The 57,671-nt window shown below is 70.8% G+C and carries 41 protein-coding genes, 2 pseudogenes and 6 CRISPR repeat arrays (2 of these 49 cut by a window edge); of the genes and pseudogenes, 11 read left to right on the top strand and 32 right to left on the bottom strand.

Annotated elements, in window-relative coordinates:
* From ACMXN5_RS50620 to ACMXN5_RS50580, 9 genes are all read right to left on the bottom strand, one after another.
* On the bottom strand, nt 1-573 hold the 5' portion of the coding sequence (locus tag ACMXN5_RS50620) for a type IV secretory system conjugative DNA transfer family protein (RefSeq protein ID WP_439681747.1). 1,263 nt of this gene lie to the left of the window's left edge; 573 of the gene's 1,836 nt are visible here — the first part of the coding sequence; its start codon is at nt 571-573; its stop codon lies off the left edge, out of view.
* Nucleotides 570-2,159 (bottom strand): hypothetical protein, encoded by a 1,590-nt coding sequence (locus ACMXN5_RS50615; protein WP_439681745.1) that lies wholly within the window; start codon nt 2,157-2,159, stop codon nt 570-572. The genes ACMXN5_RS50620 and ACMXN5_RS50615 overlap by 4 nt, the downstream gene beginning before the upstream one ends.
* Nucleotides 2,160-3,641, bottom strand: coding sequence for an SCO6880 family protein (locus ACMXN5_RS50610; protein ID WP_439681744.1), 1,482 nt, complete (start codon nt 3,639-3,641; stop codon nt 2,160-2,162). It abuts the gene before it with no gap.
* Nucleotides 3,638-6,130 (bottom strand): hypothetical protein, encoded by a 2,493-nt coding sequence (locus tag ACMXN5_RS50605; RefSeq protein WP_439681743.1) that lies wholly within the window; start codon nt 6,128-6,130, stop codon nt 3,638-3,640. The genes ACMXN5_RS50610 and ACMXN5_RS50605 overlap by 4 nt, the downstream gene beginning before the upstream one ends.
* A complete protein-coding gene (locus ACMXN5_RS50600) occupies nt 6,120-6,869 on the bottom strand; it encodes a hypothetical protein (RefSeq protein ID WP_439681742.1) in 750 nt (249 codons plus the stop codon). The genes ACMXN5_RS50605 and ACMXN5_RS50600 overlap by 11 nt, the downstream gene beginning before the upstream one ends.
* Nucleotides 6,866-7,249, bottom strand: a complete 384-nt coding sequence (locus ACMXN5_RS50595) for a hypothetical protein (RefSeq protein ID WP_439681740.1) — start codon at nt 7,247-7,249, stop codon at nt 6,866-6,868. Before ACMXN5_RS50595 ends, ACMXN5_RS50600 begins: the two co-directional genes overlap by 4 nt.
* On the bottom strand, nt 7,246-8,277 hold the full coding sequence (locus tag ACMXN5_RS50590) for a MinD/ParA family ATP-binding protein (RefSeq protein WP_439681739.1): 1,032 nt from the start codon (nt 8,275-8,277) through the stop codon (nt 7,246-7,248). The genes ACMXN5_RS50595 and ACMXN5_RS50590 overlap by 4 nt, the downstream gene beginning before the upstream one ends.
* On the bottom strand, nt 8,274-8,642 hold the full coding sequence (locus tag ACMXN5_RS50585) for a hypothetical protein (RefSeq protein WP_439681738.1): 369 nt from the start codon (nt 8,640-8,642) through the stop codon (nt 8,274-8,276). The genes ACMXN5_RS50590 and ACMXN5_RS50585 overlap by 4 nt, the downstream gene beginning before the upstream one ends.
* Before the next feature lie 82 nt (nt 8,643-8,724).
* Nucleotides 8,725-9,690: a hypothetical protein gene (locus ACMXN5_RS50580; protein ID WP_439681737.1), complete on the bottom strand. Its 966-nt coding sequence runs from the start codon at nt 9,688-9,690 to the stop codon at nt 8,725-8,727.
* A gap of 495 nt (nt 9,691-10,185) precedes the next feature.
* Here ACMXN5_RS50580 and ACMXN5_RS50575 point away from each other — a divergent pair, with 495 nt between their 5' ends.
* Nucleotides 10,186-10,437 (top strand): hypothetical protein, encoded by a 252-nt coding sequence (locus ACMXN5_RS50575; protein WP_439681880.1) that lies wholly within the window; start codon nt 10,186-10,188, stop codon nt 10,435-10,437.
* Between the two features lie 10 nt (nt 10,438-10,447).
* Nucleotides 10,448-11,515 carry a response regulator gene (locus tag ACMXN5_RS50570; protein WP_439681879.1) on the top strand — a complete coding sequence of 356 codons (1,068 nt, stop codon included), beginning with the start codon at nt 10,448-10,450 and terminating at the stop codon, nt 11,513-11,515.
* A gap of 470 nt (nt 11,516-11,985) precedes the next feature.
* Here the strand turns inward: ACMXN5_RS50570 and ACMXN5_RS50565 are convergent, their stop codons facing one another.
* Both ACMXN5_RS50565 and ACMXN5_RS50560 read right to left on the bottom strand, forming a co-directional pair.
* Nucleotides 11,986-12,522 (bottom strand): NUDIX hydrolase, encoded by a 537-nt coding sequence (locus tag ACMXN5_RS50565; protein WP_439681878.1) that lies wholly within the window; start codon nt 12,520-12,522, stop codon nt 11,986-11,988.
* A gap of 32 nt (nt 12,523-12,554) precedes the next feature.
* The gene (locus ACMXN5_RS50560) at nt 12,555-13,898 is read right to left on the bottom strand and encodes a transcriptional regulator (RefSeq protein WP_439681877.1); all 1,344 of its coding nucleotides are present in this window, start codon (nt 13,896-13,898) and stop codon (nt 12,555-12,557) included.
* A 573-nt stretch (nt 13,899-14,471) separates the two neighbouring features.
* Here ACMXN5_RS50560 and ACMXN5_RS50555 point away from each other — a divergent pair.
* A complete protein-coding gene (locus ACMXN5_RS50555; protein WP_439681876.1) occupies nt 14,472-15,068 on the top strand; it encodes a hypothetical protein in 597 nt (198 codons plus the stop codon).
* 775 nt (nt 15,069-15,843) lie between these two features.
* Nucleotides 15,844-17,275: a CRISPR direct-repeat array (repeat unit 29 nt; unit sequence CGGCTCACCCCCACCTGCGTGGGGACTTC).
* A 742-nt stretch (nt 17,276-18,017) separates the two neighbouring features.
* Nucleotides 18,018-19,916, top strand: a complete 1,899-nt coding sequence (locus tag ACMXN5_RS50550; protein WP_439681875.1) for a DNA/RNA helicase domain-containing protein — start codon at nt 18,018-18,020, stop codon at nt 19,914-19,916.
* Nucleotides 19,917-20,319: 403 nt separating this feature from the next.
* On the opposite strand, the gene ACMXN5_RS50545 is transcribed toward ACMXN5_RS50550, so the two are convergent.
* Nucleotides 20,320-20,820, bottom strand: a complete 501-nt coding sequence (locus ACMXN5_RS50545; RefSeq protein ID WP_439681874.1) for a hypothetical protein — start codon at nt 20,818-20,820, stop codon at nt 20,320-20,322.
* 1,643 nt (nt 20,821-22,463) lie between these two features.
* Nucleotides 22,464-23,287: direct repeats of the CRISPR family, unit length 29 nt; unit sequence CGGCTCACCCCCACTCGCGTGGGGACTTC.
* Nucleotides 23,288-23,886: 599 nt separating this feature from the next.
* Between ACMXN5_RS50545 and ACMXN5_RS50540 the strand changes: the two are divergent.
* From ACMXN5_RS50540 to ACMXN5_RS50520, 5 genes and pseudogenes are all read left to right on the top strand, one after another.
* Nucleotides 23,887-23,988: pseudogene (locus tag ACMXN5_RS50540) on the top strand (transposase); the annotation flags it as partial.
* A gap of 155 nt (nt 23,989-24,143) precedes the next feature.
* Nucleotides 24,144-25,307 (top strand): hypothetical protein, encoded by a 1,164-nt coding sequence (locus ACMXN5_RS50535; RefSeq protein WP_439681873.1) that lies wholly within the window; start codon nt 24,144-24,146, stop codon nt 25,305-25,307.
* Between the two features lie 31 nt (nt 25,308-25,338).
* Nucleotides 25,339-25,593, top strand: coding sequence for a hypothetical protein (locus tag ACMXN5_RS50530; protein WP_439681872.1), 255 nt, complete (start codon nt 25,339-25,341; stop codon nt 25,591-25,593).
* A 605-nt stretch (nt 25,594-26,198) separates the two neighbouring features.
* Complete coding sequence (locus ACMXN5_RS50525) at nt 26,199-27,401, top strand: methyltransferase domain-containing protein (protein WP_439681871.1); 1,203 nt, start codon at nt 26,199-26,201, stop codon at nt 27,399-27,401.
* A gap of 382 nt (nt 27,402-27,783) precedes the next feature.
* The gene (locus ACMXN5_RS50520; protein WP_439681870.1) at nt 27,784-28,251 is read left to right on the top strand and encodes a hypothetical protein; all 468 of its coding nucleotides are present in this window, start codon (nt 27,784-27,786) and stop codon (nt 28,249-28,251) included.
* A gap of 37 nt (nt 28,252-28,288) precedes the next feature.
* Here the strand turns inward: ACMXN5_RS50520 and ACMXN5_RS50515 are convergent, their stop codons facing one another.
* From ACMXN5_RS50515 to ACMXN5_RS50425, 19 genes and pseudogenes are all read right to left on the bottom strand, one after another.
* Nucleotides 28,289-28,423 carry a hypothetical protein gene (locus ACMXN5_RS50515; protein ID WP_439681869.1) on the bottom strand — a complete coding sequence of 45 codons (135 nt, stop codon included), beginning with the start codon at nt 28,421-28,423 and terminating at the stop codon, nt 28,289-28,291.
* A gap of 329 nt (nt 28,424-28,752) precedes the next feature.
* Nucleotides 28,753-29,999: a CRISPR direct-repeat array (repeat unit 29 nt; unit sequence GGGACCATCCCCGCGTGCGCGGGGAGCAG).
* Between the two features lie 367 nt (nt 30,000-30,366).
* Entirely contained in the window at nt 30,367-31,185 is an 819-nt protein-coding gene (locus ACMXN5_RS50510) for an ATP/GTP-binding protein (protein ID WP_439681868.1), read from the bottom strand.
* Entirely contained in the window at nt 31,179-31,751 is a 573-nt protein-coding gene (locus ACMXN5_RS50505; RefSeq protein WP_439681867.1) for a hypothetical protein, read from the bottom strand. Before ACMXN5_RS50505 ends, ACMXN5_RS50510 begins: the two co-directional genes overlap by 7 nt.
* Before the next feature lie 216 nt (nt 31,752-31,967).
* Complete coding sequence (locus tag ACMXN5_RS50500) at nt 31,968-36,179, bottom strand: LysM peptidoglycan-binding domain-containing protein (protein ID WP_439681866.1); 4,212 nt, start codon at nt 36,177-36,179, stop codon at nt 31,968-31,970.
* Nucleotides 36,176-36,580, bottom strand: a complete 405-nt coding sequence (locus tag ACMXN5_RS50495; RefSeq protein WP_439681865.1) for a hypothetical protein — start codon at nt 36,578-36,580, stop codon at nt 36,176-36,178. The genes ACMXN5_RS50500 and ACMXN5_RS50495 overlap by 4 nt, the downstream gene beginning before the upstream one ends.
* A gap of 404 nt (nt 36,581-36,984) precedes the next feature.
* The gene (locus ACMXN5_RS50490; protein WP_439681864.1) at nt 36,985-37,536 is read right to left on the bottom strand and encodes a TadE/TadG family type IV pilus assembly protein; all 552 of its coding nucleotides are present in this window, start codon (nt 37,534-37,536) and stop codon (nt 36,985-36,987) included.
* A 56-nt stretch (nt 37,537-37,592) separates the two neighbouring features.
* Nucleotides 37,593-38,012 carry a TadE/TadG family type IV pilus assembly protein gene (locus ACMXN5_RS50485; protein ID WP_439681863.1) on the bottom strand — a complete coding sequence of 140 codons (420 nt, stop codon included), beginning with the start codon at nt 38,010-38,012 and terminating at the stop codon, nt 37,593-37,595.
* A 1-nt stretch (nt 38,013) separates the two neighbouring features.
* Entirely contained in the window at nt 38,014-38,226 is a 213-nt protein-coding gene (locus ACMXN5_RS50480; RefSeq protein ID WP_380030869.1) for a hypothetical protein, read from the bottom strand.
* A gap of 60 nt (nt 38,227-38,286) precedes the next feature.
* Nucleotides 38,287-39,177 carry a type II secretion system F family protein gene (locus ACMXN5_RS50475; protein ID WP_439681862.1) on the bottom strand — a complete coding sequence of 297 codons (891 nt, stop codon included), beginning with the start codon at nt 39,175-39,177 and terminating at the stop codon, nt 38,287-38,289.
* Nucleotides 39,174-40,100: a type II secretion system F family protein gene (locus tag ACMXN5_RS50470; RefSeq protein WP_439681861.1), complete on the bottom strand. Its 927-nt coding sequence runs from the start codon at nt 40,098-40,100 to the stop codon at nt 39,174-39,176. Before ACMXN5_RS50470 ends, ACMXN5_RS50475 begins: the two co-directional genes overlap by 4 nt.
* Nucleotides 40,097-41,659, bottom strand: coding sequence for a CpaF family protein (locus tag ACMXN5_RS50465; protein ID WP_439681860.1), 1,563 nt, complete (start codon nt 41,657-41,659; stop codon nt 40,097-40,099). Before ACMXN5_RS50465 ends, ACMXN5_RS50470 begins: the two co-directional genes overlap by 4 nt.
* The gene (locus tag ACMXN5_RS50460) at nt 41,649-42,512 is read right to left on the bottom strand and encodes a hypothetical protein (protein WP_439681859.1); all 864 of its coding nucleotides are present in this window, start codon (nt 42,510-42,512) and stop codon (nt 41,649-41,651) included. The genes ACMXN5_RS50465 and ACMXN5_RS50460 overlap by 11 nt, the downstream gene beginning before the upstream one ends.
* Nucleotides 42,509-43,210 carry an SAF domain-containing protein gene (locus ACMXN5_RS50455; RefSeq protein ID WP_439681858.1) on the bottom strand — a complete coding sequence of 234 codons (702 nt, stop codon included), beginning with the start codon at nt 43,208-43,210 and terminating at the stop codon, nt 42,509-42,511. Before ACMXN5_RS50455 ends, ACMXN5_RS50460 begins: the two co-directional genes overlap by 4 nt.
* Before the next feature lie 849 nt (nt 43,211-44,059).
* Nucleotides 44,060-44,860: a hypothetical protein gene (locus tag ACMXN5_RS50450; RefSeq protein ID WP_439681857.1), complete on the bottom strand. Its 801-nt coding sequence runs from the start codon at nt 44,858-44,860 to the stop codon at nt 44,060-44,062.
* 173 nt (nt 44,861-45,033) lie between these two features.
* Nucleotides 45,034-45,733: a CRISPR direct-repeat array (repeat unit 29 nt; unit sequence CGGCTCACCCCCACCTGCGTGGGGACTTC).
* A gap of 94 nt (nt 45,734-45,827) precedes the next feature.
* Nucleotides 45,828-47,263: a CRISPR direct-repeat array (repeat unit 29 nt; unit sequence CGGCTCACCCCCACCTGCGTGGGGACTTC).
* A gap of 994 nt (nt 47,264-48,257) precedes the next feature.
* The gene (locus tag ACMXN5_RS50445) at nt 48,258-49,016 is read right to left on the bottom strand and encodes an AAA family ATPase (RefSeq protein ID WP_439681856.1); all 759 of its coding nucleotides are present in this window, start codon (nt 49,014-49,016) and stop codon (nt 48,258-48,260) included.
* Between the two features lie 3 nt (nt 49,017-49,019).
* Nucleotides 49,020-49,859 carry an aminoglycoside phosphotransferase gene (locus ACMXN5_RS50440; RefSeq protein ID WP_439681855.1) on the bottom strand — a complete coding sequence of 280 codons (840 nt, stop codon included), beginning with the start codon at nt 49,857-49,859 and terminating at the stop codon, nt 49,020-49,022.
* Between the two features lie 29 nt (nt 49,860-49,888).
* Nucleotides 49,889-50,971 (bottom strand): radical SAM protein, encoded by a 1,083-nt coding sequence (locus tag ACMXN5_RS50435; RefSeq protein ID WP_439681854.1) that lies wholly within the window; start codon nt 50,969-50,971, stop codon nt 49,889-49,891.
* Nucleotides 50,964-52,108: pseudogene (locus ACMXN5_RS50430) on the bottom strand (ABC transporter ATP-binding protein). The gene ACMXN5_RS50435 and the pseudogene ACMXN5_RS50430 overlap by 8 nt, the downstream one beginning before the upstream one ends.
* A gap of 842 nt (nt 52,109-52,950) precedes the next feature.
* A complete protein-coding gene (locus tag ACMXN5_RS50425) occupies nt 52,951-53,634 on the bottom strand; it encodes a TauD/TfdA family dioxygenase (RefSeq protein ID WP_439681853.1) in 684 nt (227 codons plus the stop codon).
* 179 nt (nt 53,635-53,813) lie between these two features.
* Between ACMXN5_RS50425 and ACMXN5_RS50420 the strand changes: the two genes are divergently transcribed.
* Together ACMXN5_RS50420 and ACMXN5_RS50415 are read left to right on the top strand one after the other, a co-directional pair.
* Entirely contained in the window at nt 53,814-54,230 is a 417-nt protein-coding gene (locus ACMXN5_RS50420; protein ID WP_439681852.1) for an NUDIX hydrolase, read from the top strand.
* Nucleotides 54,231-54,476: 246 nt separating this feature from the next.
* Nucleotides 54,477-55,382: a hypothetical protein gene (locus ACMXN5_RS50415; RefSeq protein WP_439681851.1), complete on the top strand. Its 906-nt coding sequence runs from the start codon at nt 54,477-54,479 to the stop codon at nt 55,380-55,382.
* A 112-nt stretch (nt 55,383-55,494) separates the two neighbouring features.
* Nucleotides 55,495-56,561: direct repeats of the CRISPR family, unit length 29 nt; unit sequence CGGCTCACCCCCACCTGCGTGGGGACTTC.
* 360 nt (nt 56,562-56,921) lie between these two features.
* On the opposite strand, the gene ACMXN5_RS50410 is transcribed toward ACMXN5_RS50415, so the two are convergent.
* Nucleotides 56,922-57,671: the 3' portion of an SAM-dependent methyltransferase gene (locus ACMXN5_RS50410; RefSeq protein WP_439681850.1), read on the bottom strand. 54 nt of this gene lie beyond the right edge of the window; the window shows 750 of its 804 coding nt (coding positions 55-804); its start codon lies off the right edge, out of view; its stop codon occupies nt 56,922-56,924.

Raw genomic sequence — 57,671 nt, 5'->3', positions numbered from 1 at the left:
CGACCACTCGTACAGCCCCCACAGCGGACGCCGGGTACCGGCCTCGCGGCCCAGCGAATACGCCACCTCCCCCGGCTCCACACCCTTGCGGCCCGCGAGCGAGGGCCGTACCACGGAGGCCTTGGCGAGCACGGCCTCGGTCGAGAGCAGGCCGTCGATGTCGGCGGGGGCGGCGAATCCCGGACGTCGCTTGCCGATTCGAGCCCGCAGCCGCCACACGGCCCAGCCGAGTACGCCGGCGATAGCGCCCAGCAGCACCGCCAGGACCGCGTACACCGCGACCGGCCCGCCGACGTCGGCGCGGGCGCCGGCGGGCCAGGCCGCGCGGGGATCACCCACGTGGGCGACCCAGCGGATCGCCACCGACGGCGCGCTCCCCGGGCCCGCGCCCGGCCACGCCCCGTGGGTGAACACACCCGCGAGTTGCCCGGCCAGCCACGCCGTCCACACCACCGTCGCGCCCAGCGCCAACGTGCACAGGCCCAACAAGACCCGGGCCCGGATCTCCTCGGGCTCACCGGACGTGATCTTGCCTTTGTTCCGGCCCTTCATCCCGCCCTCGGCCCGGTTCACACGCCCACCCCCGAGGCCGTCGACACCGCGTCGGTCCCACACGCGGTCGGCTCGGGGGCGGCGGTCGTACCGTCGGCGGTGTCCCCCACGTGGGTCATCCGGCTGTCCGTCTGGACCATCTCCTTCTCGATCCGGCTCAACCGATGCTTGACCACGTGATATTGGGTACCGATGTTCCACACCGCGACCCCCTGCTTGAGCCGCTTGAGCAGGTCGGTCACCACATCCGAGGTGCCCAGGAACTCCCGTGCCTGGGCCAGGCTCCCCTCCGACTGCCGATAGGAGATCCGCACGCCGGTGTCCTCGATCAGCCCCCGCGCCATCCGCACGATCTCGCTGTCCCCGTCGCCGACGGCCGCCAGATCGGAGAAGCGGTGGAACCCGATCACGTTCGACATCCCGTACGCCCGCGCGATCTTGAACTGCTCCCGCAACCGCCGCACCAGCGGCAGATAGCGCGCGATCAACGCGAACTCGTCGTAGACGACGATGCGCTGCTCTCCGTCCGGCCGGGACAACTCCGCCTCCAGCCACGACTGGGCGCACGTCATCGCCATCGCCGTCATCTCGTCGGAGGAACGCATCGCGGACAGATCGAGCACGGTGCCGTCGGCCGAGAAGTCGAGATTCGACGTCGACACGCCGTCGAAGATCCCCGACAGCGGCCCGTGCACGATCCGGTACAGCGCCATCCGCGCGTTGGACGCGTTCTCCAGCAACCGCTGCGGATCGACGCTGATCCGCGCCGCGTCCGTGCGCCACCGGTGCGGATCGCTCATGCCCTCCAGCAACTGCCCGAGCGTCGGATCCGCGCGACGCCCCGCGCTCGTACCGTCGTGTTCGCGGGTCAGCGCGTCCATCCCGAAGGTAACCGCGGTGCGCTCCGCGTCGGTCAGCCGCTGCCCCTTCTCGATCTCCAACAGGCCCTCAACCAAGAGCAGTCGGCGGGTGCGCTGGTGGGCCAGCCACGCCTCCTCGGTCTGGCCGGGCGCGCGCCGCACCCCCTGGAGCGGGTTCATCCGGGCGGACAGCCCCGGGCCCACCCGCAGCGGGGTCACCCCGGTCGCCGCGGCCAGCGGCCCGTACTCGCCCTTGATGTCCGCGCTGATCGAGAACTTCACCCCGAACGGCACGTTGCGGAACACCAGGCACTTCAGCAGCGACGACTTGCCGGACCCGATCTCGCCGATGACCACCACGTTGGGGGCGGTCAACAGCCCGGCCCGGTACAGCTCGTGCACGGAGAACGTGAACGCGGTCCGGGAGAACACGTCGAACCCGATCAGCGGCCCGTCCACCGCCAGACCGGCGTCGTTGGTGAACGGGAACCACGAGCGCAGGTGCGCGGTGGTCGTGGTGTGCGGCTGCACCCGCATGCGCCGCGCCACCCGGCCCGCCGCCCGGCCGAACGTTCCCCGCCCGTCGGCCGGCGGCGGCCCGGTCAGCTTCTCCCAGGCCGACTCGGCGCGCGAGCGCCGCCGTTCCAGCCGCCTGCTCGCCCGCTCCGCGTCGCGGGACTCGGCCAGGCGGCGCAGTTCGTCGGCCCGATTGCCCTCGCGGACCAGGCCCCGGTCGCGACGTGCCACTCAGATCACCCCCCGCATCGGGGCGAGCCCGTACGCCAGTGGCAACGCGCCCGCCAGGAACGCCTGGTCCTGCTCGCCGTAGAGCACCACCGACTCGCAGCCCGCCTGGGACAACTTGCGTCGCACCACCCGCATCTCCTTCTCCAGCGCGGCGACGTCCGCCGCGGTGACCGTCACGAACATCGAGTAGCGGACCCGGGTGAACCCGGCGGCGACCTCCTCGTCCTCGCGCGAGGCGGCCCGCGCCTCCTGACGTTGTCGGGCGCCCTCGACCAACTTGAGCTTCTGCCGGGTACGCCGGTCGCCCTCGTGCGCGACCATCTGGCGCCGCGACATCGCCTCGGCCTTGGCCGTCGACAGGGGCTGGGCGACCAGGGTCACCGACCGCCGGCACGAGGTCTGGTTGAGCACCGGTGTCAGCCAGTTGCGGCCCACCTCGCGCACCGGCAACTGGTGCACCCACACCGTCTGGGACCAGCCCGAGTCGTGCCGGAAGTACGCCCAGTGCGACTCGGTCGCGGCGGGTCCGGCCAGTCGCGGGTCCACCCCCTCGGCGGCGCCCTCCCCGTCCACCCCGCGTGCCTCGAGGGTGGTCAGGTCGCCGGGGTCGAACTGGGTGCGCAGCACGGCGGCCAGGCCGCGCGGGGACAACCAGCCCTCCGTACCCACACCCGCGTCCAGCACGCCCTGTTCGAGCGCGCCCAACGCGTCCACCACCACCGCCGCAATCGCCGCGTCGGTCCCACCGGCCTCCTTGACCTGCGCGGACAACCGCGCCAGATCGAACCGCACGGCCAGGTACACCTCATGCCGCAGCGTGGACGGCGCCGAGGCCGCGACGAGTTGCTTCAGCGACGTCGCGGCGAGCGTGTCCGGACGCACCATCCGGGTCCGGATGAAGCGTTGCGCCCGGTTCGCGCCGTCGGGGACGGTGCGCTCCATCACCGACCACGACGCCAGCGACTCGTCGTCGCCGAACGAGCGCATCACCGAACCCCAGTCCACCACCCGGCGCTCCTGCAACGAGGAGTCCTCCAGGATCGTGTTGGTGCCCTGGCAGCGCAGCACCGCCACCACGTGGCGCGCGTGCCGGTCGTGGATCAACCCCACCTCGCGCTGCCCGTCCGGCGCCCGCGCCGGCAACCACACGCAACCGGCCAACGCCCCTGGCAACTCCATGTGCTCCTGGACGCCGTTGCGCGCGAACGGGCCGCCCCGGTACACGTTCTGGCGCATGCCGCGCTGGGCCAGGTAGGCCCAGATCACCGGTGCCCAGGCGGTGAGGGAACGACCGCTCCAGCGAGCCATCGCGATTACCAGGAAGACACCGGTGACGGCGATCCAGATGATCCTCAGCGGCCAGTTATCGGATCTGATGATGGCCACACCACCGAGCAGCGCCGCCACCAGCGCGCCCAACCGGCCGAGGGTGAACCCCATCAGCACACCGCGCGACTCCAGCGGCGAGAACTTGAACCTCATCGCACCCCCCACGGCTCATCGCCGCTGTGACTGTTGTGTCCGTTGCCCGGGACCGGGTCCGACGCGGGGTCGGGAGTCGGGGAGGACCCGACGGAGATGCCGCCGCCCGAACTGCCCACGCCTGCCGAGCCGTTCCCGCCGCGGTAGCCGCCGGCGGCACCGGCACCGGCGAGGGCGACGTCGGCGGCCATCTGCTCGTTCTCCGAGGAGGATCCGGAGCCCGGACCCGAGCCGCCGGTCAGCGGGCCCATCGCCTCGTCCGCCATGTCCCCGCCCGGATTCAGGGAATCGGGATCGTTCCCGTCCTCGGGCACGTCCGGTGATTCGTCGGGGCCGGAGCCCGCGTCGTCCCCGGGCGTCGCGCCCAGCGGATCGGTCGACTCGTCCGTGCCGTTCCCGGCGGATCCGCCGCTCGACGCGGAACCCTCATCGTCCATGTCCGTGTCGTCGTCGCCGGAATCGCCGCCCATCCCCGACTCCACGTCCGCCAGGTTGGCGTCCATCTGCGACGCGGGCGAGACTCCCGGAGCGTTCTCCCCGCCGCCCGGCGCCGCGGGGGTGGCATCCTCCTCCTCGCCGCCTCCGCCGAACGCCGCCTTCTTGGCGGCGTTCGCCATCTTGCCGCCGACGTCCGAGCCGATGCCGGTGGCCTGCGCGTCGATGAAGGAGAACATCTTCATCAGCGCGAACGGCGAGTAGACCATGATCCAGATCATTCCGAGGCCGCTGAGGACCGCCACCAACGAGTCGCCCTGGCCGATGAGTTGCCCCGCCAGCAGCCACAGCGCCGCGATCACGAACTTGCTCCACGCCAACGCCGTGAAGTTCCAGAACCACTTGCGCGCCCAGGTACGGGTGTGCGGATGCGCCTGACCCAACATCGCGATCGCCCCGAACAGGGCGGCCGCGTACAGCTCGATGCCCCGGACGAACATGATCACCATCAGCGCGATCAACCCGATGATCGCGAAGATCGCGGCCAAGAGCACCACGATGGCCATCCCGCCGGTGCCCATCATGTCGCCCAACTGGTCGGCGAACTGCTGTGAGCTCCACTCGACCTTCGCGGCGTTCGAGTTCCGGAGCGATTCGGTGCATTGATCGGAGAGCTGGACCATCAGGTCGGCGGCCTTGGCCGCGAGACAGATCCCCAACACCGCCCGGATCAGACCGCCCACCGACGCGGGCACGTGACCGAACTTGTCCGAGGCGATGTTCAAGAGCACCGCCGCGACGAAGAAGACGAACACCAGCGCCAACAGCACCGCGGACACCGCGTTGTACACCGACATGAAGGCGGCGCCGTGCAGATCCGGGGCAGTCGCCGTGAACACGAATCCGGCCGCCTTCGCGAACAGCGTCACGGCGCTCTCCGCCGCTGCCCTGACCAGCTGGTCGAGGCCCTTTTTCATCAGCCAGTCCGCGAAGGCCCCGGGCAGCTTGAGGAGTTTGCCCGGCGCCGCGACGATCGTCTTCACCGTGTCCTTGACCACGTCCGGAACGATGTCCCCGAAACTGACCTTGAACGACTCGCCGCTCTTGTCCAGCAGGGACGCTTTGACCTTCTCCGGATCACACGTGCGCGACATGGGATCCCCCTTGGGGATCACGTCGCAGTGGATGTTTCCGTCGGTACCCAGCAGGCCGGGGAACGTCCCGAAGTAGGTGCAGGTGGACCAGTCCGTCGTCGGCTTCGGCATGCGCTCGCCGCACGGCATGACGGAGTCGTTCTGGATCCAGGGGACGGTCGGCCAGGCCTTGCTCAACCCCTCGATGACCTTCCCCAACCAAGGCTGCGTACTCGGCGGCACCACGTTGAGGTCGTTGGTGCGGCCACCCGTGATCCGGGCACGGATCCCCGCCGGATCACAGTTGCCCGCCAACGCGTGGCCATCGGGCAGCCGTTCGCAGTGGACCTTGCCGTCCCAGCCCAGGAACCCGGCGGGCGTGAGCAGCCCATACGTGCGACAAAGGTCGTAGACCTCGGGCGAGGACCCCGCGCAGTCGATCGTGTTGGCCTTGATCCAGGGTACGTCCGGCCAGGCCATGTTGAGCTGCCCCGCGACGACCGGGAGTTTCGGGTCCGGCGGGGGCTTGGGCGGGGCGGGCGGCGGCGGGTCGGTGGTGCGACCGCCGGTAATCTCCTTACGGATCTTGATCGGATCGCACTTCTTGGCGAGTTTGTGATCGGGCGGGAGAACCTCACAGTGGATCCGGCCATCCAGACCCAGGAACCCGGGCAGTGCCCCCGGACCGTACGTCTCGCACTGATTCCGCATTTCCTTCTGCGACAACATGCGGCAGTCCATGCTGGGCAACGACAGCCAACCCACGTCCGGCCACGCGGATTTCAGATCCGGATGGATGGGGGGATTGGGATTCTGCGGCGGCGGATCAGCCGCCCGCGCGCTCCCCGCCCCGAGCAGCCCCGCGACCAGGACGAACACCAGCAGCAAACCCACCCGGCGCCACACACCGTCACGGACCATCGCCCGCCACCCCCGACGCGGCCAGCACGACCGTGAACCGATCCGCGGTGTCCGGCTGTCCCAGCGTCGCCGGCACCGGCCCGGGCTGCGGCTCGTTCAGGAGCACGATCCGCCACCCGTCGTCCACCCACCGCACGCGGGCACCCATCGTCACCCACGACGACATCGGCGTCATCTCCGGCGTGCGGCCGTCGGTCTTCAACCCGACCAGGTTCAACCCCCACACCAATGCCCTGACCTGCCCGTCCGGCTCGCTCTGCGTGATCACCCGCAGCGGCACGAACTGGTTGACCGCGCCCGGGCGATCGCTGGAGAACGTCGACGCGGCAAGCCGGTCGATCTGCTCCTGCGGGGTGCCCGCCAGGACGATCCGGCGCGCGTACTCCACCCCGGCCTCCCGTGGACCCGTGCTGAGCGCGAAGACGTTGCGCAGATACGCGGCCAGCGCCTGCCCCGCACCCTCGGTCGTGTTCGGGTACGAGGGCGCCTGACTCGTCCGCACCGGCGTCCACGGCGCGCCGGCGGGAGTTCCGGCGGTCCCGGGCTTGCCGGCGTCGGTGCCCGCCGGTCCGGCCACATCGGACGCGGGGGCTTCGGCCGGCGCCGAACTGCGCCCCCAGTACCAGGCCCCGCCCGCCAGACCTGCGACGAGTACCAGGATCATCAACACCACGAGCGGACGCGGCCGACCCGCCTGCGCGGACGTGTACCCCACGCCCGCCCGACGCCCGCCCCTCACTTGGTCACCGTGTCCACGACGAACCCGCAGATCGCCCCGGACGCACCCAGGATGGCGACGCCACCCAGGGCCTTCCACATGAACGTCTTGCCCTGCGCGGACACGTGGTGGCTGCCGAAGATCGGCCCGACCATCCACATGATCGCGCCGCCGGCCAGGGCGGCGATGGCCATCGAGAACCCGATCCACAACATGCCGTTGGCGATGGTGTCCAGAACGCCGCTCTTCGGGACCGCGGTCGGGTCGGGCTTGAACTTGGTGTAGTCGAAGTTCGAACCCGTGCCGGTGCCGCCACTGGGCGCCGGATTGGGCTTGGGGTCGTCCGCCGGATACGCCAACGCGGCGTGCACCCGCAGGAAGGCGTGCGTCAGAGAGTTCATGTCGTTTCCTTAGAAGTCGTGGGGCCCGCCTGCGCGGACGCGGTCGATTCCCAACCCGCCACCACGGCGGCGGCGATCTCCAACAGGGCGCCGCGGGCGGCCTTGCCCAACGCCGTCGGACGCACCGGCTCCGGCTTGGCCAACTCGCGGTCGTAGGGCAGCCGCACCACCGCGCGCACCTGCCGCGCCAGCACCCGCTCTCCGGCCCGCACCTCGCGCGGCGGACCCGGCGCGACCTCGTTGACCACCACCACCGCGCCGTCCACCAGCCGGTCGTGGCCCAGCGAGCGCAACCAGGCCAGGAACGCCAACGCGTGCTCGGTTCCGTCGCTGCTCGCCCGCGCCACCAGCACGGCCGTCGTCGAACGCCGCAACGCCTGCTCGCACACCGCGTCGCCGGCGGCCGGTGCGTCCACCAGGACCAGCGGATACGCGCCGCGCAGGCGGGTCAGCACCCGATACAGCGCCCCTGCGGTCATCGGCGGCCGCGCCCCGTCGCCTCCCGGCCGGGACTCGCCCGCGAGCATCTCCAGCCCCGTCGGGCCCTGGTGCGTGAACGCCCGCGCCTCGTGGTGGGGCATCGCCTCCGACCCCTCCCGCGCGAGCAGGTCGTTGAACGTCGCCTCCCCCGGCGGCCCCACCCGCGCCGGCAACCCGCTCCACGCCCGGGTACCGGCGTCGATCGCCAACGGCGGAGCCGCCTCCGGCGCCGCCAGCGCCAACAACGCCCCGAGCGCGGCGGTCACCGTCGACACCCCCACGCCGCCGGCGGGCGCGGTCAACGCCACCACCGGCGCCCGCGCGGGCAATCCCGCCATCGCCGTCCACACCGCGTGGGTGTACGCGGACATCGGCAGGCCCTTGGGAACCGGACGCGTGCCGCCGGCGGCCGGGGCGGTCGGCGACACCGACGCCCCGTTCGGCGGAGCGGGCGGCGTCGCGGCGACCGCCCGCTCCGCCGAACCGGCGGAATCCCTCTCCGATACCGGTACCGTCCGCCGCCCCGCCAGGGACACCGTCTCGCTCACGACCCCTCCCCCTGCCGCCGCGCCCGCCGCACCGAGGTCAGGTCGTCCAGCCGACTGCGCAACTCGCGCTCGTCCCGGCCCGCGACGGCCAGGTAGGACGCCTGGACTTCGCCCGCGTCGTCGAGGAAGTCCTCCATCACGTTCAACGTCTCCGGCGCGAACGGGTCGGTGACCAGCCGATACGCGATCCGGTACGCCTGGCGCCGCGCCCGCGCGAGGCACAACTCGTCCGGGTCCAGACCTTCGGCGCCGTCCTCGGTGAGCCCGAAGTCCGGCTCGAAACCGTCCGGGTCGAACGGGCCCGGCTCGAAGCCGCCCCGTTCGAACCCTTCGGGCACCGACCACATCGGTGTCGGCTCGGTCATCACCACTCCCCCGCTGCGCCGGACGGACACCGACGAAGGTGCGCCCACCGACCCGGCTGTGACCGACTCGCGCCCACCAACCTCAGGCGGCGCGCAGCGCGGCATGCCCGGCCTCCCGCAACCGCCGCACCGCGCGACTGTGCCGCTGCCGCAACGACGCGTACGAAATCCCCCGCGACGCCGCGATCTCCGCCGCGGGCGGCGCGCACTCGCGATAGTCCTGCGCCAACATCCGCGCCTGCTCCACGGTGAGAACCCCCTTCTCCACCGCGCCCACGAGCACCACGAGCAGATCCCCGCGTGCGGTATCGGCCGCGTGCGGCCCCACCACCCGGCAGTCCGCCAACGCGGTGTCCGCAGCGTCGATCACCCCGAGCCGCACCGCGCGCATCAGCGCCGCCCCGACGTCCAGGCGCGCCTCCACCGCCGGAAACGGCGCCGACGCACCGGTGTCGGCGGCCGGTTCCGGCGTCAACACGAGGGCAACCCGCGCCCGCCGCCCCGACCCGGTCCCGTAGACCACCCGGTGCAGGGTGTCGCAGGCCAGATTCGCCGCGACCCGCCCGGTCCGCCGCCGATACGGATAGGCGCGGATCACCTCGTACAGACACCCCAGGACATGCCCGGCCGCGTCGTCGAAGCTCTGCCCCCGCACCCGCCGCGCGGACGCCAACCGCACCGCGTGCGGCAACATCTGCTGCACCAACACCCGCCCCGCCAACGCGTCCCCGGAGTCCGCGAGCGTCAACAACGCGATGAGCAACGCATCCTGCGTGGCCGGCGCCGCCGAGCTGATCCCCCGCTGAAGGCCGGCCAGATCCGCGTACGCCCCCAACACCGCGAACTCCCGCGCCCATCCGGCCAACGCGTCACCGCCGCGCACCCCGTACGCCAACTCGTCCCACTCGTCGTTCAACCGCCCGATCAGCCCCGACCGCAACCGCGCACCGGACTCCGGTGAATCGGTGTGCGCGTGGCGGCCGGCCCGCGACTCGCCGTCCACATCGACAAAACCGTGGACGGTACGAGCGTCGAACCGCTCGTCCATCTCCGAACCGGTCCCCGAACGACCGGTCCGCGTCCGGTTCCCCGTCGTGCTCCGCGTGGCGGCCCGCGCCCCACCCCATGCCTCGATCACCGCTGCTCCTCCCGTAGCCGATGCCGAGGACACTCGCCGCCCCACCTAGCCCGTTGTCTGGCCCGATCAGGCATCAACGCAGGTCAGGACCGGGCTAGAAGGAGGAACAACCCCACGGCAACGGCCGGGCAAGCCACCGGCGAGGGCGCCCTGAGGGCACCCCGTCGCCCATCCGGATCCGAGCACCGGGAACCAGCCACCACGGGCACAGAACCGCGCCGTGAAAAAAGCTTGGGCGTCGCGGTCACCACGTCCCGCGCGGGGTGTTGCTGGTTCGTTGCCGAACGTGGGCCGATTTCCGTTGCGGGGCCTGCAACACGCGACGGCCGAGCCAGAATCGGATGCCCAGGCGCGACATCCGGCGTAGTCCGGCCGCCGCGCACATCGACGGACCGAGAAGAGACCATGAACCGTCCCTTGTTATCCCTCCGCGCAGCCCTCGTCTTCCTCCTCGCGGGGTCGACCGGTGCCGGGGGCGGCGTACTGACCGCCGTCTCCGGCTCGGGCAACGCGCAGTCATTGCTCTACGGCGCGACCGTATTCGGGTTGGCGGTGGGGTTCTTCGACCGAATCATCGGTCCGGGCCACGAGTGCCCGACCCCCGTCGCGGGGAGCCCGACCGGCGAACCGGCTCGCGTTCCCGCGATCCGCGACTGACGAGGGACGCATGGGATCACTCCGACCCTTGGACGCGGGCATCACCAAGGAATGCCGCGACTTCGCCGAGGCACTCCGGCGCCTGTTCGCCGTACTCGACGTCTCCGTCCGCGGCTACGGCGCACGACGCTTCCGCGACGCCGGGAGCATCTCCCGCTTCCTCGGCGGCGCGCGCGTTCCGCCCTGGAAGTTCGTCGCCGAGCTCGTGGAGGACGTCGCCGAACACCGGGGACATCCGGTCCCCCCGGACGAGACGGCGCGCCTGCGGCGTCTGCACCGGGCGGCGCTGCGACACAGCGCGGCCGCGGCAGGCCCGGTCAAGGCCGCGCTCGAACTGCAGCTCGCGGAGGCCGAACTGGACGCCCAGCGTTCGACCGTGGAGGAGGGGGTTATCGGCGACGCCCTCCTCGACCGCAGTCACCGCATAGTCGAACTCGAGACACGACTGACGCGCCTCGAGGCGACCTGGGTCGGACCGGAGCCGCCCCCACACCACACCGTCCTGGAGTCGGAGCACGACACACTCGCGCTCCAGGTGCGCAGGCTCTCGGCCGAGCTCGAGACGGCCCGACGCAGGGGAATGGACGCCGAGGCACGCTGCGACATGCTGGAGCGTCAACTCGCCGCGCTGGAACGCAACTGGCCGCGCACCGCCGATCCGGGCGGCGGAGCACAACCGAAGATCCTGCTGGTCGACGACCAGCCGAACAACCTTCTGGCGCTGGAGGAGGTCGTAGCCGCGCCGGGCCACGACATCGTCTCCGTCAGGTCGGGGCAGGAGGCGCTCAAAGCCCTCCTCGACCACGACGACTTCGCGGTGATCATCCTCGACGTCCAGATGCCGGGCATGGACGGCTACGAGACGGCGGCCCACATCAAACGACGATCCCGAACCCGCAACATCCCGATCGTCTTCCTGACCGCGATGGGCCTGGACGCCGAACACTCGATCCGCGGCTACTCGGCGGGGGCCGTCGACTACATCGTCAAACCCTTCGACCCGTGGGCACTCCGAGCCAAGGTCGCCGTCTTCATCGACCTCCACCTCGAACGCCGCGAACGCGGCACGGGCCCGTGACCCGGGGCGTTTGAAGCGGGATTCGACGTCGCCTGGTAAACCCCGACCGCCCGAACGCTGGTACGGGAGGCCGCGGCAACGTCACCCGACCCCGCCGTCGCGGGAGGCGCCGATCACGACGACGGCACAGCACGACACCGTGCGGATCCCGGACTTGCGAGGCACCGACGGAGCGACAGAGGACACACGTCCTCGCCGGTCCGGGACCACGGCGACACGTCGCACGCGCACGGCGTACAAAACACCGGTCACGGTCGCGGGCACGCGACCTACCCATCCGGCCGAACAGCAACGGCGGCGCGTATGGCAACGCCCGCATGTACGCCTGATTCCTCGGCGGCGCACGGACTTCCACTCAGCCGATCTCGCTGACCGGAGGAAACGCCGGAACCGCAGTCACAGGATCGTCCCTGAGCGTGTTCGAGTCCCGCTCAGGGACCGGGTGATCATGGCTCTGAGCTGCAAGAACCTTAGAGCCCCCTAAGTCGGTGCAGCATGAGCAGCGCCGAGACGGCATTCGATGAGCGGATCTCGCCTCGCGCAATCATGTCCGGCACTTCCTTCAAGGAGACCCATTCGATCCGGTCCGACTCGAACGCGTCCGCGGGTTCACCGACATGCTCGCCGGAGTCGGACCAGTAGACATGGTGGACCGCGTCGGACAGGCCGTTGGACGGCTCGACGCTGAGCAGGTGCCGTAGCGGCCCCGGGCGCCAACCTGTTTCCTCGAGCATTTCGCGAGACGCGGCATCCTCGATGCTTTCGCCGGCCTCGGTCTCGACCACTCCGGCAGCGAGTTCCCACCCCCAGGTGTCGGTGATGAAGCGGTGGCGCCAGAGCAGGAGCACACGGTCCTGGTCGTCCACAATCGTCGCGAGCGCGACGGGTCGCTGCCGAATCAGGTAGTGGTCGAGGTGGCGTCCATCCGGGAGTTCGACGTCGGCGAGACGGATCGTGAACCAGCGGTTCGCGTACACGTCCGTCTCGCTGTGCTTGATCCACTGCATGTGTATCCCCCGGGCGGAATGGCGCCGTCTCGTCAGAAAGGCATCGACAACACAGTCTCGACCTTCTCGGCCACCACCCGCACCGCCGGCACGTCGGTATGGCGGGCGAGTTCGTGATGCATGCCGCGCAAGCGGTCGGCGAGGCGTCTGGACTCCATCCCCTGCGCGGCGTCCAGCGTGGCGTCGGCGGCGACCACGGCTTGATCCAGGTCTCGGCATGCGATCGCGAGCGAGGTCATGGTGGCGAACCGGTGGACCTTGCCGCGGGCATGGGTCGATGTCCCGACCGCCTCCTGGGCGTACCGCATCGCCGGCCGATGGTCGCCGAGGCTCAGCAGCGCCTCGGCGGCTTGCGCTTCGACGCGACCGGGCTGAACGTAACCGGTCTCCGGAGGTTCCTCGGCGCGCCGGATACGCCCGTTGGCGTCCTCGGCGCGGCTCAGGCTCGCTCGTGCGGCGTTGGGCTGCTTCATTCGCGCAAAAGCCTTTGCCTGCATGGCGTGCAGGTCGGTGGCGAGCGCGGGAGACAGGTGCGGGCCGGCTGTGCGGATGCCCGCCTCGGCGAAGGCGATGACCTGCTGGTAGTCGCGCAGGTGCATGGCTTGGGTGACCAGCAGGGCGATGACGTACCCGCCGAAAGCGTGGTCGCCGGACGCCTTGGCCATGCGCAGTGCTTGGTGGTAGTACCGCTGTGCGAGTCCCTGTTGGTCGGAGTCGTAGGAGCAGATGCCGGCGATGGCAACGAGGCCGCCTGCCGCGCGGAACAACTCTCGTCCGATGCGATCGGGATAGGTGCCGCGCACGGCCGGGGCCACGGTCTCGGCGAGGAACCGGGTCACGCGCGATTTGGCGGCGAGGCCGCCCACCTGCTGGTACATCCGCTCGTAGTGAGTGCGGGCGCCTCTCAGCATCTCCAGATCTTCGGTGCCCACACGGACGATGCCGAAGTGGGACGTATCGAGGTCGTGGGGTGGGTTCTCCCACTCCCAGACGGGGGCAATGGCGGCCATGCCGGTAACCGCAGGGGTCTCCTGTGCAGTTGCCGCATAGCGGTGGTCGGACGTCCACAGTGCAGGGGCGCGCTCGACGAACGCGGGCAGGGCGGTGCCGGGAGAGCCCTCGGTGCCGGTGCCGGTGTCGAGGTCGATGTCTTGGGGTGTGATCTCACGGCCGAGGCGTTCGGTGAGGACGGCGCACACCAACTCGACGGAGCGGCCCCGAGGGCGCTGGCCCTTGAGCCATCTGCCGACCGAAGTGTGGTCGTAGCGAAGGGCGATCCCGGATGCGGCGCCGAGGTCGTTGACACGTTGTGCAAGTCCGGCGCGGGACATTCCGGAATCGTCGAGCACGGCAGCGAGCAGGTGGTTCGGGCTCATGAGTCCCCTTGGTGTCGCACGTCAAGCCCTGGTCGTCGATCCTAACGATTCTCGGTTCACACCCCGTGTGAACCGAGAACGTGCACGACCGGTTCTCACACCTGCCGCCGCGTGCGTCGGAGCCCCGAGTCTGTGAGAACGGCAATCGAACGGCGAGGAGACCACGGTGCGCGAGAAGCCGCTGATGATCCGGGTGGATCCGTCCGAAATCCCGTGCGGCCGAACCGGGTCACGCTCGACGTCAGTAACGAAGGCGAGACGCCGAACTACGACCGCGACCGCGACCAAGCCCGATGCCTCATGCATCAGTTGCGGGTCGAACCGGCCCAAATGCTTCGTGCTCCGCAGGTACGCCGTACGTCAAGCTGGGGTGACTGACTTGCCGAAAGCCGCCGACCCCGCTGCGGCCGGCCACATACCCCGGCCCGGCAGCGACCACTGCCCGTGAATGCCACCGGGTCGGGCCACCTGCGGGGCGCGGTCGGAGGGGCCCGACTGGAGGTTTACCCTGCGCCGTCCCGACGGCGGCACCGACCCGCCCCGCGCCACCACCACACCGCGTTGGAGTCCTGCATGACCGACGTCGAGGCGGTCCCGGTGACCATCGTGTCCCTGGCCGCCTGGAGCATCCACCTCGAACCCGTCGACCACGTGCGGCCATGGCGCCTGGACGTCTTCGCCGCCCTCGGCGCGGGGTCGACGGCCGCCGTCGCGGCGGCGGTCCCCGCCTACGAGCGTGCCGCGTTCCACCTCACCGACGCGGACGTCGCCGTCCTGGCCGGCACGATCCTCCGGCCGCCCCGCCCGGAAGACCGGCCGCCCGGCCGGGCCCGACTGCTGCGCGACGGAAGCGGGCTACGGCTACGGCTGTTCGTCGACTCCGTCGACGGTGACCTGCCCGAGCCACGCGGCGTCATCCACCTCCAGGAGCACCACCGCCGGATCCTCCTCGACGACATCCGCCGGCACCGCCCCGACCTCATCCCCACCGGCGCCACGCCCGAGCCGAAGCTGTGCCTCGACCCGATGCCCGTCACCGGGCTGACCATCGACCAGGTGGCCGAACTGCACCAGCGCCTGGGTTGGTGGCTCGACAGCGAGGGCATCCGCGCCGCCCTCGCCGACCGGGAGGTCGCGCGGTACTTCGCACGCCGGGCGCCCGAGCGGTGACCGGGACGACAGGTCTCAACCAAGCGCGTGCGCGCCGAGCCGCACTCGACCGCATCGCCGCAGCTGCCGCCACCCGCGACGCGACCGCCCAGGATGTGGCGGCGGCCGGGACGATCGGCGAGCGGCGCAGCCGCCGCACCGACCTGCGCACAGCCGCCGCCGCGCTCCACGCCGCCGTGATCGACGCCCACCGCGCAGGCACGCCGACGACGGAGATCGCCGCGACCGCCCGCACCACCGTCCGGGCGGTTGCGGTCCTCCTCCGCCGAGAACACGAGGCTGCCACACCGCGCCGCGCCGGCAACCGGGCAACCTCCCACCGCACCCAGGTGCTCGACGCCGTGACCGACGCGGTACGCGAGCACGGCACCGCCCACCCAGCGACCCACGCCGCCATCGCCGCCGCGCACGCGCACGGCATCCCCGTGCCCGCCGTCGCCCACGTCGCTGGCATCAGCACGAAGCATGCCACCGGCATTGTTCTGGCGGCGGGTACCGTCGCGCCACCGGCCACCGAGGTGGCCGCGATGCGCGCCGCACTGACACCACGATCACCACCGAGCCGGCCGCCGCCGCGACCGAGCGTAGAGTCTACCGGCGCCTGGTTCCCGGCAACGAGCCCGACCGATAGCCAGGCCGGAGAAACACGAAGCCGGCTCGCCCCCACCTGCGTGGGGACTCCGACGGCGACATCGATCTTCTGCGCGTCGGACGCCGGCTCACCCCACCTGCGTGGGGACTCCAAGCGAACCCGGGGTTGGGCGTCTCGCCGACCCGGCTCACCCCCACCTGCGTGGGGACTTCCTCTCCCGTATGCGCGCGTATAGGGGTACTGGCGGCTCACCCCCACCTGCGTGGGGACTTCCCGGGACGGCCGTCGCGAAACTGGATCTGCATCGGCTCACCCCCACCTGCGTGGGGACTTCTCGGACCGACGCCTGTCCGCCGAGTTCGGCCGCGGCTCACCCCCACCTGCGTGGGGACTTCCGTGGTAGGTGGTCCGTCCGTCGCTCGGCTCTCGGCTCACCCCCACCTGCGTGGGGACTTCATCCGGAGGTTCGCCGTGGCCGTATGGCGTGACGGCTCACCCCCACCTGCGTGGGGACTTCGCACCGTCGACGCCGTTGGTTGCCCGGCCGCACGGCTCACCCCCACCTGCGTGGGGACTTCTCCTCGTTCTTCGCCGACAACACGCGGCCGGCCAGCTCACCCCCACCTGCGTGGGGACTTCGGATCGAGCGCGACGGACAAGCTCAGCTCAGGCGGCTCACCCCCACCTGCGTGGGGACTTCATCCAGCTCCTGGGTAGTGCGTTCGGCCAGATCGGCTCACCCCCACCTGCGTGGGGACTTCATCAGTTCGAGAAGCGGCCTGAGATTCAATTGCGGCTCACCCCCACCTGCGTGGGGACTTCTCAAGGCCTGGGTGAAGGACCTCGGGGAGACCCGGCTCACCCCCACCTGCGTGGGGACTTCTTCGTCAGCCAAAGCACGCGGTCCACCGCGAACGGCTCACCCCCACCTGCGTGGGGACTTCCGCGCGAACGGCTCCCAGACGAACAGTCGCTACGGCTCACCCCCACCTGCGTGGGGACTTCTGTTCGGGTCTGGTTATTTGCGCGCGGCGCGCCGGCTCACCCCCACCTGCGTGGGGACTTCGGAGACCCATGATCCGCATCATCGTCAGTGCCGGGCTCACCCCCACCTGCGTGGGGACTTCGGAGACCCATGATCCGCATCATCGTCAGTGCCGGGCTCACCCCCACCTGCGTGGGGACTTCGCCGTTCCCGGTCACGGCACGCTCAAGCAGTGCAGCTCACCCCCACCTGCGTGGGGACTTCGGCCGATGCTGCTGCTGGTGCCGCTAGGCATGCGGCTCACCCCCACCTGCGTGGGGACTTCGCGGTTGCCGCACGGTCGGCGTCGGCCCGGATCGGCTCACCCCCACCTGCGTGGGGACTTCTGGCGGCATGCGCCGTTGGCAACGTGGCGGGTCGGCTCACCCCCACCTGCGTGGGGACTTCATGGCCAAGGTTGAGGAATACCGCGCAATGGGCGGCTCACCCCCACCTGCGTGGGGACTTCCAAGGCTCCGCTGGCGGGAACGTGGTTCGAGGCGGCTCACCCCCACCTGCGTGGGGACTTCCCGCCCCGGGCGCCACAGATCGCGGATATCTACGGCTCACCCCCACCTGCGTGGGGACTTCCCTTCTTGACCTGCGGGTTCTTGAGGGATTTGCCAATTCGTGATCTTACGAAGGCCATTGCGGCAAGATCTTTGCCTGTATTCGCTTCGGGCGGCAAATACGGCTCAGGAAAACGGTCATATTGCATTGTTTGCCCTGGTTGTGTGGTGGTGCCTTGAGCAGTGGCACTTGAGGACGATGCCCCGTGGTGTATCCACGCTGATTCGGTCCCGCCATGGGGCATCCAGCAAGCATACGAACTCGGGATCGAGTCGGGTGCATCGAGCAGGTCGGTACTCGAAAGGTCGGGAGCCGGGGCTGGGAAACGGCTGTGTGTTTGGGTCCAGCTCCTCGAAGTGGAGCCGACTCGCCACCGGTTCGTCGGCCACACGGCGCCTGTATCCCAGCCCGGGACGATGGAGAACGGCAGCGTTCGGGGAGACGCGCGTTGCGTGGGATCCGGCGGCGCGAACCCATCGAGCCAGGTGTCGGCCGGTCGAGCCGACGCCCGGCACCTACGCCGGACACCTCGTCGGCGCACGATGCCGACCCGGTGGTCTTTTAGGCGACCGCGCCTGGCGTCCTGCTGAGTGCATCGGCGCATGAGGTCCGTCCGAGGAGCGCTCGGGTGCGGGCGAGATCGGCCGCCTCCGTGGCGAAGTCGCCGAGCACCGCGTCGAACAAACGCCTCCCCGGTGCGAGCCGCGGTCTCCGGGCTCGGATGGGTACGGCAAGTCCGTTCGTCCTGATAGACAACGCCTTGATGAACGCGCCCAGGAGTGTTTTCAGCGGCACAGTCACCGAAGCGGCAGGGGTTCCGATCGACGAGCTCGTATCCCGCTCCACACGCGAGTTTCGACGTCTTCGTCGTGAGCCGGTCGGCGAATCCGAACGAAAGAGCTGGGAGAACAGTTGGCCGCCGCTCCTGACCGCGCTCCGCGAGGCAGGGTTCGGCGACCTGCACCTGCTCCTCGAATACGAGCTACCGGGCACCCAACTGCGCTTGGACGCCCTCCTCCTGGGCCGCTCCGTGCCCGCCGACCGCCTCGAGGCGCTGGTCATAGAGCTCAAACAGTGGTCGCACGCGACCGCAGTCCCGCGGATGCCCGGGCTGGTGGAGGTCTCCGGGAGGCACCTGTCGCATCCCGCGCGGCAAGTCGGAACGTACGTGAACTATCTCCGCAACTGGATCGATCCCGCTATCCCGTTGGACGTAAGCGGCATCGCGATCCTGCACAACGCCTCGGACGACCTCGTCGACACGCTCCGACGGCAGGTCGCGGGCGGTCCCAGCGCCGACTTTCCCCTGCTCGGCGCCAACGCCCTCGCCACCGGCCAACTGACTCGGCACGTATTCCCGAACTCCCCGATCCCCACCGGACTTTCGCCGGCCGAGGCACTCCTGACGCAGTTCCTCAGCGCGCGGTACCGGCCTTCGCGCAAGCTCCTCAACCGTATGCGCGGCACCATCCGAGCACACGACCGATTTCAACTCGTCGGCAACCAGGACCTCGCCCGGCAACACATCCTGCGGCTCTCCCGCCGCGAGCCGGACCGACCCAACGGCTCGGTAGTCGTCGTCACGGGAGGCCCGGGCACCGGCAAGACCGCCATCGCCACCCGCGTACTCGCCGACCTGTTCGGACATAAGCATGCCAATCCACGCCTCATGTCCCCCTCCGGCACCGTGACCCAGCAACTGCAGCGCGCCCTCGGCGACGACGCCACAGGACTGGTCGCCACCCTGGGCTCCGGACTACCGTCGGGTCTCACGCGCGGGCACAGCATCGTCCTGCTCGACGAGGCCCACCGAATCCGGCGCGGCGGCCGCGTCCTGGAGGCGATGATCGAGCGCTGCGCCGCGACCGTCTTCTTCCTGGACGAACGTCAAGTCATCCGACCCGGCGAGGGCGTCACCGTTGACGAGCTCCGAACTCTCGCCGATCAGGCCGAGCGCAAGTTCGAATCCGTGGACCTCACCGTGCAGTTTCGGTGCGGAGGGTCCCGGCTGTACCAGGAGTGGATCGACGCCCTCTTCGACCGCAACGGCCGGCCCGGTCCGTGGCCGGGTGGCGCCGACGACTACGACCTTGCCCTTGCCGATTCCCCACATCAACTCGACTCGTGGACCGCCGCACACGACGAGGGTGGCAGCGGTGCCATCGCGCGGATCACCGCCGGATTCTGCTGGAAGTGGACGCCCACCGACCGACCGCCGCTGGCCCCGGACGTGTCGATCACCTGGACCGACGCGGCGGGACCACAACACTGGGCTCGTCCCTGGAACAGCGGATTCTCCACGAACGCCCACCAGGATCAGGACATCCCCGGCCGGGTGTTCTGGGCCACCGACCAGGGCGGCCGACACCAGGTCGGCTGCATCTACACCGCCCAGGGCATGGAGTACGAATACTCCGCCGTCATCATCGGCCCGGACCTCGTTCGAACACCCGACGGCTGGCGGGCCCACCCCGAACACAGCCGCGACCCGGCGATGAGGAAGGTCGGCGCCGAGGAGTACTTGCCATACGCCCTCAACACCTACCGCGTACTCGCCACCCGCGGCATCCTCGGCACCCGCCTATATTCCACCGACCCACAGACACAGGCCTATCTGAAAACGCTCCTGCCGGCGCACGAGAACGCATGGAAGCCGACATAGAGGCCGCCGGCGACGGCCCACATCCGACCGCGACCTCGCGAGCTCCGATACGGGATCCGACCGTCGCCATACTCATGAAGGGTGCGATCTGCGGCAACTCATCCCACACGCGTAGGACTTCTCCGTGAGCCGGTCGGGCGGCGTGCGTCTCCCGACCGGCTCACTGCCACTCTGGAGACTTTGCCCGTTGGCCTACAGGGCCGGGGGCTTACCGAGTCGTGATGTGGATCGGGTTGATGAAGCGAGGGTCCTTACCGAATCGGTCCTTCAAGCCGACGGTTTGCGGTCGGACAAACGTTGCCGTATGCCGGGAGCCAGGATCCACGCCGGTGATCCAACGAGTTCGGCGGTCACCCCGAGCCCGAGGCGGTCGACGAAGCACTCGTTGCGCTCAGGCCGGTGATCACCGGACGGCGATCAGAGTGGGTAGGGCGCCGGTGCTATTCGCGGGGCGGGGAAGGTCGACGATCTTGACAGGGGCGGCGCCAGGGCCGTCCAGACGCAGGTCGTACAGGGCGGAGTCGACGCCTGTCGTCTCGGCGATGAAGAGGACGGATTTGGCGTCGGGAGCCAAGTTCGCTTCGGCGATGCTGCGTTCGTTGGTCGCCGGAAGGAGGCTTTCCACGTTCGTCACCGAAGTGAATCCGTCCGCGAAGGTCACCCGATACAGGGACCGTCCGTTGGCACACACCAGGGTGGTCGGTCCCAGCCAGAACCGCGGCACACAATCCTGAGGGATCGCCTCGCCGCCGGACAGGACCTTCTCCCCGTAGCGGCGCGCCCCGACTTTCGGCGCGTCGGCCACCTCTTGGCCGTTGCGTGCCAAGTGCAGGCTGTACGTGCTGTTGTAGACGGCGGCGACCGTCCCCGAGGGGTTGATGGACTCGACGCCCGCGTCGACCATTTGCCAGGCGAGTGGAGTCCCACAGTGCCGTCTGCGGCAAGCATGAATCCATTGCCGGTAGAGCGACCGCGTTCCACCGCGGACGCCGACGCCGCACGCGGATCCCGTGCGAGGATTCGATCATCGCGATCGTGGTACCACAGGCGGTTGTCGGGGGCGAACACCGGCGATCCGTCCTGCGGTGCGGCATCGAAGGTGTCGGGCTGGGATGCCGGCCCAACGGTCCGACCCGAGACAAGGTCGAACGCGGTTGCCCGTCGGCCCTGCGTACCGGCGGGCACGGTACCGGCGACCATCGTGTAGTCCCGGTCGAACAACTGACGCACCTGTTGCTGATAACGGCGGACGTTGGAAGGTGAACACAGGTAGTCGGGCTTGCCGCCTTGAGGCGCGAAGGAGATCGAACGTTGCCCGGTGACGCGACCCGTCGCCCGGGAGTAGGAGGCGAGGGCCGCCCCGGCGGAAGTCGGCCCACCCGCGGTGTTGTTGCACCACATCAGGGTGACCGTGCCCGGCCCGAAGAGCCCGGTCGAGCCACCGTTCGCCGCAGGCGGGGGCTGCGGCCCGGAACCGGCGGACGCCGCGCCGGTCACCGCCAGGCCGGAAAGCGGCGAACCGCTTCCACTGTCGCTGCACGCTCCCAATAAACCGACCATCAGCGACAGACCGGCTATGGCGACCCCGCCATGCCGTCGACGGTTTTTCATGACACCCCTGTGTGATCGACTTACCGTAACGATGCCGACACTGATGGTCGACTGGGACAGACGAGGGACCGGCGCCGACATGGTCGGCCGGGTCGGTCAGGAGAGGACGCCGAATGCCGATCGAAACAGGTTCCTTGGCGTCGGGCCTATCCGTGCACTCGCGGGGTCTACATCCTGACTGCGTCGATTGTTCCCACGAACACCGAGGCGTTGAGTGGCCCGAGTCCGGTGCCTGTGCTCCACGGTCGTTCGAGAGGTGAGCGCCTGCATCCCTCCGGTACGAATGCCAGGGACCGCGGTGGTCCGGGTGGCGGCGAACGGAACATACCCGTTTGGCCGCCAGCTGCCCACGTGATAATCGCCGGCTGACGTCCATGCTGTCGACGATCGACGGTGGGCGGACTCGCGTTCGACGAGACCGTGAAGGTGGGCTTCAGCGACCCATCCGGACCATACGTGCTGCTCGGCAGCGGTCCGCTCCGCGGACGGTCGCAGAAGATCCGCAGCTCGACCCGTAACCAGGCAAGTCACCGTGGCCTCGTCGATCGGCGTCCCACCGTCAATCTCCAGCCGATACGCACGCCATTGGTTGTACACATCGAGAGCCTGAGGCCTGTCGGCATCCTCGACGGACCGCGTCGAGGTCAGGCTCGACGACCGCGTCGGTATCGGGTCAGCCCTCCGCCTCGGTTTGCCTCCACTACCGCAATCGCTCGCGAGAAGCGCCATCCCCGGCGCGACTATCGCGGCAACTCCCGTGCTGCGCCTCACGTGCCCTCCCGAACGACTGATCACGCACCGAACCGAGGAGGTGCCTCCGTGCCTACACCTGTGACCGCTGCGGACCCGCAACCTGCGCTGCCTCTACCCCACCACTCGACCCCGACAATTTCTGGGGCTCCACGGCTGAGACGACGGGCGCTCACCAACCGACGCCGGCTCACCCCCACTTGCGTGGGAACTTCGTCGGCGCCGAGTTCGTACGCTCGCGCGGCATCCGGCTCACCCCCACTCGCGTGGGGACTTCAGCACCTCGGCGGCGACCTCTTCGGCACGCCCCGGCTCACCCCCACTCGCGTGGGGACTTCGATGCGCCCGTGCTCGTGCGGATCGGGCCGGACGGCTCACCCCCACTCGCGTGGGGACTTCAAGGAGAGTGCCCGGTGACCGCCTACGACGTTCGGCTCACCCCCACTCGCGTGGGGACTTCTCGACGTGGTGGATCCCGCCGCCGATCGGGTCCGGCTCACCCCCACTCGCGTGGGGACTTCGACGCCGACACGGCGAAGGACACCGTGGCGCACGGCTCACCCCCACTCGCGTGGGGACTTCCGCATCGCGCAAGGGGGCCAGCTCGCAGTGGACGGCTCACCCCCACTCGCGTGGGGACTTCTTCGCGTACGACGCTCACGCTGTCAAGGCAGCCGGCTCACCCCCACTCGCGTGGGGACTTCATCACCGCCGCGACGCTCCACGCTGAGGTGAGCGGCTCACCCCCACTCGCGTGGGGACTTCGCCGGTGGTCTGGTTGAACCCGTTGAAGTCGAACGGCTCACCCCCACTCGCGTGGGGACTTCTCCTCCAGGAAACCCCCAGAACGAAGGCGGAACGGCTCACCCCCACTCGCGTGGGGACTTCCTGGCGTGATGTCGAGGGCCGAGAGCACGGGCCGGCTCACCCCCACTCGCGTGGGGACTTCGCGGTCACCGAGCCGACCGGCTCGATCGGCCGCGGCTCACCCCCACTCGCGTGGGGACTTCCCTCGCTGACCTGCAGGTTCTCAAGCGCTTTGCCGACTCGTGATCCGAACGGGCCCATTGCGGCAAGATTCTTGCCTGTTTCCGGCACTTGGCTTGTCGACCACCCACGAATCGGAACTGTTGTACGGTTTATCCCGTTCGTGGCGTGGGTGAAGCAGGCGCACCAGGTGGCTTCGAGGCGTATCGACTCCAGAAGGTATCGCCGCCACCCCTGCACCTGAGCGACTTGGGTTGAGTTCATCCGCGGTCACGAAGACAAGAATACGAATCCCGCCCCTCGCCCATTCACGGCCGAGCGGACGAGCGACACGCGGAATGACCCACCGCGCCCGAAGCCGCATTTCATCCGGGGCACGTAAGAACGCGGCGGCCCTCATCGACCCTGAAAGGTCGTCCTGGTTGGCTGGATGATGGTTCATGAATGGTGCCGGGTTGTGGCCGTTTCTCCGGAGCGTGTTGGCGGGGCGGGAGAACATCACGAGGCGGATCATGCTTGCGGGGTGCTCGGGTTGGCTCTCTGTTCGTGTCCACGCTCGACCCGAACGCTACGCACGCCTCGCTGCGGGCTCTCAGGTCGGGAGAGACATGCTCCCTGGGCGATCTGGTCCCTGGTCCGTCGCGGCTTCACCGGAAACGTCGCCTTCACCGACACCGACCACCTGGTTCGCACGATCAGACACGGCCTCCGCCACATCCAATGACGGCCCCACCTCATCGATGGATGTCTCGCCGAAACCGGACTTGCCATCCGACCCAGGAAATGAAATTCAACCAAGCGACATCACAGCGGAAACCTCAGTAACGAGCGGGGGCTCGTGGCCGCCGCGACTCCGAAGGGGCAACTATAGTTGCCCCCATGAGGTCACCGGATCGCGAACCGACCGACCATGAACGCGAGGACCTGTCCCGGGACGTGCGGGCACTCGCCGAGACATGGGCACGACGACTCTCGATCCCGGCCGCCAGGTCGACGGGCCGCGAGCACGTCGACTTGGTGCGCGCGCTCGGCGCGCTGACGGCAGCGATCGAAAGCGAGACCGCGCGGCGCGTCACCGATGCCCGCGAGGCCGGGGTCGGCGACCGCCGCCTGGGAGCCGCGTGGGGAATCAGCAAGCAGGGCGCGGCGAAGAAGTGGCCGCGCCCGTCCGCCGTCGCACGACGGGCGACCCGGGTTGCCCCGTCGGCGCGCCCCGTCGACGTCGGGAACACGCCCGTCGACCCGCCGTCGGTCAACCCCGAGCAGGAGCCCCCGGTCGCGCTGTCCATGAGCATCGAGGGCGCGTGGGTCCGCCGCCGCGTCGACCTGACACAGACACTCGGTCCCGGACACGCGCTGGTCCACCTCCACGCGAACACCGACCGGGAATGGCGACTGCTCCGTGGGCGGGAGTCGATCGGCCGGATCACGGCGTGGGTGTCCCCGTCCGGACGCGTTACGGGCTGGACCGCCTGCGACGACCGGAGCACGCCCGTGCTCCCGCCCGGCCGCCGGCACCTATGGCGCACCCCGGAGGAAGCGGCTGCGGGCATCGTCGCGCGGAACCCGGAGCCCTCGCTCGAAGGGGCAACCCCGCTTGCCCCTTCGGGAACGGTCGCCCCCGATGAGGGTTGCTCGACGGGTCCGGCACGGGCGGACGTCGGCGCGCCTCCCCCCTCGCCTGCGTCGGCTCTCCCCGTGGCGGGGGCAACCACGGTTGCCCCCGCCACGGGTGTCGGTAGCGTCCGACCCGTCCGCCGCCGGGTGCGGCTCCACAGGTTCAGCCCGGAGGAGGTCGAACGCCTCATGCTCGTCCGCGAGCGCGATCCCGACGGTGGCACCGTGTGGCGGGCGATGCTGGACGGCCGTGCGGTAGGCCGCGTCGAGCACGCGTGGCGCGGCGCCCGCCGTGCCGGATGGCAGGCAGTGCCCGCCGACAGCCCGACCCCAGCCCAACGCGTCGGCGCCAACGCCACCACCCGGCAGGAGGCGCTGATCGACCTCGCCGAACACCTCGTACAGGTGGGACTGACCCACGAATAGGTCGCGACGGGGCCCACTCATCGCACAGCCGTTGACGAGCGACGCCCCGCCCGACTCGGTCGCCGCCGCACTGGAGGCCGGCCGCGTCGGCGAGCACCTGCGGCATGTCGCCGCCTACATCGCCGGCCTCGCCGACGACAGGGCCAAGGGCCCCGATTGGTTCGCCCGCGCCTCGACGGCCGAGCAACTGGCCGTCGAGGCCCGACGGTTGGAGTACACCGCAGCCCGAACGCGATCGATTGGATCCACTGACAGTCCGGATCCGCGCAACTCCTGCCGCGCCTGATCGCCAGCCGTACCCGTGGCCCGCTGTTCCTCACCACCCGCAAAGTCCCCCGCCCCCACCCCCACATTGGACACCTGCCTGGTCACCGGACACGCGGCTGCGGCGCTCCGCCGAGGTTTGGCGCCATGGGCAACCGCGTATCCGAAAGCGAGTGCCCCGACGCCCGCACCGCCTACCTCCTCCAACCCACGACAGACGCGCCTTCGGCAAGGACCGGGCCGGCCGTCCCCGGGGAGCCTTGGGGCCGGGGGCCTGTGCGGGCTTGATGGACAGTCAACTCGCACCCCTGACACGGCCATACGGTGTCGGCAAGCAGATCGGTATACGAGGTATACGGGGGCCGGCCACTTGCCCCACAGTGCGGGGGGATTCCGTCGGCCCGCACGCGGTTCTACGGTGGTCGAGTACCGCACCGTCACAGACCGTGTCGATGCCTGCCCGGGGAGTGTGCCCGCGCAACGGTGCCGACCGCTGCGAAGGAGCCGAATATGGGCGATCACTCCAGCCCTATCGAGAAGGACGGGAACCAGCCCGGTCGGCCGATACCGCCGCCGATCTTGCCCGACAAGCCACCGAACCCCGGAACTCCGAAAAAGGACAAGTGAGTGACGAGTGACGCAGCGGAGCGGGCCCCCGAGGGTCTGCTCCGTCTCCTGGAGCGGGTGACGGGGCCGTTGCCGGCTCCCTGGCGCGACGCGTTCGAGCACGTTCCGCGTGCCGCGTTCCTGCCGGACGTCGTCTGGGTGCACGTCGCCGACGGGTTGCCGGATCACGTGCCGTGCGACCGGGCGACAAATCCCGAGCGCTGGGCGGCGGAGGCGTGGTCCGACGCGCCGGTGGTCATCCAGGTCCGCGACGGCCGCGACCCCGGGCCCGACGAGCCGGCTTGGCCCTCGTCGTCGGTCTCGCAACCGTCCATCGTCGCGGCCACGCTTCTGACGCTCGATGTCGCGGACGGGCACCGCGTTTTGGAGATCGGCACCGGCGGCGGGTGGAACGCGGGACTGCTCGCGCATCGCCTGGGCGAAACGAACGTCGTCACGGTGGAGGTCGACCCGGAGTTGGCCGCGGCGGCACGTGCACGGCTCGACGCGCTCGGACTTCGCCCCACCGTGGTGGCCGGCGACGGTGCCGAGGGGTGGGTTGCGGGAGCGCCGTACGATCGGATCGTCAGCACGTGTTCGGTGGCTCGCGTCCCGGCCGCCTGGATCGCCCAGACGACGCCGGACGGCCTGATCGTGACCCCCTGGGCCACCGCGTGGGCCGCGTACGGGAACCTCGTCCTGACGCCACGTCGGGACGGCGGAGCGCACGGCCGGTTCGCCCACGGCGGGGCGTTCATGGCGATGCGCAGCCACCGCTCCCGCGTCCGCGACGTCGCCGCGACCGTCACCCGACCCGGAGACGCCCCGGGCACCGGCACCACCGCACTGTCGCCGTGGGACGTCGCGGGCGGCGACCGACGCGCCGAGGCGGTCATGGGCCTGATGCTGCCCGACCTGCGCACGCACTGGAACGACGAACCCACCTCCGCCGACGACTTCCGCTCCCGATTGTGGATCTGGGACGACGCGTTGACGTCCTGGGCCACGGTGGACTACGACGGCCGCCGACTCGACACCTTCCGCCTCCGCCAACACGGACCCCGGAGGCTGTGGGACGAGGTCACCGCATCCTGGTCCTGGTGGACGAACAACGGCCAGCCGGCCTTCGACCTCTTCGGCCTCGACGTCGGCCTCGACGGCACACAGACCGTGTGGTGCGGCGACCCCGACGGCCCGTCGTGGCCGGTACCACCGGACGGCTGATCCCGTGCGCGGTACCGCCCCGAACGTGGTGGGCGACGACGCGCTGCGGCCGACGATCGTCGTCCTGGTCCGGGGTGGCGCATGGTCAACCGAAGTCGAAACGTTGTCCCGTACGGGGGTCGACGCCTGCCGAGCGGAGCCGACGTGCCTCGTGGCGATTGAGGAATCGGGCCGTTCCCGCGCCCCAGAGGGGACTTCCGTAGCCCCAGAGGGGACTTCCGTAGCGGGGATCCTGCGGACCCTCTCCATGAAGGAGGCGGATCAGGAACTCGACCATGCCGCACGACTGGATCTCCCACCGTAGGAATCCGTGGTTGAAGGTGACGACCGGCCACTGGTTCGGGTCGTCGTCGACGGTGAGCCGGCACAGCAGAGTGGGAGCGTGGTCGACGCTCCAGGACAGAATCGGCGGCGGGACCCGGCCACGGAGGCCGGGCTCGTGCGCGACCGGACCACGCGGCGCACCGACTCCACACCCGTCCTGGCGGCGGTGCGCGACCTGACCCGTCTGGAACTTGTCACCGAGGCCGTCCGCGCGGTTCTGGAGGACGTGGCCCGCACCGCGTCCCACCTGCTGGAGGGACTGGTCGACGAGGAGTGGGGGCGCCGCTACGGTCGCCCGGTCCGCCTGGGCAAGAACCCCACCCGCCCCAAGACGCGGATCCTCGCCGCAGGCGAGGACGCCCGCCGGCTGCTCGAACACCTGCACCGCGGTGGCCCGGCCTACCGACCCGGCCCGCAGGCCGAAGCGCTGCGGCGGATCGTGTGCAGAACTACTAACGTGACACGGCCAGCCTCCTGCGCCGGCGCACCGCAGACGATGGCGGACGGCCGCCCTCCGCCTTGGTGATCGTCTCCCCCTACGACACGACGGCGCGCTACGCCCGTCACGGACACATCATCAGCTGGAAGGGGTTCGCCGCGCACGTCACCGAGACGTGCGCCGCCGACAGCATGAATGTGATCACGGACGTAGCCACGACGACGGCGGCCGCCAACGACGCCCGGGCGCTGCCCGGCATCCACACCAGGCTGGCGCGCCGCGAGCTGCTGCCCGCCGAGCACCTGGTCGACAGCGGCTACACCTCTCTGGTCCACCTGGAACACGCCGCCCGCCAACACCAGGTCACCGCCAGCGGGCCGATGCCGGGCAACCCCACCCGTCAGCACCGCAAGAACGAGGGCTTCGACCGGGACGACTTCCCCATCGACTTCGACAGCCGACAGGTCACCCGCTCCTGCGGCCAGGTCAGCCAGGGATGGCACGGCCCCTACCCGACCTCCTCGCCCACTGCGGCACCCGCGTGCGCGGGGAGCAGCTCCAGAAAACGTGAGACGGCATCGCGATTGCGGGACCATCCCCGCGTGCGCGGGGAGCAGTGCGGGGAACGCGCCCCTGGGCATCGCGTCAGGGGACCATCCCCGCGTGCGCAGGGAGCAGTCGGGGCCCGTGACGCACGGGTAGGGCAATCGGGACCATCCCCACGTGCGCAGGGAGCAGCCTGACCGCCCCGCCGGACCTCCTGACCCGTTGGGACCATCCCCGCGTGCGCGGGGAGCAGACAGCCGCGCGCCTGCCCGATCCGGACGGCGAGGGACCACCCCCGCGTGCGCGGGGAGCAGGGTCCGCCGACCTGGCGGTAAATCACAGCCTCGGGACCATCCCCGCGTGCGCCGGGAGCAGTTCGGCTTGACCCAGCCGTCCGGCCGCGCGGGGGACCATCCCCGCGTGCGCGGGGAGCAGAAAAGCGTGGCCATCGGCGCCGTGCTCGGAATGGGACCATCCCCGCGTGCGCGGGGAGCAGTTCAAGGCCCCGGCCTTCGACTTCTCCGGCGGGGGACCATCCCCGCGTGCGCGGGGAGCAGCAGTTCCAGTGACCCTGGGCGCGCATGCGCGAGGGACCATCCCCGCGTGCGCGGGGAGCAGGAGGAGGCCGCCGAACCCGAACGGGCCGACCCGGGACCATCCCCGCGTGCGCGGGGAGCAGCTTTCGCCATCCTCGTCGATGCGGATGTCGGGGGGACCATCCCCGCGTGCGCGGGGAGCAGATCCTCTCGTATCGGACCGACGGCTACAGGTCGGGACCATCCCCGCGTGCGCGGGGAGCAGTTCCCATCGGGAGATCCTGGAGAACTACCGGCGGGACCATCCCCGCGTGCGCGGGGAGCAGAGCGAGGGTGATGGATCGGGTGACAACGTGAGGGGACCATCCCCGCGTGCGCGGGGAGCAGGCGCCGGTAACCGTGCGGCCGTCGCCTCCGGGGGGACCATCCCCGCGTGCGCGGGGAGCAGTCGAACTCCGTTGCGTGGTACCCGCGCCGACCGGGACCATCCCCGCGTGCGCGGGGAGCAGAGATGAGGCACTGGCGCGCGTCGGCCGCTGGTGGGACCATCCCCGCGTGCGCGGGGAGCAGCGGGCGGGCGCGCTACGACCGCGGTTGCCACCGGGACCATCCCCGCGTGCGCGGGGAGCAGGTCATCAGGTACCCCAGGTTCCACGCCGGGGCGGGACCATCCCCGCGTGCGCGGGGAGCAGGTCCAGGTCCGCGACGAACACCCGATCGCGCAGGGACCATCCCCGCGTGCGCGGGGAGCAGGCTTGGCGACCTGCGGTTTTAGTTCTGGATGAAGGTGTTTCTGAGTAGTTTCATCGAGTCGGTCATCAGTGATGCTTCATTTCTTATGGGTGAATATGGCTCATAGCGGACCTGTCGTATCCCAGGCATAAGCTACTGACGGCGGTCATGATCTCGGCTCTTCGTACATCGCGATCAGCAACAAGCCGCTCAATTCCCTTACTTGTGCGGGGGAGCGGATCGGCTGGCAGCGGGTGCCGACCGCAACGCGTACCGAGGCGCCAGGCACCTTGGTACGCGGGCAGGGCCGACCTCGTGCTGCGTCATCTCGCCCCAGGCATCGAGGCGTCGTGCACTCCAGGCCCGCAGCCTGCTCTTCTCGGCCATTTCAGGAGGTGAGCGCCTGCATCTCGCCGGTGCGGATGCCAGGGATCGTGGTGGTCCGGGTGGCGGCGAGGGTGCCGGACTGGCCACCGCCTGACCAGGTGATGGTCCAGTACGTGGTGGTTGTAACGGTTCGGACGCCGGGGTGGGTGTAGGTGTGGCCGCAGTTGGGGCTCGGGTGGGCGCCTTCGGCGGCGGTGTAAGGGGTGCCCGGGGTGGTGCAGGTGACGCGGGTGCCGTCGCCCATGTCCCAGACCATGTGATCCACCGTCGCGGTGGCGGTGACCGACAGGCCCGGTACGGCGGCGGTTGCCGAGGTCGGGCCCCACGATGTCGGGGTGGCGTCGACCCAGAGCCAGGTGGGGAGTCCGACGAGGCCGGTTTTGCCGGGGCCGGGGGTGAGGTGGACGGTGGGGGCGTCGAGGACGATCTGCGCGGAGGCGCGGGCGCCGAGTTCGGCGGGGGTGGGTGGTGTGGGCGCGGTGCCCGCGCCACCTCCGCCGGGGTCGATCGTGTTCATGCACGAAGTCGCGTCCAGGACGACGGCGGCGCCGGGGCACTGGGTGTCGTCGGGGTCCCTCGGATCCACCGGCGTCGGTGCCGGACCACTGCCGGTGCCCGTCGGTACGGTCGTGCCACCACCGGACGGCTGCCCACCGGGCTTGCCGGGAGTTGAGGCTCCCAGGTTCAACTCGCTGCCGTCGCCCCCCAACTCGACCTCCACGCCGGGCGGGCGCGGCGGTGGAGTCGGGGTGGCCCACGCGGGGGTTCCGGAAGCCATCAAGAGGAGCGCTGCGGCCGCTGCGGAGCGCACGATCAGCATGTGCGGTCCCTTTCCGAGCGCATGTCGGCGATAACCCACGGGCTTCCGGGGTTTGGCTGCTGGGCGATGAACGTCTTGATGTACCGGGGAGACTGCGACGGTGCGGAGAACGGCTTCCCTGTGTCTCGATACACCGGAACCCGCTGGCTGGTGTCGATGCAGTCTTCCACCGTGACCGAGGGCGGCGCCGCGGTCAGTGACGTCATCACGACTTTCGGGGCCCTGGCACCTTGAGGTCCGCGAACAACGACGCCCTGGTTGTTCGCCTCCGTCACCACGCCCCGCAGGAGCGCGGCGGCACGGCCCGTCGCGACCTTGCCCAAAGCCTCCTCGTCGAGGGGATCGCCTCCCTCCAAGGCGGCTTGGAGGGTCCTGAAGCGGTCATAGACCTCGAGTACCTGAGTCTTCGCGCCATCTTCGGCGTTGGCCGACGGCGTGATCCGACTCGACGGCGGAACGGATTCCGGGTGTGCCTTCGGCTTCTCCTTGTCGGCTCCGGTGCACCCGGTCACCACCACTACCGCGAGCAGCGAGGCTATTGCGACTGTTGCCGTCCTCCGGCCCACACACCCTCCCCCGTCAGTCCAATCACACACCGTACAGATGAGGTGTCCCACTGCCTATGCCTGTGACTTGTTCAAGCTCACAACCTCATGCGTCGCCCCCGCGAACCTACGGTCCGGGCGGTCCGCAGGTGCCTGGTCACCAACTACAGAAGTGGAGGCGGTCCAGGGCGTCCGGCGAGGCTTGGGCGGCGGCGATTGCTGATCGGGTGTGGGCCCTTATCCCGCCGCGCGGGAAGTGGGGGCCTTGCGGCGGGCGTCGAGGAGGGAGCGTAGGAGGTGGATCGTGTCGTCTTCCATGTCGCAGCCGAGGTCGTCGAGGAGGCGGTTGAGGCGGGCGGCGTAGGCCTCCAGCTCGGCGATGTCGCCGGAGAGGTAGGCGGCGCGGAACATCAGGCGGTAGAGCATCTCGGACTCGGGGCACACCTCGAGGCCCTTGCCGAGGGCGAGTTTGGCGCCTCTGATGTCGCCGTCGCGCAGGCGGAGTTCGCCTAGGCGGGCGGCGACGTCGACGATCGAGGACGTCATGTCCTGGCGCAGGTATTCGGCCCAGATGTAGCGGCGCGGACTGGTGCCGCCGAAGGGGCGGCCGCGGACCATGGACAGGGCCGTGGTCAGGTCGGGGCCGCCGAGCGGGCCCAGGCGCATGCCCTTGCGGGCCAGTCGTTGGAAGCGGGTCCAGTCGCAGGTCACGCCCGGGGCGAAGCGGTATCCGCCGTCGCCGATCATCGGCAGGTAGGGGTCGCCGTGGGGGTCGAGGCCCAGCCAGCGGCGGAGTTTGCTCATCGCGGTGTGCCGGTTGGTCGCGGAGGCGCTGTCGGGCCAGATCGCGGTGTCGACGTCGTTGTGGCTCAGGCCCGGGTTGAGGACGAGGAAGGCGGCGAGTTCGGTGAGTCGGGCGCGCTTGCTGGCCTCGGCCGGGTCGCCCACGCCGACGATTTCGACCGGGCCGAGGACGCGGATCTCCGGTCCGGGGTGACGGGCGGTGGGGACGCCGGTCAGCGTCGATTCGCCGTCGGTGCGCGTGGATGTGGACGCGGTCGCGGGCATCGGGGACGTGGATTCGGCGGGTACGGCGGAGTCCGTCGCCGTGGGCGTGTTCGTCGCGGGCAGGATCGTGGATGACGTTGCCGCCATCGTCTCCTCCCAGGCTTGGGCCCAGGCGGCGTCTTCGTCGTCGGGTGTGGGCAGGGAGTCCAACCAGGCGGTGACGTCGGCGTGGTCGCTCGGGGTCGGCGAGGTCGCCGGGGCCGCGTCGAGCGATCCGGCGTCGTTTCCGGCTTCTGGTTCGGCAGAGCCGAGGAAGGACCTGAACGGCGCGACGGAGGGGACGGACGGCACGGATAGCGCAGCGTGCCCGGGGTCGACGTCGGTGCTCGCCTCCGGGAGGTCCGCTTCCTCGGGCGATTCGGTGTCGGTTCGGGGGTCCGCTCCGCGGGTCGGGTCCGCCTCGGGTTCCGGGGCGGGTTGCGCGGGCTCCTCCGCCGTCGTCTCGACGGCGGATTCCGTTGCCTGGTCGGCCTCGTGGGCAACGGCCTCGGCCGCGTCCGCCGGTGCCGACTCGGGCTCGGGCTCTGTAGCCCCTGCTCCGTCGGTGGTGACGCTGTCGTCGTTCGCGACGGGTGCCACCACGCCGATCGTCGGCTGGTGGGTGGGCTTCGTCGGTGGGGTCGATGCGGGGAGGCCCACCGGGATCGGGAGCACTGGTACGGCGGTCGGTGCGCCCGGTGTGGTCGTGACGTCTCGGTCGGAGACTGGTTCGATGTAGGTCGTCACGGTCACGGGACCCCGCTGGGACGCGGCGGGTGGGGTGGGGGTGACGGCCTCCCCCGGTGCGGTCGTCCCGTCCGGTGCCGGGGCGCTCGACGCCTCCTCATCCGGCTCCGTTGGGACGTGCCCCTTCGTGTCGGTCGCTGCCGTGAAGATGCCCACCAGTGCGGCGAGTTCCTCGTCCGGCAGGCGGTGGATGGTGACGTCGCCCTCGACGCCCGCCAGTGCGGTCGGGTCGGGGCCGGTGGGCAGGGTGTACCAGTGCTCGGGGGTTTCGGCGTCGTCCGCCGCCGGGGCCACGACGGTCCACGCGGTGCGGACCCCGTGTGCCTCGAGGCGGCGCAGTGCGGCGATCGCGTCGGCGTCGAGGGGCTCGCGGGACAGCACGATCTCCGGCGGCCAGGTGTCGGGTGCCGCGCCGATCGTGCGAGCCGCCCGCGCGGACGGGGTGTACTCGCGGGTCAGGACCTCCGCGCACGCGTCGTGCCAGCCGGCCAGCCGGGACAGCGCCTCGGTGAGCGACGCGGCGCGGGAAATCCGCTGTCCCGGGAGGGATTCGAGGGAGCCGAGGTCGTCGTCGAGGCCGACGGCGGTGACCGAGACGTCCTCGCCGCGCGGGCCGGTCAGCAGGGCCACGGCCAGTGTGCGCAGGATCTGCCGCCGCTGCTCCGGGGTGCCGTCGAGGACGGTGACGGGGCACGACTCCAGGTCCAGGAGGATCTCGCCCACGCCCGTACGCCCGACCGGGGTCAGGGTCGGGCAAGGGGCGGGCAAGGAGCGGGCGCGGTCTGCGCTCACCAGGGGCGCGTCGACCGGGCAGAACCAGCGGGTGGTGTCGCCGTCGACGGCGTTGAACGGGGCGATGGGCGGTTCGGCGGTACGCAGGCGCAGTTCGAGGCCGGCGACGGTGAGGTGGCCGGTGGTGAAGGCGGGCATCGGGCGGCCCGCGTCGGCGAGTTCGATGCCCACGGTGCTCAGGGCGAGGTCGAGGAACTCGGCGCCTTCGGGGCGTTCGGCCGCGCGCAGGCGCTGTTCGTACTCGGCCGGCCCGGAGGCGGGCACGGTGATGCGGTGGTGGGCCCGGCGCTGCCGCTGCTGGAGGCGGCGGCGCACGCCGACGGCGGCGATCAGTCCGGCGCCGGCGAGCGCGCCGACACCGATGCCGATCGGGAGCAGCGCCGACTCGTCGTCGCCGTCTTGGCCGTCCTCGTCGACGGTGGTCGGGGTGCCGGGTGCGGCGGGTGCGGCCGGGGCCGTCGGTGCCGCGGGGGTGTCGGCGGTGGGCGGGCGGGTCGCGGGTGCCTCGGCGGGCGGCGGTGCAGGTGCCTGGGCCGTGTCGTCGGGAGCGGGCGGCCGTCCGGCCGGATCCTGCGCGGGCGGCGCGGACGCCTGGGCGGGCGGGGGCTGTTCGGCGGTGGGCGGCTGACCTGTCGGTATCTGACCCGTCGGTGCCTGGCTCGTCGGCGCCTGCGCGGGTGGAGCCTGCCCGGTGGGTACCTGATCGGTCGACGTCCGACCGGGCGGTGTCTGCCCGGCGGGCGCCCCACCCCCCGCGTCCTGCCCCGCCGGTGCCCCACCCGGCGCCGTCGCCGTGTCCGGTACCGCCGGGGCGGTCGGCTTGTCGGCCGTCGCGCCGCCGTCACTCGCCGGGGGCGCCGGCGGCACCGTGGGCGGAGCGTCCGGCGTCGGCGCGACCCGCGTGTCCGGGGCGGCGGCAGGCACCACCAGCACCCAGCCGGTCTCGATGACGTCCGGATCGGACAGGCTGCCTCCGTCGGCCTGGGCCCGTCCCTTGTTCGCCTCGAACAGCGGCGTCCAGTCGGCGTCGCCGAGTTCGCGGTGGGCGATGTCGGAGAGGGTGTCCCCGGCGCGCACGGTGACGGTCCGGGGCGCGTCCTCGGCGGGCGCCCGTGCGGGAGCGACGGGGTCGGCGGTCGTCCCGGTAGGGGCGGGCGGCGCGGTGGTCCGAGCCCCGGCCGGCATCCGCAGTACCCAGCCCACGTCGATGTCGTCGGCGGCGCGGAAGGTGTGGCCGTCGGTCATCACCCGGCCGTCGTTGAGGGAGGCGATCTCCTGCCAGCGGGCGCCGTCGCCCAGGGTGCGTTCGGCGATGTCCCAGAGCGTGTCCCCGCGTTGCACAGTGTACGTCGGCCCGTCCACCGACACCGCCCCGCCACGTGCGACGACCGGCGCGGCCGGCGCGCCCGAGTCGACCCCCGCCGGCGCGGACACCGCCGCCACCGGGGCGGCGTGGGAGGCCAGCGCGGGTCCGGCGGACACGGTCAGCGCCAGCCCGCCCAGCAGGAACGCGGCCAAGCGCTGGCTCCACCGAAATCCCCGAACCGCCCGGCGGGTTCGCCCGCGCAGCGCGGCCGGGATCTCCCACAGCAGCGCCCCGGCCACGATCACCCATGCCAGCCAGCCCACCGCGAGTACGACGACGTAGGCGACACCGGCGTCGGCGGGGCGTTCCAGGAGCGCGTCGAAGGTGAGGTCGTCGCGGTCGGGGAAGCGGGAGGAGAGCGTGCGTGTGGCCAGGTACAGGACGGTGGGCATCGCGGCCAGGACCGCGACCAGCGCCAGCAGGCTCGCGAGTGCCCGCAGCGGTGCGGCGGGGCTGCGGCGCCGTTGGTCGGGGGTGGGACGGCGGGTGGCGGTCATGGTGTGTTGCCCTCCGGTGCGAGAACGCCGTGGACGAGGGTGACCCGGGCGGTGGCGGAGACGGCTCCGTCGGTGAGCATCCCGCTGAAGACGGGGTGGAACGGGACGGTGACGGTGACGGTCAGCGTGACGCGGTCCGCGCCGACCGAGACGGTGCCGCTCGCGCCCGCGCGGGCCAGGTAGGCGCGGGCGGTGGCGGCCGGTACGGCGGGGTCCGGGACCATGTGGATCGCGCCGTCCTGGATCGCGGCGGCGGGGTCGATGGATTGCGCGGCGGCGCGGGCGGCCTCGGCCGCGAGGCCGTCGGCGCGTTGCGCCGCGCGCAGTCGCCCGCCGCCGTCCACGACCAGCGCGATCAGCAGGAGGGCGGCGATCGCGACGCCCGCGAACAGCAGGCTCACGCTGCCCTCGTCGCGCGGGCGGCATGACCGTCGCGCCCCGGAAAGCCGTCCCGAGCCGCGACCTCCGGTCCGCGCCGAGTCGCGACCGTGCCCCGGTCCCCCGACGTGTTCCGGGACTTCGACGCTTTCCGGGACCTCGGCGTCTCCGGGTACTTCGGACCGCTCCCGCGCCTCGACCCTCCCGCGGACACCCACCCACGACACCCGAACGACCCCGCCTCCGTCGGCCTTCCGGCCGAGGTCACGGCCGGCAGACCCGCCCGGGCGCGCGCACGCACACCCGCCCGCGGACCCGGGCACACCCGCGACGGCCCCGGCGCCGCACGCGGCCCCGACCCGGTCCCCGCCCGCGACACATCGCCCCGTCCCCGTCCACCTCCCCCGGCGTGCCCGGCCGACGCCGCTCATCCGCGTGCCCGGTAGGTGTCGAGCGGGGACACGAACGTGGATGTCATCGACTTGGTCCCCAGGTTCGGCAGGCCGGGCGCGGCGAGGTCGCCGAGCGGGAGGCGGCAGGTGACGGTCGCGGTGACCGACGCGGCGGTGCCCACCGGCGCGGCGAACCCGGAGGTGTCCACGGTCACCGACGTACTCGCGCAGTGCAGTCCCTGCTGGGACAGGGTGGCCCCGGCCGCCGCGGTGGCGCGGCTCTGCGCGTCGCCGGGTGTGCGGGCGGACGTGGCGGCCCGGGCGGCGGCCTTGGCCGCGGCGTCCACGGCCGACCCGGCGAGCGTCACCCGCCCGGCCAGGACGCCCAGGATCAGGAGCGCGAGCAACGCCGGTACGAGGATGGCCACTTCGAGGGTGACCGAACCCGCGTCCCGGCGATCCGCGTCCCGGCGATCCGCGTCCCGGCGATCCGCCTCGCGGGCGCCTCGCGTCGCGACAAGCCCGGACGCCGCCTCCACGCTCGTCCCGCGAGCGGCGGGTAGCGGGCGGGAACGTCGGTTCGACACGGGTGTGGCCCTCCTCTCCGGGCTTGGAACGAATCGGTGGTGGTGGGGCGTCGGGTTCAGGGCCCGATCGGGCTCCACCGCTCCACCGGCGCCTGCGCGTCCTGCGTGATGGTGATGTCGGGCAGCAGCGGGACGATCGACAGGCACCGGGCGGTGACCCGCACCCGCACCGTGTCCGCCGTGCTCCCCTCCGTGGACACGCTCGGACCGCGCAGCCCGAGGTTGTCCGCCGCCTGCCGCGCCCGTTCGGCCGCCGTCTGCGGGGTGCCGATCCGGTACGCGCGGCCGGACTCGACGCCCTCGCGGGCCGCCGCCAGGGCCGCCTCGCGGGCGAACCACCACAGGCAGCCCTGCAGGACCGTCAGGATCAGCACCAGGACGACCGGCATCAGGATGGCCAGTTGCAGCGATGTGGTTCCGCCGTCCGACGGCAACTCCCGATACCGACGCCGCAGGCGGCGGAACGCGTGGGACACCTCAGAACCCGCCGATGATCGAGATCTTCCCGTTCACGACCTTGGTGATGACCGCGATCAGCCCGACCGCGAGAACCCCGACGCCCGCCGCGATCAGGGCGACCTCCAGGCTGGTGAGCCCGGCGTCCGATCCCTCCTCGTCGACCTTGCGCCGGTAGCGGTCGCGCACGTTCAGGGCCACGGTCAAAACAAAGTGGAGCGCGGCGTCGTACATGGTTCCCTCCGGTGGTTGTTCGGTGGTCCGGGGTCCGGATCGCGGCGATGCGCGGGGGGTTCAGATCGCCACGATCTGGAGGATGGCGGGCATGCCCAGGAAGATCGTCAGCAGGATCACCAGGACGGTGCCCGGCACCACGAGGCGTTCGGAGTCGGTGTTGGCGCGTTCGTGTTCCGCCGAGAGCAGTTCGGTGCGCAGGGCGGCGGCGCGGGCTCGCAGGGTGCCGTAGACGGCGGCGCCCTCGACGCCGGCGAGTTCGATGATGTCGGCCACGTCGGCGAGTTCGGGCAGGTCCAGGTCGCCGGCGAGGTCGCGCAGTGCCTGCCAGGGGTCGGCGCCGTGGGCCCGGGCGCGGGCGAGCGCATCCTGGATGCGCAGGAACGCCCACCCGTTGCCGACCCGGGCGGCGTTCTCCAGCGCCTCGGCGGGTCCGGCGTCGCCGGCGCGCTGGAGCGCGACCAGGTCGAGGTAGGTGGCGGCGGCGTGTTGGAACTCCACCCGCGCGGCCTTCGCCTTGACTGCGAGTTCACGGTCGGGCGTCTGCCACATGACCACCGCCAGGACCAGGCACGCGCCGACGGGGACGACGAACGGCAGCGCGATCCCGAGCATGGATACGGCGGTGGAGAACAGGATCGGCAGGAGGATGCCGAGCAGCCCCATCGCGGCCTTGGTGCGCAGGTGGTCGCCCGCGCTCTGGCCGACCAAGGCCAGGCGGGTGTGCGGGACGGACACGCCCGGCACCCGCTGGGCCAGCCGGGCCAGCGCGTCGCCGAACGCGCTGTCCGTGCCGGTGTCGCGGGCCGCGATCGCGGCGGCGGTCGGGCGCCCGGTCAGGCGATCCGCGGCGGCGGTCAGGTCCGGTGGCGCGGGCCGCAGTTCGCGGATCAGCAGCGCGACGCCGGCGCCGACCAGGGCTCCCGGAATCAGGTACCAGGTTTCGATCATCGGGCCGCCTCCGGTTCGGCGACCGGGGCCACGACCGTGACGACGCTGCGCTCGTCGTGGACCAGGATCCGCGGCGCGGGCTTGTACGCGGTCACCGACCGCATCCACAGCAGGACGCCGGTGAAGCAGGCCATCAACACGATCAGCGACGTCTGTCCGACCGCGCTCGCGTAGGGCTTGGCGTAGTCGCGGTTGAACGCCATCAGTCCGCCCATCGCCACGGTGAGATAGGTGATCCACCGGACCGTGGCACGCGCGCTGGCCCGGTCGGCCTCGATCGAGCGCCGCTGGCGTACCTCCTCGCGCACGGTCGTGGCGAAGTCCCGCAACGCCACGGCCAGTCCGGGCCCACGATCGTCCGCGCGCAGGATCAACGCCGCGGCGATCTTGTCGGCGGTGGCGTCGCGGAACGCGTCGGCGAAGCGGTACAGGGCGTCCGCCGGACGCCACTGGGCCTGCAACCGCGAGACCAGGTCGCCGACCTCGGCCTCGATGGGCGCCGGGCAGGTGCCGCGGGAGGTGAGGATGGCGTTCTCCAGGCCGGCGCCGAGTTCGACGAGGTCGGCCAGGCGTCGGGTCCACTCGGCGAGCGCGTCGAGCCGGTCGATGCCGGAGTAGTCGGCCCGGGTCGGCGCCATCAACCACGGCCAGCCCAGCACCGCGACCGGCACCAGGACCACCGCGACCAGCCACCCGGTGACCAACCACGCCGCGACACCGGCGATCCCGGCCACGACCCGGCGCACGTTGCGGGCGCGCACGGCGGCCGGCGACAGCGGCGGGCGGGCCCGGCGGACCCGGCCCGGTCGGGGCGGCGCGTCGACGTCGGTGCCGCGCCATCCCCACCACAGCAGGACGAGTCCGGCGGTGACCAGCGCCGTGCACACCCCGGCCCACAGGGCCTGTGCGTCCATGTCGGTCATCCCCCCACGAGATGCATCGGCGCCCACTGCGGGGCGGCGTTGAGCCACAGCGGGTCGAAGCCCGCCCGGCGCAGCGTCGCCGCGTCGGTGGGCGCGGTGAGCGGTACCGCCCGCGGGTCGTCGCCGCGCGGCCCGAACACGGTGTTGGTGGCGGGGCGTCCGTTCTCGCCCATGCCGGCCATCTGCAGGACGTGCGAGACGAAGCGGTGTCGGCGCCCGCCGATGCCGCTCTCGTCGATCATGCGGACGAACACCAGGTAGTCGACGGCGTTGGCGGCCAGCCGGTAGGCGAGCCGGTCGCTCATGTGCTGTCCGTACTCCAGGCACAGCTCGGCGATCCGGTCGAAGATCATGTGTGGTTCGCGGACGTGGAGGGTGCACATCGAGCCGCCCTCGCCGTTGGTCATCACCCGCAGCATGGGCACGATCTCGCTGGAGCGGACCTCGCCGACAATCATGCGGGACAGCGTCATGCGCAGCGCCGGGGGGATCATGTCGCCGATGGTGATCTCGCCGGCTGAGCGGCCGTCGGCGCCGCGTTCGCCGTTGCCCTCGCGGGCCTCGAACGCGACGACCTGCTCCAGGTGGCCGAGTTCGTGCAGGAACAGTTCGTACTCGCTCTCGAGGGTGCCCACACGTTCGGCCGCCGGGATCTCGCGGGCGAGGGCACGCAGGAGCGACGTCTTGCCGACGCCCTGGGTCCCGCAGATGATCACGTTCTTCTTGGCGCGGATCAACGCGCCCAGGAATCGGGCGAGTACGGGTTCGAGGGTTCCCCAGGCGACCAGGTCGTCGAGTGTGACGGTCTTGACCCGGTGCCGGCGGATGGTCACGCAGGTGTGCTGGGTGACCTCGATGACCGCCTGCAGGCGCGAGCCGTCGGGCAGGCGCAGCGCCAGGAACGGCGACGACGTGGACAGGGTGCGCTCGCCCGCGCCGCTGCGGCGGGCCAGGTTGCGCAGCAGCTCGCGCAGTTCCTCGTCGGAGGCGGTCAGCGGGGCGACCCGGCGGCGGGGGCGGTCGGCGTAGTCCACCCACACGGTGGCGTAGCCGTTGATCAGGATGTTCTCGACGGCGTCGTCGTTGAGGTACGGCTCCAGCGGGCCGGCCCGGAAGAGCCAGTCGAACACCGCGCGTCCGTAGGCGCGGTCCTCCGCCGGGGTGGTGGCGGTGCCGCGTTCGCGTGCGGTGACGTCCGCCCATTCGGCGACGACCTGGGCGATCAGCGCGCGGCCGCGTTGTTCGCGGTCGGCCTCGGGCAGGCCGGGGCGGGCGCGGTCCTGCTCGTGCAGGCGTTCGGCGGCGCGCTCGCGCAGGACGCGGACGGCGGCGAGGTCGAGGACCACCTGCGGTGCGGTGGAGCCGACGGCGGGGCCCGCGGCGGTGCCGGCCGACGGGTCGGCGGCGGGGGCGTGGGTGGTCGCGACGGGGCCGGTGGGGAAGGGGGTCCGGGTGTACGGCGACGGGACGGGGGCGGCGGGCGGCGGAGGCGGCGGGGGTGGGCCGTTCGTGGGCCCGGGGGTGGGCGGACGGTGCAGTGGGGAGGCGTTACCCAACACGAGAGTGCTCCCCCGTTCCCGTCCACGGACCGCTACCGGGGACGGCGCCCGGGGCACCGGGAACCTGCAGCCGCAGCCGCCGGGTCCGCGCGTGCACCAGGATCTCGTCCGCGCCGGAGGCGATCTGCCGCATCAGACGCGACCGCATCGCGCGCTTGTCCACCTCGCCGCGACCGTCGGACAGCGCGTCGGCGGTGCGCGGATCGTGCGGCAACGACATCAGCAACGGCAGATCCAGCAACTTGGCGACCTCGCCCGCCGGATAGTCCGCGCCCTCCACGACGACCAGCCCCAGCGCGTCCGCGCCGGTACCGTTCGCGTCCAGGTCGCGGCGCAGCGCCTCGACGCGCACCCGCGCTGCGGTCGCCGAACGCAGCGTCCCGCGCGCGACGACCAGGACCACGTCGGCCCTGCGGGCCAGTACGGCGGAGGAGCCGAGGGTGCCGGAACGCCCCAGGTCCACCACCACGTCGTGCGCGATCTCCTGGCCCTCCAACCAGGCCAACAACCGGGCCAGCGGCTCCCAGGTGTGCGCGAGCGAGGCGGCCTGGGCGAAGTCGACGAGCCCGGGCAGCAGCAGCCGGGTGCGCTCACCGCCGGTCAGGTCGATCAGCTGCTGGAAGAAGAACTCGTCCAACTTGCCCTGCCGCTGGGCCAGTCCGAGCTGGTGCAGCCCGTACTGCGCCGACACCCGCCCACGCAGCGCACCGGCCAGGACCGCCCCGCCATCGGGATCGGCCTCCACCATCACCACCCGACCGGAGGCGGACAACGGCCAGGACAGGGTCAGCCCGAGCGCCGTCGTGGTGGCCCCCGGCGCGCCCACGCCGCCGACCACGGCCACCACGGTCACGGGCGGGCCTCCGGCTGCAGGACCACCAGCGCGACGAGTTCGGTGGAGGCGCGCGCGGCGACGGTGGCGGCGTCCCCCTTGGGCACGGCGACATCGACGACCACGCGTCCGGACTGGTCGGGCGCGCCGACGGCGAACACGGTGGCGGCGACGGTCGCGGGCGGCGTCAGCGTCTGCCCCTTGGCCGCGTCCGACACCTTGCCCGGCGTCGACACCACCAGGACCCTGCGCCCCGGCTGCAGCGGCGTGGTCGGCAACTGCCCCGGCGTCAGGGCCATCCCGACCAGGATCTCGTCCGGCTGCAACACCAGCGTGTCGGTGACCTGTCCACGCGCGATCAGCGTGTCCGGCCGCAACTCCACCGCGGCGCGCTTGCCCACCACCGCCCGCTTGTCCTTGGCCGAGACCGTCTGCACGCCGCCACCGACCGACACCATCACGGTCCGCACGTCGGCGTCGGCAACCACCGCGCCGTAGGGCACGGTCCGCGCCACCGCGAGCACCTCGACCCGCTTGTCCTTCGCGGTGAACAACGCCGCCCCACCGACCCCACCGACCGCAACGAGGGCGACCGCCAGCGCCATCACCCCGGGCCTACGCCGCCGCTGCCCAAGCCCCTTGGGTGGCGTCACCAGCGCAACCCCCGGCGCGGCCTGGTCCCCCGCGTCCCGAGCCCGACGCGCCGTCGCGGATTTCACGCAGACTCCCCCTATATCCCGATACCCAACATCGGCGACCGAACAGGGCATAACGAATTCCCCTGTCGGACAAGCCAACATACTGTTTCAGCCAAGCGGACGCGATCGATCTGTGACGCAATCCCCACACCGGGTAGGTGCACCCGCCACTCCGACTGTGACAGCCCCCAGAAAAACCCCTCCACCACCCACATCCACCACGAACCCCGGAAAACCCGGTCACCCCCACCGAATCCCCACGTTCTCGAACTCCGTTCAACCGCACGGGAGTCCACCCAGAGCCGACACACGAGACCCCCAGGTCCGGCCCATCCACTCAAACTCAACACAGAGAACCCAAAATCAACCAAACCAGCAATGAAGCCCCGATTCCGATCCCCTAATCGACAAACACACCCACCGCAAGCAGCCAATCCCATTGACCACCCGAAAACCCGCCATCGCCAGCCGACCAAACCACCACCGCAATCAGCCGGATGACGCTCCCGCACCATCCCAATCCCGCAACCAAACGCGGAGAGACATCCAAGGTCCGACGGCTCACCTTGGGGACTTCCGAGGGACCGACCGGACCGCCCTCGGCTCAACCCCAACTCGCGTGGGTACTTCGATGCTCCCTACCGCGAACTCGGCGCCGACTACTCGATCAAACGTCACCCCGCTCGCGCCATGCGTCGCGTGATCATCAAGGAAGCCGGCAGCCTCGGGCCGACAGTCGACTTCGACCTCATGCGGCGGCTTGACCTGCAAGGTGCACCGTATTGTCGTGTCAGACCGCGAATGTGTTCGGTCCGGTACACGTGAATGCGCTCGCATCTCGGGACGGGGACCGGCCTGCGCGGCCCATCCTCAGGTCGCCCAGGGCAGCCGTACCGCCTCGACACCGGTGTCGTTCAGCAGAGCCTCGATGAGAGCCGAAGGCCCGGCGACCTTGGTGGCCGACAGGTCGTAGTCGGTGCACAGGACCCATGAGCGATCTTCGACCCAGAGGTTGGCGGGACTGAAGTCGGCCTCAGACATGTCGTAGAGGATCTCGGCGTCGCCGAGGCGCCCCGCCCGCACATGGAGGTTGTCGAAGTCGACGGCCCCGAGCGTCAGCGGGTTGTAATAGGCCAGACAGCGGGTGTCCGGACCTGCGGGGCTGTGCGCGGTGAGGATGTCGATCAGCCGGATCCAGGTCTCACGGTCCAAGCTCCCCTCGGTGGGAGGGACGATGCCCAGCGGCCAACTGCCGTTCTTCATGGCCGAGGAGAGGCAACGAGAGGAGGGCAGGCGCCCGTCGGGAACGATCGGGCCGCCGGTTCGCCGGGCAAGCTCCGCCCACCGCAGCCGCCGCCAGCCGGGGCCAGGGTGCCCGGCCCGGCCCAGCCCACCCCCCGTGGCGACGCTGACGGCGTCGAGATCGACGCCCTCGACGATGTCACGCGGGATGCTCCCGCCCGCCAGACGCACCTGCCGGTACTCGTGATGCGATACGTCGCCCGGCCCGTGCTCGTGTTCGTACATGGCGTTGAGCACCCAGACCGCATCGGGCATCGCCGGCGGCATGAACCCGGTCAAACCGTCGCCGCACAGCTCAAACAGCCAGTCCGTCGCACCAGACGAAGCGACTGGCCAAAGGGCCGACAACAGGTTCGATTTCTCGGGCATGGATTCATGATCCCGGCCGCGACCACGGGCCACGCGAGGGACCGGCATCCTGTAGCCGCCGCACCACTGGGCACGTTCCGGTGTGCCTGGCTGGGCATCGTGACCTGCACCTCAACAAAAGCAGCAAATTTCGCGCTGAACCGGGCATTGATAGCCCACAAGCAGTACGAACACAGCTCACCCCCACCTGCGTGGGGACTTCCTCGGTCCGAACCCATCGGTTTCGCGAACGACCGGCTCACCCCCACCTGCGTGGGGACTTCGATACGTCCGTCGTTCGGACAGCGAATGAACTCGGCTCACCCCCACCTGCGTGGGGACTTCCGCGCGATCGGCAACTGGGGCAGGTTGATCAGCGGCTCACCCCCACCTGCGTGGGGACTTCTGTCCGCCCACTACGGCATCCCCGTGGTGGACCGGCTCACCCCCACCTGCGTGGGGACTTCGTGACCGCGATCGTCCCGCGCAGGCTGCCCGACGGCTCACCCCCACCTGCGTGGGGACTTCTGCGACGTACATCCGCATTTCACGGGCCGTGCCGGCTCACCTCCACCTGCGTGGGGACTTCGTGCTGAACCCGGCCTACGTGACCACGTCGGCCGGCTCACCCCCACCTGCGTGGGGACTTCGGCGCTCCGCGTTGGATTCCGCCTAGGTCGAACGGCTCACCCCCACCTGCGTGGGGACTGCGCTGGCGACCCCGAGTCCGTAGCCGCGCATGAAGACTCACCCCCACCTGCGTGGGGACTTCGCCTCGGATCGAAGTTTTACCGCATCTCTACGCGGCTCACCCCCACCTGCGTGGGGACTTCTCGTACCCTGAACACGAACGGCGCCGGTCCCGAGGCTCACCCCCACCTGCGTGGGGACTTCCGGCGGTCCGGGGTTCAGAGCCCGGACCGCCGCGGCTCACCCCCCACCTGCGTGGGGACTTCGTCGCGCCGCTCGGCGGTGAAGGCTCGCAGGCCCGGCTCACCCCCACCTGCGTGGGGACTTCATCGCGAGTTCGCGTCGCAGGCGGCGTCGCGCCGGCTCACCCCCACCTGCGTGGGGACTTCGCTGATCACGCGCACACGGACGCGGGCGTGGACGGCTCACCCCCACCTGCGTGGGGACTTCACGTTGACGTCGAGGTCGTCCTGGGCGTTGTTCGGCTCACCCCCACCTGCGTGGGGACTTCTTCCTCGCGCTGCGCGGATACATCACGTTCGACGGCTCGCCCCCACCTGCGTGGGGACTTCTCGCGGGCGAACGAGAGTGTGGTCAACCAACCCGGCTCACCCCCACCTGCGTGGGGACTTCTGCAACGCGGACGCGGTCACCGCGTCGAGCGGCGGCTCACCCCCACCTGCGTGGGGACTTCCCGACCGCCGGCGCGTCGAGCGAGAACTGGTTCGGCTCACCCCCACCTGCGTGGGGACTTCGTGATGGCGTTCTCCCTCGGCAACATCCACCGCGGCTCACCCCCACCTGCGTGGGGACTTCCACGGAGCGACAGATCAGGGCAGCAGAGCCGGACGGCTCACCCCCACCTGCGTGGGGACTTCGAAACTCAGCGCGAACGCCAACCACAGCGCGCCGGCTCACCCCCACCTGCGTGGGGACTTCTGTTCGCGGCGCTCGAAAGAGTGGCTACAGTGCGGCTCACCCCCACCTGCGTGGGGACTTCGAAGAGCTGTGGAGTGAAGCGCGGTCCGTGGGCGGCTCACCCCCACCTGCGTGGGGACTTCCAGCGCTGTGGCGGAGGCGATGGCCAAGCTGACGGCTCACCCCCACCTGCGTGGGGACTTCCGGAGTCGTCATGCTCAGGCTCATCCGAAGAGCGGCTCACCCCCACCTGCGTGGGGACTTCGTCGGCGTCGGGCAGAATCACGTAACCGCCCGCGGCTCACCCCCACCTGCGTGGGGACTTCCGCGACACCGACCCCGACGACCGCAGCGGCCGCCGGCTCACCCCCACCTGCGTGGGGACTTCATGAACTGCTGGTCGAGCATGCTCAGCATGAGCGGCTCACCCCCACCTGCGTGGGGACTTCGAAACGCCGTTCAGCGCCTCGTCGATCTTGAGCGGCTCACCCCCACCTGCGTGGGGACTTCGTCCGGTCCGGCGGGGGAATCTGCCCCCGAGACGGCTCACCCCCACCTGCGTGGGGACTTCGTCGCGGGCTTCGCTGCCCTCGCTGGGGTGGAGCGGCTCACCCCCACCTGCGTGGGGACTTCGGTTGACAGTGCCTAGTCGGGTGTGGTGCGCTCGGCTCACCCCCACCTGCGTGGGGACTTCAACCCCTGGTCACTGTGTGAAGTGGTGTTCCACGGCTCACCCCCACCTGCGTGGGGACTTCAGTCGATCCCGACCGGGAACGCGTAGGCGAAACGGCTCACCCCCACCTGCGTGGGGACTTCCCTTCCCGACCTGCGGGTTCCTGAAGGCTTTGCCGATTCGTGATGTAAATAGGGCCATTGCGGCAAGGCTCTTGCCTGTTTTCGATCCGCAGTGTCGGCGGCCGCTCGCACACGAGATGTTGTCGCATGATTCGTCGCGTTCCCGGCTCCGGTCGAACGTACGCACCCCTTCGGTGTTCGACGCGTGTCGGCCCTCGAAGGCATCGCCGCCACCGACGGATCCGGAACTAGATCGCTTCAACTCCTCTGCGGTCACGAAGCAAGGATACGAACCCTGCCCATGGTCGCCCCGGCCGAACGAACCTACGGCGCCCCGACGTTCCGCCGCGCCCCGAGTCGGGTTTCGGGATGGCAAGCCGTTGTGCCGCGCAGGCGACCATCCGGCTGCAGTCGTCGAACCGGGGTTCGCAGGTTGGGCGCCCACGGTGTTGCGGGGGTGGTGTCCGGCGAGTGCCTACATCTCCCCGGTGCGGACATCGTCGACACTGGTCGTGTGGGTGGCGACCAGGATGCCGATCTGTGCCGCCGATCCAAGCAACGTCCAGTGGTGGTCACAATGACAGTGCACACCCAGGCGGTGTAGACGCGCCCCGGTCCGGACAAATCTCGGCACCCACGAGGTCGGGGTGTACGGAAGGCACATACCCCCGTCCCCGGCGCGCGGCAAGCGTTGCGGGCAGTCCGTGGAGGTGGTCGATCTCTTGGTGGACGGGTTGAGCGAGACCCCGTTCGTAGACCGTGGTAATCGTGGCGCCCTCAAGTGTGGTGGTTTCTACGGCGATCCGCAGTGGGCACGGGACGTCGGAGGTCTGATCTACCGCGACGACGACCGGACCTGTGTCGTCAGCCTCGTCCCGGAGCCCGAACTTCTCCTGTGCGCGTATCGGGAATGTGAGCCCTCCGCCGTCGGACGAAGGCTATGCGTCTTGAGAAACCCCCGGTTGCGGACCGGAGGTTTCCCGAACACCTTGGACGCGCGTTCGCGATCGACACCTCATCGCCCTTCGCGTCCTTGCGGCGGGGCGGTGACGATGTGGCGCAGGTATGCCTGTGGGTCCTGCATGAAGCGGCGCCAGTGGTCCACGAGTTGCAGAGCGTCCCAGGTGGTGTGGCGGATGCCGTGGTCGCCGACTTCGACGATGTCGGCGTCGGGGGTGGCGGCGAGGATGGGTGAGTGGGTGGCGCAGATGATCTGGGAGCCGGTGGTGGCGAGTTCGTGCATGAGGCCGACAAGGGTCAGGCACGAGGTGAAAGAGAGGGCGGCTTCGGGTTCGTCCATGAGGTAGAGGCCGGGTTCGCGAAGCATGGCGTCGAAGACGGTCATGAAGCCTTCGCCGTGGGACTGTTTGGTGAGGTCCTGTTCCCAGAAGCCGGGCCAGCCGGAGACGTTCTGTCCGAGGTCGAACAGAGTTTCGGCGCGGAGGAAGAATCCGCGGCGTTTGAGGCGCGGGCCGCCGATGAGGCGGGCCCCGGCCTTGGTGAGGTCCGGGCGCAGGACCGCGCCCAGGGGGGTGGGTGCTCCGGCGCCGGCGTACTTGGTGCCGGCCTTGCCGCCGTGGGAGGAGATGCGGGCGGTGCCGGCGATGGCCTCGACGATGGTGGATTTCCCGGAGCCGTTCTCGCCGACGAGGAAGGTGAGGGGCCGGTCGAAGTCGAGTCCTTCGGCGGCGAGTTGTCGCACGGGTGCCATGGTGAACGGCCACGTCTCGGGGAGCGTGGCATCGGTATCGAGTGCGATGCGGGTGATGAACACGGGTCAGGTCTTTCGGCGGGTGGGGTTCAGGAGGCGGTCGGCGAGGTCGCGCAGTGGGGCCTCCAGGTCGGGGTACTCGCCCTGTTCGATGCGGTGGAGCATGAACCGGATTGCGGACAGTTGTGCGTGCCGGCCGCTGGGGGTGTCCAGGACGTCGGCGAACACGGTTCGGAGGCGGGTCGCGGTCTCGGGGACCAGGAGGGTGTGGCAGTACAGGGTGGCCGCGCCGTATCCCCGGGTGGCGCGGCCCCAGTACTCCCAGTCGAGGAGCGCCAGGCTCGGCGTGGTGAGGTTGGCCCAGTGCAGGTCGGTGTGTTCGGTGGCGACCAGGGGCCGGTCGGGCACGGGGCGGCCGTAGAACGCCTCCAGGTCGGCCGTGTACGCGGTCAGATCGGCGCGGCCCCGGGTCGTGGGGTGTTCCGCGAGGGTGCCGAGGGCGGCACGCAGGTTCGACCACCACGTGTCGGGCACCTCGACCGGAGTCCGGAGTTCGGGGGTGGGCGAGCACGCGGGATCCACGCGGGTGGAGAGTTCGGCCTTGATGACGACGACGTCCTCGGTCCATTCCACGTGGTCGACAAGGCGGGGTTTGGGGACGCCGTCCAGGTGGGCGGCGTCGCGCGTCCCGGTCCAGGCTTCCCCGCCCGCGTCGTCGCGGTGCTCGCCGGTGGCTCGCAGCCACAGCGGATCGCCGTCGCGCGTAACGGGGGCGCCGATCGCGCGGTCGCCCCACCCGAAGTGGACGTCCTTCTCCTGGTCCGGCAGGGCGGCGCCGAGTCGGTCCGCGCCCTGCATGAGGATGCGGCGGAGGAAGCGGCGTTGGCCCGAGTCGTCGTCGTTCACCAGCGGTGCGGCCTCTCGGTGGGTCGGGCCTACGGGTTGGGTCGGCACTTGTTGGGCCGGCACCTATTGTCCGGCTCGCACGTGCGGTCCTTGGGCTGACACGGCCCGCAGTTGTACTTGGGTTGGCACTGCGGCCCCTGGGGCCCGCACGCCTTGGGCGAACATCCGGTCGGGACGCACGCGGGACTGCAGGTGGGGCCGCACTGGGGGTTGCACATGTCGGGGGTGCACGGGGCGCGGCGGGTGAACTCCTCGCAGAGCGCGGCCGAGGCGGCGCGCATGCGGGGCCCCTCGAGGATGCGCCCAAGGGGTTCGGTGCGGACGTTGCCCTGGGGCATCCAGCGGGCGAAGACGCACGGCCACACGTCTCCGTTCGGGGACACGGCGGCCACGCCCTGACCGCACCCTCCGCACAGTTGCGTCGCGTCGGGGTTCTCGGTGCGGATGCCGCGTCCGACCTGGCGCAGGTGGTCGACGCCGATGTCGGTGACGCCGAGCGCGTCGAGTTCGGCGTGGGCCTGGGCGAAGCGTTGGTCGTCGCCGAGGTCGATGATCCCGGCCCGGAGCGGGATGCCGCGTTCGAGGACCCGAACGATGTTCGCGCGGGTGCGGCGGTGGCTGCCCGTGCGGCGGGTGATGGCGTCGTGCTCGGCGGCGGTGTCGGAGTAGTAGCTGGTGGCCAGGCGGACGCCGGGGCGCGTGAACAGCGCCCAGTGGGCGGGGCGGACGTGGAGGAGGTTGGTGAAGACCTCCGTGTGCAGGCCGTGGTCGAGGGCATGGGCGAGGAGCCGGTCGAAGGCGGGGTGGACGGTGGGTTCGCCGCCGATGAACTGCACCATGCCCACGCCCATGCGGGCGGCGTCGGTGATCACACGGGCCCAGTCGTCGGCGTCCATGGAGCCGTGGGTGCCGGTGGGGCCGCTGTCCGCATAGCAGTGGGTGCAGGGCAGGGGGCAGCGTCCGGTGATCTCCAACCACAGGAACGACCACCGCGGCGCGCGGTCGTCCGCTGGCAGTCGAGCGGTGTCCCCGGCCTGTTCGGCGAGGCGTGCGGTCAGGGCGCCGAAGGTCGGCGCGAGGGTGTCCGTCAAGTTCGTCGAGGTGTCAGTCATCGGCAGGCGTCCTTGTCACGGGGATCGGGCCCGGGGCGGTGGTGGCGGCCGGGTGCGCGCCGTACTGCTCGGATTGGAGGGTGAACGTGTCCGCGTAGATCGCGTTCGCGGCCATGAGTTCGTCGTGGGTGCCGTGTTCGGCGATGCGTCCCTTGTCGAGGACGTAGATGTGGTCGGCGCGTTGGACCGAGGCGAGGCGGTGGGTAATCAGGACGACGATCGTGCCGTTGGCGACGAGTTCGCGGATGCGGGCGCACGTCTCGATCTCCCGGCGGGCGTCCAGCGCCGAGGTGGGCTCGTCCGCGATCACCACGGGCGCCCGCCGGTAGCGTTCGCGAGCCAGCGCAATGGCCTGCCACTGCCCACCGGACAATTCCATGCCGCCCTCGTAGTTGCGATCCAGGAGGGTGTCCAGACAGCGCGGAAGGTCGTCGATCACCGGCTTGGCGCCCGCGTACTCGCAGGCCGCCGACAGCGCGCCCTCGTCAGGGCCGGTGTCGATGTCGGGGCGGCCGAGGACGATATTCGCGCGGGCGGTGAGATCCCACCGGACGAAGTCCTGTGGGACCAGGGCGACCTGGTCGAACACGCTGGTGCGTCTGCGTCGGCGACGTCCACGCCGTCCCACTCGACACTCCCGCTCTCGGGCCGGTACAGGCCCGCGATCAGCTTCGCCAGGGTGGTCTTGCCCGAGCCGTTCTCCCCGGCGAACGCCACGATCGTGCCCCGGGCCAGGGTGACGTGGACGCCGTCGAGGGCCTTGTGGTCCCGGCCCGGGTAGGTGAAGGACACGTCTTTGACCCGCACCGTGCTCGGCGCGGTGATCCTGCTGCCGCAATCCGGAATGGCGTTCAGGTCGGCCTGGGCGCACGCCTCCCGGAGGTCGTTGGCGAACAGCGCCTGCTCGTACAGGTGCTGGATCCCCGAGACCAGGCCGGCCAGGCTGGAGGTGCCGGTACGGATCGCCAGGACCGCGGTGCCGGAGGTGGCCAGATCCGCGCACCCGCTCAACAGCAACCACGCGAGCGTGAGATACGTCAGCCTGGACGGGACGCCGGACAGCGCGGACGCGACAAGGTCGGTGCCGGCCTCGGCCTTGGCCAGGCGTTCCTTCTCCGCCTCCGCCGCAGCCGCCATTCGCTCGTAGTGGTGCAGCAGATACGCACCCGCGCCGTGAACCCGGACCTCCTGCGCGGTGCTCCGCGCGGTCAACGCCCAGGCGATCTCCGTCTGTTGACGGCCGTGGTCGGTCCACGCCAGGACGGATTCGTAGCGGCGCCGGGCCGAGCGCACGGTGCCCCAGCCCGGCGGCAGAATGATCAGCAGCATCATCGGCAGCAACAGCGGGTGCAGGACCGCCAGCACCATGCCCACGGCCGCGAGCGACACGAGCGCGTTGACGACCTGCACGCTGTGGGTGATCATCAGCCGACTCGCGTTGGTGCCCCACTTGGCGGTCTCCAGCAGGCGTTTGAAGTCGGCGTCCTCCAGCGTCGACATCTCCACCCCCACCACCGCCCGCAGCAGCTCGACCTCCGCGTACCGCTCGACCTTCGGCTCCAGCCGCCCGGTCGCCGCTGTGGACGCGGCCCGCAGCGTCGCCCCCAGCACCCCCATCGCGGCCACGAACACCAGCGCCGGCGCCGCGGAGCGCACCCGGTCCGGCGTGGGCCCGGCGCTGAACAACTCGACGAGGATGCGGTTGGTGCCCACCAGACCCAGCGCGGACGCGACGCCCTGACCGATCTGCGCGAACGCCACCACCAGCAGCGCAACCCGGTCCGCCGCCCAACCCAGACGCACCGACCGCGCGATCAGACCCGGCAACCGCCGCAGCGTCCCCAGGAACGACAATTCCGTGTGGACACCGCGGTGCAGGTGACGGCCCCACGTGGGCTTGAGTTTCCCGCCGAACAACTCCCGGCCGCTCGCGTCACCCTCGGCCATCGCCTCCGCAGCCCGATCACGCCGTGCCCGGATCACCCGGCCACCGCCCCGAGGCCGACCGCGTGCAACCACCGATGGTTGTCGATCACGTAACCGGACCCCGGAGCCGTGTCCACCGTCAGCGTTTGGGCCTCGACGACCTCCCTCAGCAGGGCAAGGTGCGGTCGGACGACCGGCGAGAACCGCGCCAGCTCGTCCTGACGCAGCCGGACCGCCCAGTGCCCCGCGTCCACCCGCGTGAACACCGACCCCAGATGGCCGTCGCCGCGCCCGAAGAACGCCGAACGCGGGGCGGACAACGCGTGCACGGCGTCCGGGCATTGCTCGGCCAACTCCGCCAGGACCGCCCGCCCGTCCACCAGCCGGCACTGCCCGCCCGACATCGCAGGGACCGCGCACACCAGGAGCATCAGGCGCGGCGGGTAGGGCAGTTGGGAGCGTTCCGTGTGGTGCAGGAGTTCCCCGCTGCTCAGTCCCGCGAACCCCGGCACCCGAGCACCCACCCCGATGTCGCGGATCACGGTGACGCCGTCCGGATCGGCGTCGGGGTGGGCACGGGTCGCCATCAGGTCTCCGGCCAGCCGCAACACCGCGCGCCGCGAATCCGCCCCCCGGACCAGCGTCATCCCCCGCTCGCGCAACGCTAGTCCGACCCTCTCGACACCCCACCGGCCGCGCACGTCCAGCACGCGGGGCGGCGTTGGCGCATCGGGCATCCGTGTCTCCTTCGAGAGTCGTCGTCCACGTCCGGAACGCCACCCTGCCCCCACACCCGACCGGCCGTACAGTGACAGATCGTCAACCCGGCGTCATCGACGAAGGTGTCCCGTGCCAGCTCGACCCGGTGCTACGTTCCGAAGGTCCCGTGCCCGGACCACCACCCGTGAAGGACCCCATGGACACCCCCACACCCCACGCCTGGCCCGTCTCGGTCAAGGGCGTCGTCGTCGACCACGAAGGCCGAGTCCTGCTCCTGCGCAACGAACGCCGGGAATGGGAACTCCCGGGCGGGCGACTGGAACTCGGCGAGGAACCCGCCGAATGCGTCGTCCGCGAAATCGCGGAGGAAACCTCCTGGGACACCAAGACCGGGCCGCTGCTCGACACGTGGGTGTACCAGCCCATCCCCGGCCGGCACGTCCTGATCGTCACCTACGGCGTTCACCCCCTCGACACCGCCACCGCCCCGGTTCTCAGCCACGAGCACAAGGAGATCGGGCTCTTCGTCCGGGCCGAGGTTCCCGACCTGTTCATGCCGGACGGATACAAACGCTCGATCGACACGTGGTTCGACCACTCCCAGCGGGCCTGACCCAACCGTGGCCGGCGGAGCCGACCCGGCGACGATGTGGCGGTGGGCCACCCCCGCCGGTCAAGCCGTCCTCGCCACCCGCGACCTCGCCCGAATCCTGCGCCACCACCGCGCCGTCAACGCCCTGACCCAAACCGCGCTGGGCGAAGTCCTGGGCTACGACAAGACGTTCATCTCCGCGTTGGAGAACCGCCGCCGCTACATCCCCGACGTCGAATCCCGACGACGCGTCGCCGCCACCTGGGCGTGCCACCCCACGTCCTCGGCGTCACCGACCCCGCCGACACCGACTTCGCCGCGATGCTCCAATTCGGCGACTCCACCGTCCACCTCGCCGAGATCACCCGCCAGAGCGGACAGGCCACCGCCGCCGTCAACGAACTATGGCCACTCGTCGCCCGCCTTGAGGCCCGCGTCGCCGACGGCCACACCGAACGCGACGTCCTCGCCCTCCTCGGCCGCGCCCGCACCGGCCTCGGCGTCGCCCTCGGACACATCCTCCCCGAGGAACGCATGGCCACCGCCGCCCAGTGGACCGGCAAAGGACTCGCCGTCACCCGACGCCTCGACGACCGCCCCGCACTCGTCCACGCCCTGCGCATGCACGGCAACGAACTCCGCAAGACCGGCCTGCACGGAGCCGCCCTGCGCAGGCTGACCCACGCCGCGACCCTCGCCGCCACCGACGCCGAACGCGCGGCCGTCCAACCCCTCCTGGCCCGCGCCGCCGGGGCCGCAGGCCACTCCGGGCTCTTCGACCACGCCTGCGCGGCCAACCGCAGACTCCTCGACCGGGTGGGTCACGACGGACTGTTCAACGCCCTCGCCCACCACGAGATCCGTCTGCGCGGCCTGGTCACCACCGGCCGCATCACCCAGGCCGCCCACCTCGCCGAGAACGCCCCCGACTCCACCTGGCACGTCACCCCGCAATGGCGCGTCATCGAACACGTCACCACCGGCCGCGTCCTCCTCGCCGCAAGCGACACCACCGGCGCCCAAGATCGGCTGCTCACCGCCGCCACGCTCGCCCGCGAACTGCGCCTGCCCCACCAACTCCAACGCATCATCCGAGCAGCCACCGACCACCCCCACGTACGTGACACGGCACAGAGGCACCTGGCGGGACTCCGCATCACCATGGCGACCTGAGCCCCACAACATCCCCTTCGCGGCCGTAGCCCGCACGCCCGACGAGATCGCCGACTTCGTCTCGCGGGCCCAGCCGCAGCCCGTTCGGTCGATCTCCCGGTCGATCCCGCGCCAGCTCACCCCCACCTGCGTGGGGACTTCACCGCGGGGACCACCGTCACCTTCTCCGGCGACGGCTCACCCCCACCTGCGTGGGGACTTCTCCGGGATGATGCAGTCCCTCGTCACGGACGACGGCTCACCCCCACCTGCGTGGGAACTTCGTTGGAGGGGGTGGCGTGATTGCCAGCCTCTCCGGCTCACCCCCACCTGCGTGGGGACTTCTCTGTGTTGCTGCTGCGCGGGCCCCGGGAGACCGGCTCACCCCCACCTGCGTGGGGACTTCGCAGCGCCGCCATCTCCTCCGGCGGACTCCTGAAGGCTCACCCCCACCTGCGTGGGGACTTCTCCGTCCCCGACGTGTCGGGCGGTGGTGTCGGCGGCTCACCCCCACCTGCGTGGGGACTTCTCGTGCACACGACAGTGCCTGACTCCGGCCTGCGGCTCACCCCCACCTGCGTGGGGACTTCGATCTCTTTGCTGCTGGGATCGAGGCTGAGGACGGCTCACCCCCACCTGCGTGGGGACTTCATCGACATCGAGACCATCGCGGCGACCGCCGGCGGCTCACCCCCACCTGCGTGGGGACTTCGAGTCCGGGAATTCCCCGACTCGGGGGATCGGCGGCTCACCCCCACCTGCGTGGGGACTTCCGCGACGCACCGCCTCGGGGGTCGCAAGTTGGCGGCTCACCCCCACCTGCGTGGGGACTTCAGCGTCGCCCAGGCGAGGCAGACGAACGCGGCCGGCTCACCCCCACCTGCGTGGGGACTTCTCGGCCCAGCGCACGCGTCGTCCGCCCGCCTCCGGCTCACCCCCACCTGCGTGGGGACTTCGTCGGCGGCGAACGCCGCGGCGCGTTCGACGACGGCTCACCCCCACCTGCGTGGGGACTTCTTGGTATGGCGAAAGCTGTGGGCACGTTCCAACGGCTCACCCCCACCTGCGTGGGGACTTCGCCACACGGCTCCAAGAGCTGAGTGCCCCGTTCGGCTCACCCCCACCTGCGTGGGGACTTCACGAGATACGACCCGGCCGACCGATCACCCGCCGGCTCACCCCCACCTGCGTGGGGACTTCCCTTCCTGACCTGCGGGTTCTTGGCGGCTTTGCCGATTCGTAATGTAAACAGGGTCATTGCGGCAAGCCTCTTGCCTGTTTTGCTCGGGTGTTCTGGTGATCGTTCGTAAGTTGAGCGATATCGCATGCTCGGTCCTATATACGCGTCGGCCGGACAGGCGTGCGGAGTCGTTCGAGGCATATCTGTCCTTGAAGTTCCGGCCATCATCGACCGTCCGGAACGAGATCGGCTCGATTCCGCCGCAGTCACGAGGCAAGGATACGAGCCCTGCCTCCGGTCGCTCGGCGGCTGGACGTACCGATCAAGGCCCGACGATCTCACTGGTACGAGGACCTCTCCTGACGGGATATTGCTCCGGGTCAAGGCACGTGGGCCACTCCCCCGTGCATGTGGACCTGCCGACCGCCTCGGTGGACGGTCCGGTGGGGACCGATGTCGTCGGCTCTCCACACCGCGACGTCGCACACTCCGGGTGGCAACACGTCGAGCCCGCTGAACAGCGTGGCGGCCTCGTCGAGCGTGGCGACACGGCCCCAGGTTCCCCGAGTGCCGGTGTGCATGACGTCCGTGATCGCGCGGCGGACCCGCGGGTCGTCGCCGACGAGCACGCTCACGACCACGAACGAGCCCGACGGCAGCCTGTCGACGAGGTCGGACATGAAGGCCGCCGGACGCCGGAGGCAGTTCAGGACCGCCGTCGCCAATACGGCGATCGGGCCTTCGCCGAGGAGTTCGGCGACATCGGGGACGCGGACCAGGGCGCCGACGTCGGTGACGTCCGCAGGGACGACGCTCGTGTGATCGTTCTGGTCGAGAAGCATCCTGGCCTGCCCGACGACGAGCGGATCACGGTCGACATGGATAACGCGCGTCGCCCGAGCGATGCCTTGGGCCACGGTGTGGATGTAGGGCGTGGCGGGGACACCGCAGCCGAGGTCGAGCAGGCGGCGGACGCCGTGGTCGCGAACGAGGGTTCGGGTGGCGCGGCGGGCGAACGCCCGGGAGTTGAGGATGGCGGGTCCGATGTCGGGTGCGACGTGAAGGATGGCCGAGCCGGTCTCGCGGTCGGACGGGTAGTTGTCGTGGCCGCCCGCCAGCCAGTCGAACAC

This window comes from Embleya australiensis, from assembly GCF_051903075.1.
Classification (GTDB): Bacteria; Actinomycetota; Actinomycetes; order Streptomycetales; family Streptomycetaceae; genus Embleya.
Note: the sequence above shows the minus strand (reverse complement) of the source record. Positions and strands in the feature narration are given on the sequence as shown.

What these genes read in the sequence shown, in the direction of transcription:
- ACMXN5_RS50610 (WP_439681744.1), bottom strand. Translation starts at nt 3,641, where the DNA reads ATGAGGTTCAAGTTCTCGCCGCTGGAGTCGCGCGGTGTGCTGATGGGG.
- ACMXN5_RS50605 (WP_439681743.1), bottom strand. Translation starts at nt 6,130, where the DNA reads ATGGTCCGTGACGGTGTGTGGCGCCGGGTGGGTTTGCTGCTGGTGTTC.
- ACMXN5_RS50595 (WP_439681740.1), bottom strand. Translation starts at nt 7,249, where the DNA reads ATGAACTCTCTGACGCACGCCTTCCTGCGGGTGCACGCCGCGTTGGCG.
- ACMXN5_RS50585 (WP_439681738.1), bottom strand. Translation starts at nt 8,642, where the DNA reads ATGACCGAGCCGACACCGATGTGGTCGGTGCCCGAAGGGTTCGAACGG.
- ACMXN5_RS50580 (WP_439681737.1), bottom strand. Translation starts at nt 9,690, where the DNA reads ATGGACGAGCGGTTCGACGCTCGTACCGTCCACGGTTTTGTCGATGTG.
- ACMXN5_RS50575 (WP_439681880.1), top strand. Translation starts at nt 10,186, where the DNA reads ATGAACCGTCCCTTGTTATCCCTCCGCGCAGCCCTCGTCTTCCTCCTC.
- ACMXN5_RS50570 (WP_439681879.1), top strand. Translation starts at nt 10,448, where the DNA reads ATGGGATCACTCCGACCCTTGGACGCGGGCATCACCAAGGAATGCCGC.
- ACMXN5_RS50565 (WP_439681878.1), bottom strand. Translation starts at nt 12,522, where the DNA reads ATGCAGTGGATCAAGCACAGCGAGACGGACGTGTACGCGAACCGCTGG.
- ACMXN5_RS50560 (WP_439681877.1), bottom strand. Translation starts at nt 13,898, where the DNA reads ATGAGCCCGAACCACCTGCTCGCTGCCGTGCTCGACGATTCCGGAATG.
- ACMXN5_RS50555 (WP_439681876.1), top strand. Translation starts at nt 14,472, where the DNA reads ATGACCGACGTCGAGGCGGTCCCGGTGACCATCGTGTCCCTGGCCGCC.
- ACMXN5_RS50550 (WP_439681875.1), top strand. Translation starts at nt 18,018, where the DNA reads ATGAACGCGCCCAGGAGTGTTTTCAGCGGCACAGTCACCGAAGCGGCA.
- ACMXN5_RS50545 (WP_439681874.1), bottom strand. Translation starts at nt 20,820, where the DNA reads ATGGTCGACGCGGGCGTCGAGTCCATCAACCCCTCGGGGACGGTCGCC.
- ACMXN5_RS50535 (WP_439681873.1), top strand. Translation starts at nt 24,144, where the DNA reads ATGAGGTCACCGGATCGCGAACCGACCGACCATGAACGCGAGGACCTG.
- ACMXN5_RS50515 (WP_439681869.1), bottom strand. Translation starts at nt 28,423, where the DNA reads ATGCCGGGCAGCGCCCGGGCGTCGTTGGCGGCCGCCGTCGTCGTGGCT.
- ACMXN5_RS50510 (WP_439681868.1), bottom strand. Translation starts at nt 31,185, where the DNA reads ATGCTGATCGTGCGCTCCGCAGCGGCCGCAGCGCTCCTCTTGATGGCT.
- ACMXN5_RS50500 (WP_439681866.1), bottom strand. Translation starts at nt 36,179, where the DNA reads ATGACCGCCACCCGCCGTCCCACCCCCGACCAACGGCGCCGCAGCCCC.
- ACMXN5_RS50480 (WP_380030869.1), bottom strand. Translation starts at nt 38,226, where the DNA reads ATGTACGACGCCGCGCTCCACTTTGTTTTGACCGTGGCCCTGAACGTG.
- ACMXN5_RS50475 (WP_439681862.1), bottom strand. Translation starts at nt 39,177, where the DNA reads ATGATCGAAACCTGGTACCTGATTCCGGGAGCCCTGGTCGGCGCCGGC.
- ACMXN5_RS50470 (WP_439681861.1), bottom strand. Translation starts at nt 40,100, where the DNA reads ATGACCGACATGGACGCACAGGCCCTGTGGGCCGGGGTGTGCACGGCG.
- ACMXN5_RS50450 (WP_439681857.1), bottom strand. Translation starts at nt 44,860, where the DNA reads ATGCCCGAGAAATCGAACCTGTTGTCGGCCCTTTGGCCAGTCGCTTCG.
- ACMXN5_RS50435 (WP_439681854.1), bottom strand. Translation starts at nt 50,971, where the DNA reads ATGACTGACACCTCGACGAACTTGACGGACACCCTCGCGCCGACCTTC.
- ACMXN5_RS50425 (WP_439681853.1), bottom strand. Translation starts at nt 53,634, where the DNA reads ATGCCCGATGCGCCAACGCCGCCCCGCGTGCTGGACGTGCGCGGCCGG.
- ACMXN5_RS50420 (WP_439681852.1), top strand. Translation starts at nt 53,814, where the DNA reads ATGGACACCCCCACACCCCACGCCTGGCCCGTCTCGGTCAAGGGCGTC.